The organism is Halobacillus litoralis, assembly GCF_009856355.1.
Classification (GTDB): domain Bacteria; phylum Bacillota; class Bacilli; order Bacillales; family Halobacillaceae; genus Halobacillus; species Halobacillus litoralis_B.
On record NZ_WMEW01000007.1, the window covers coordinates 57,672 to 114,160 of the forward strand.

At 46.7% G+C, this 56,489-nt stretch carries 59 protein-coding genes and 1 other RNA gene (2 of these 60 cut by a window edge); 39 read left to right on the forward strand and 21 right to left on the reverse strand.

Going from position 1 to position 56,489, the window contains the following annotated elements; all coding sequences use genetic code 11:
- The 5 genes from tpiA to GLV97_RS11375 all read left to right on the forward strand — a co-directional run.
- Positions 1-416: the 3' portion of a triose-phosphate isomerase gene (gene tpiA, locus GLV97_RS11355; RefSeq protein ID WP_160838356.1), read on the forward strand. The gene continues 346 nt to the left of window position 1, outside the view; only the last 416 of its 762 coding nucleotides appear in the window; its start codon lies off the left edge, out of view; the stop codon is at positions 414-416.
- Positions 409-1,947, forward strand: a complete 1,539-nt coding sequence (gene gpmI, locus GLV97_RS11360) for a 2,3-bisphosphoglycerate-independent phosphoglycerate mutase (RefSeq protein ID WP_160838358.1) — start codon at positions 409-411, stop codon at positions 1,945-1,947. Before tpiA ends, gpmI begins: the two co-directional genes overlap by 8 nt.
- 14 nt (positions 1,948-1,961) lie before the next feature.
- Entirely contained in the window at positions 1,962-3,248 is a 1,287-nt protein-coding gene (eno, locus tag GLV97_RS11365; protein ID WP_160838360.1) for a phosphopyruvate hydratase, read from the forward strand.
- A gap of 92 nt (positions 3,249-3,340) precedes the next feature.
- A complete protein-coding gene (locus GLV97_RS11370; RefSeq protein ID WP_160889703.1) occupies positions 3,341-3,925 on the forward strand; it encodes a YdcF family protein in 585 nt (194 codons plus the stop codon).
- A gap of 11 nt (positions 3,926-3,936) precedes the next feature.
- A complete protein-coding gene (locus tag GLV97_RS11375) occupies positions 3,937-4,515 on the forward strand; it encodes a nitroreductase family protein (protein WP_160889704.1) in 579 nt (192 codons plus the stop codon).
- Positions 4,516-4,935: 420 nt separating this feature from the next.
- Here GLV97_RS11375 and ytzI read toward each other — a convergent pair whose 3' ends face one another.
- The 6 genes from ytzI to GLV97_RS11405 all read right to left on the reverse strand — a co-directional run bounded on the left by ytzI (position 4,936) and on the right by GLV97_RS11405 (position 10,807).
- Positions 4,936-5,109, reverse strand: a complete 174-nt coding sequence (gene ytzI, locus GLV97_RS11380) for a YtzI protein (RefSeq protein ID WP_337192770.1) — start codon at positions 5,107-5,109, stop codon at positions 4,936-4,938.
- 74 nt (positions 5,110-5,183) lie between these two features.
- Positions 5,184-6,902 (reverse strand): phosphoenolpyruvate--protein phosphotransferase, encoded by a 1,719-nt coding sequence (gene ptsP / locus GLV97_RS11385; protein ID WP_160889705.1) that lies wholly within the window; start codon positions 6,900-6,902, stop codon positions 5,184-5,186.
- Between the two features lie 4 nt (positions 6,903-6,906).
- The gene (locus tag GLV97_RS11390) at positions 6,907-7,173 is read right to left on the reverse strand and encodes a phosphocarrier protein HPr (protein ID WP_160838370.1); all 267 of its coding nucleotides are present in this window, start codon (positions 7,171-7,173) and stop codon (positions 6,907-6,909) included.
- Between the two features lie 57 nt (positions 7,174-7,230).
- The gene (locus tag GLV97_RS11395; RefSeq protein WP_160889706.1) at positions 7,231-9,132 is read right to left on the reverse strand and encodes a PTS fructose transporter subunit IIABC; all 1,902 of its coding nucleotides are present in this window, start codon (positions 9,130-9,132) and stop codon (positions 7,231-7,233) included.
- Positions 9,133-9,146: 14 nt separating this feature from the next.
- The gene (gene pfkB / locus GLV97_RS11400) at positions 9,147-10,061 is read right to left on the reverse strand and encodes a 1-phosphofructokinase (protein WP_160889707.1); all 915 of its coding nucleotides are present in this window, start codon (positions 10,059-10,061) and stop codon (positions 9,147-9,149) included.
- Positions 10,058-10,807, reverse strand: a complete 750-nt coding sequence (locus GLV97_RS11405) for a DeoR/GlpR family DNA-binding transcription regulator (RefSeq protein WP_160838376.1) — start codon at positions 10,805-10,807, stop codon at positions 10,058-10,060. The genes pfkB and GLV97_RS11405 overlap by 4 nt, the downstream gene beginning before the upstream one ends.
- Positions 10,808-11,011: 204 nt before the next feature.
- On the opposite strand from GLV97_RS11405, the gene secG reads away from it, so the two are divergent.
- From secG to rnr, 3 genes are all read left to right on the forward strand, one after another.
- A complete protein-coding gene (gene secG, locus GLV97_RS11410) occupies positions 11,012-11,242 on the forward strand; it encodes a preprotein translocase subunit SecG (RefSeq protein WP_027956357.1) in 231 nt (76 codons plus the stop codon).
- Positions 11,243-11,618: 376 nt separating this feature from the next.
- Entirely contained in the window at positions 11,619-12,362 is a 744-nt protein-coding gene (locus tag GLV97_RS11415) for an alpha/beta hydrolase (protein WP_160838378.1), read from the forward strand.
- A gap of 36 nt (positions 12,363-12,398) precedes the next feature.
- Positions 12,399-14,693, forward strand: a complete 2,295-nt coding sequence (rnr, locus tag GLV97_RS11420) for a ribonuclease R (RefSeq protein WP_160838380.1) — start codon at positions 12,399-12,401, stop codon at positions 14,691-14,693.
- Between the two features lie 653 nt (positions 14,694-15,346).
- On the opposite strand, the gene GLV97_RS11425 is transcribed toward rnr, so the two are convergent.
- Together GLV97_RS11425 and GLV97_RS11430 are read right to left on the reverse strand one after the other, a co-directional pair.
- Entirely contained in the window at positions 15,347-15,766 is a 420-nt protein-coding gene (locus GLV97_RS11425) for a Thoeris anti-defense Tad2 family protein (protein WP_160842178.1), read from the reverse strand.
- 72 nt (positions 15,767-15,838) lie between these two features.
- The gene (locus GLV97_RS11430) at positions 15,839-16,711 is read right to left on the reverse strand and encodes a GNAT family N-acetyltransferase (RefSeq protein ID WP_160838658.1); all 873 of its coding nucleotides are present in this window, start codon (positions 16,709-16,711) and stop codon (positions 15,839-15,841) included.
- Positions 16,712-16,870: 159 nt separating this feature from the next.
- Between GLV97_RS11430 and smpB the strand changes: the two genes are divergently transcribed.
- From smpB to GLV97_RS11450, 4 genes are all read left to right on the forward strand, one after another.
- Entirely contained in the window at positions 16,871-17,335 is a 465-nt protein-coding gene (gene smpB, locus GLV97_RS11435; protein WP_027956362.1) for an SsrA-binding protein SmpB, read from the forward strand.
- A 97-nt stretch (positions 17,336-17,432) separates the two neighbouring features.
- Positions 17,433-17,794: a transfer-messenger RNA gene (ssrA, locus tag GLV97_RS11440) on the forward strand.
- Between the two features lie 492 nt (positions 17,795-18,286).
- The gene (locus GLV97_RS11445; RefSeq protein WP_160838386.1) at positions 18,287-18,718 is read left to right on the forward strand and encodes a DUF5392 family protein; all 432 of its coding nucleotides are present in this window, start codon (positions 18,287-18,289) and stop codon (positions 18,716-18,718) included.
- The gene (locus tag GLV97_RS11450) at positions 18,715-19,356 is read left to right on the forward strand and encodes a GTP pyrophosphokinase (protein ID WP_160838388.1); all 642 of its coding nucleotides are present in this window, start codon (positions 18,715-18,717) and stop codon (positions 19,354-19,356) included. The genes GLV97_RS11445 and GLV97_RS11450 overlap by 4 nt, the downstream gene beginning before the upstream one ends.
- A 219-nt stretch (positions 19,357-19,575) precedes the next feature.
- Here GLV97_RS11450 and GLV97_RS11455 read toward each other — a convergent pair whose 3' ends face one another.
- Positions 19,576-20,421 (reverse strand): TetR/AcrR family transcriptional regulator, encoded by an 846-nt coding sequence (locus GLV97_RS11455; RefSeq protein ID WP_160838390.1) that lies wholly within the window; start codon positions 20,419-20,421, stop codon positions 19,576-19,578.
- A 109-nt stretch (positions 20,422-20,530) separates the two neighbouring features.
- On the opposite strand from GLV97_RS11455, the gene GLV97_RS11460 reads away from it, so the two are divergent.
- Positions 20,531-23,680 (forward strand): efflux RND transporter permease subunit, encoded by a 3,150-nt coding sequence (locus GLV97_RS11460; protein WP_160889708.1) that lies wholly within the window; start codon positions 20,531-20,533, stop codon positions 23,678-23,680.
- Between the two features lie 613 nt (positions 23,681-24,293).
- Here GLV97_RS11460 and GLV97_RS11465 read toward each other — a convergent pair.
- Positions 24,294-25,232: an arginine deiminase family protein gene (locus GLV97_RS11465; RefSeq protein WP_160889749.1), complete on the reverse strand. Its 939-nt coding sequence runs from the start codon at positions 25,230-25,232 to the stop codon at positions 24,294-24,296.
- A gap of 126 nt (positions 25,233-25,358) precedes the next feature.
- On the opposite strand from GLV97_RS11465, the gene GLV97_RS11470 reads away from it, so the two are divergent.
- A complete protein-coding gene (locus tag GLV97_RS11470) occupies positions 25,359-26,678 on the forward strand; it encodes an amino acid permease (protein WP_337194099.1) in 1,320 nt (439 codons plus the stop codon).
- Here GLV97_RS11470 and GLV97_RS11475 read toward each other — a convergent pair.
- The 3 genes from GLV97_RS11475 to GLV97_RS11485 all read right to left on the reverse strand — a co-directional run bounded on the left by GLV97_RS11475 (position 26,667) and on the right by GLV97_RS11485 (position 28,871).
- Positions 26,667-27,413 carry a YqcI/YcgG family protein gene (locus tag GLV97_RS11475; protein ID WP_160889709.1) on the reverse strand — a complete coding sequence of 249 codons (747 nt, stop codon included), beginning with the start codon at positions 27,411-27,413 and terminating at the stop codon, positions 26,667-26,669. The two genes, GLV97_RS11470 and GLV97_RS11475, sit on opposite strands and share 12 nt — an antisense overlap.
- 62 nt (positions 27,414-27,475) lie before the next feature.
- Positions 27,476-28,099, reverse strand: a complete 624-nt coding sequence (locus tag GLV97_RS11480; protein WP_160889710.1) for a LysE family transporter — start codon at positions 28,097-28,099, stop codon at positions 27,476-27,478.
- Between the two features lie 148 nt (positions 28,100-28,247).
- Positions 28,248-28,871: a spore coat protein gene (locus tag GLV97_RS11485; RefSeq protein WP_160842173.1), complete on the reverse strand. Its 624-nt coding sequence runs from the start codon at positions 28,869-28,871 to the stop codon at positions 28,248-28,250.
- Between the two features lie 201 nt (positions 28,872-29,072).
- Here GLV97_RS11485 and GLV97_RS11490 point away from each other — a divergent pair, with 201 nt between their 5' ends.
- Both GLV97_RS11490 and GLV97_RS11495 read left to right on the forward strand, forming a co-directional pair.
- Positions 29,073-29,669 carry a YpjP family protein gene (locus GLV97_RS11490; RefSeq protein ID WP_160889711.1) on the forward strand — a complete coding sequence of 199 codons (597 nt, stop codon included), beginning with the start codon at positions 29,073-29,075 and terminating at the stop codon, positions 29,667-29,669.
- A 155-nt stretch (positions 29,670-29,824) separates the two neighbouring features.
- Positions 29,825-30,802 (forward strand): zinc-binding dehydrogenase, encoded by a 978-nt coding sequence (locus tag GLV97_RS11495; RefSeq protein WP_160889712.1) that lies wholly within the window; start codon positions 29,825-29,827, stop codon positions 30,800-30,802.
- Positions 30,803-30,875: 73 nt separating this feature from the next.
- Here the strand turns inward: GLV97_RS11495 and GLV97_RS20150 are convergent, their stop codons facing one another.
- Together GLV97_RS20150 and murB are read right to left on the reverse strand one after the other, a co-directional pair.
- Complete coding sequence (locus GLV97_RS20150) at positions 30,876-30,998, reverse strand: hypothetical protein (protein ID WP_272917344.1); 123 nt, start codon at positions 30,996-30,998, stop codon at positions 30,876-30,878.
- A 126-nt stretch (positions 30,999-31,124) separates the two neighbouring features.
- On the reverse strand, positions 31,125-32,045 hold the full coding sequence (gene murB / locus GLV97_RS11500; protein WP_160889713.1) for a UDP-N-acetylmuramate dehydrogenase: 921 nt from the start codon (positions 32,043-32,045) through the stop codon (positions 31,125-31,127).
- Between the two features lie 247 nt (positions 32,046-32,292).
- Here murB and GLV97_RS11505 point away from each other — a divergent pair, with 247 nt between their 5' ends.
- The 3 genes from GLV97_RS11505 to GLV97_RS11515 all read left to right on the forward strand — a co-directional run bounded on the left by GLV97_RS11505 (position 32,293) and on the right by GLV97_RS11515 (position 35,036).
- Positions 32,293-32,451: a DUF1540 domain-containing protein gene (locus tag GLV97_RS11505; RefSeq protein WP_160838406.1), complete on the forward strand. Its 159-nt coding sequence runs from the start codon at positions 32,293-32,295 to the stop codon at positions 32,449-32,451.
- A 191-nt stretch (positions 32,452-32,642) separates the two neighbouring features.
- Positions 32,643-34,343 (forward strand): dihydroxy-acid dehydratase, encoded by a 1,701-nt coding sequence (gene ilvD / locus GLV97_RS11510; protein ID WP_160838408.1) that lies wholly within the window; start codon positions 32,643-32,645, stop codon positions 34,341-34,343.
- A gap of 120 nt (positions 34,344-34,463) precedes the next feature.
- Positions 34,464-35,036 carry a histidine phosphatase family protein gene (locus GLV97_RS11515; protein ID WP_160889714.1) on the forward strand — a complete coding sequence of 191 codons (573 nt, stop codon included), beginning with the start codon at positions 34,464-34,466 and terminating at the stop codon, positions 35,034-35,036.
- Positions 35,037-35,183: 147 nt separating this feature from the next.
- On the opposite strand, the gene GLV97_RS11520 is transcribed toward GLV97_RS11515, so the two are convergent.
- Complete coding sequence (locus GLV97_RS11520; protein ID WP_160889715.1) at positions 35,184-35,594, reverse strand: VOC family protein; 411 nt, start codon at positions 35,592-35,594, stop codon at positions 35,184-35,186.
- A gap of 337 nt (positions 35,595-35,931) precedes the next feature.
- Here GLV97_RS11520 and GLV97_RS11525 point away from each other — a divergent pair, with 337 nt between their 5' ends.
- From GLV97_RS11525 to GLV97_RS11540, 4 genes are all read left to right on the forward strand, one after another.
- Positions 35,932-36,048: a YhfH family protein gene (locus GLV97_RS11525; protein ID WP_160889716.1), complete on the forward strand. Its 117-nt coding sequence runs from the start codon at positions 35,932-35,934 to the stop codon at positions 36,046-36,048.
- 84 nt (positions 36,049-36,132) lie between these two features.
- Positions 36,133-37,419: an isocitrate lyase gene (aceA, locus tag GLV97_RS11530; RefSeq protein ID WP_160889717.1), complete on the forward strand. Its 1,287-nt coding sequence runs from the start codon at positions 36,133-36,135 to the stop codon at positions 37,417-37,419.
- Positions 37,420-37,536: 117 nt separating this feature from the next.
- Complete coding sequence (gene hpaB / locus GLV97_RS11535; protein WP_160889718.1) at positions 37,537-38,976, forward strand: 4-hydroxyphenylacetate 3-monooxygenase, oxygenase component; 1,440 nt, start codon at positions 37,537-37,539, stop codon at positions 38,974-38,976.
- A gap of 737 nt (positions 38,977-39,713) precedes the next feature.
- Positions 39,714-39,911, forward strand: coding sequence for a YozQ family protein (locus GLV97_RS11540; RefSeq protein ID WP_160838422.1), 198 nt, complete (start codon positions 39,714-39,716; stop codon positions 39,909-39,911).
- A 375-nt stretch (positions 39,912-40,286) separates the two neighbouring features.
- Here GLV97_RS11540 and GLV97_RS11545 read toward each other — a convergent pair whose 3' ends face one another.
- Entirely contained in the window at positions 40,287-40,664 is a 378-nt protein-coding gene (locus GLV97_RS11545; RefSeq protein ID WP_160889719.1) for a hypothetical protein, read from the reverse strand.
- 143 nt (positions 40,665-40,807) lie between these two features.
- On the opposite strand from GLV97_RS11545, the gene GLV97_RS11550 reads away from it, so the two are divergent.
- The gene (locus tag GLV97_RS11550) at positions 40,808-41,401 is read left to right on the forward strand and encodes a serine/threonine protein kinase (RefSeq protein WP_160838426.1); all 594 of its coding nucleotides are present in this window, start codon (positions 40,808-40,810) and stop codon (positions 41,399-41,401) included.
- A gap of 72 nt (positions 41,402-41,473) precedes the next feature.
- Complete coding sequence (locus GLV97_RS11555; protein WP_160838428.1) at positions 41,474-41,713, forward strand: hypothetical protein; 240 nt, start codon at positions 41,474-41,476, stop codon at positions 41,711-41,713.
- A gap of 35 nt (positions 41,714-41,748) precedes the next feature.
- Here GLV97_RS11555 and GLV97_RS11560 read toward each other — a convergent pair whose 3' ends face one another.
- A complete protein-coding gene (locus GLV97_RS11560) occupies positions 41,749-42,507 on the reverse strand; it encodes a TrmB family transcriptional regulator (RefSeq protein ID WP_160889720.1) in 759 nt (252 codons plus the stop codon).
- Positions 42,508-42,639: 132 nt separating this feature from the next.
- Here GLV97_RS11560 and GLV97_RS11565 point away from each other — a divergent pair, with 132 nt between their 5' ends.
- Positions 42,640-43,803 carry an MFS transporter gene (locus GLV97_RS11565; protein WP_160842168.1) on the forward strand — a complete coding sequence of 388 codons (1,164 nt, stop codon included), beginning with the start codon at positions 42,640-42,642 and terminating at the stop codon, positions 43,801-43,803.
- A 53-nt stretch (positions 43,804-43,856) separates the two neighbouring features.
- Here GLV97_RS11565 and wrbA read toward each other — a convergent pair whose 3' ends face one another.
- Positions 43,857-44,468 (reverse strand): NAD(P)H:quinone oxidoreductase, encoded by a 612-nt coding sequence (wrbA, locus tag GLV97_RS11570; protein ID WP_160838433.1) that lies wholly within the window; start codon positions 44,466-44,468, stop codon positions 43,857-43,859.
- Between the two features lie 302 nt (positions 44,469-44,770).
- On the opposite strand from wrbA, the gene GLV97_RS11575 reads away from it, so the two are divergent.
- The 9 genes from GLV97_RS11575 (at position 44,771) to GLV97_RS11610 (ending at position 50,042) form a co-directional block, all read left to right on the forward strand.
- Entirely contained in the window at positions 44,771-44,953 is a 183-nt protein-coding gene (locus GLV97_RS11575; protein ID WP_027956393.1) for a YfhD family protein, read from the forward strand.
- Positions 44,954-45,112: 159 nt separating this feature from the next.
- On the forward strand, positions 45,113-46,003 hold the full coding sequence (locus tag GLV97_RS11580) for a glycine betaine ABC transporter substrate-binding protein (RefSeq protein ID WP_160838435.1): 891 nt from the start codon (positions 45,113-45,115) through the stop codon (positions 46,001-46,003).
- A gap of 435 nt (positions 46,004-46,438) precedes the next feature.
- Positions 46,439-46,570, forward strand: a complete 132-nt coding sequence (locus GLV97_RS20155) for a hypothetical protein (RefSeq protein WP_272917345.1) — start codon at positions 46,439-46,441, stop codon at positions 46,568-46,570.
- A gap of 102 nt (positions 46,571-46,672) precedes the next feature.
- Positions 46,673-47,479: a VLRF1 family aeRF1-type release factor gene (locus tag GLV97_RS11585; RefSeq protein ID WP_160838437.1), complete on the forward strand. Its 807-nt coding sequence runs from the start codon at positions 46,673-46,675 to the stop codon at positions 47,477-47,479.
- Between the two features lie 186 nt (positions 47,480-47,665).
- A complete protein-coding gene (locus GLV97_RS11590; RefSeq protein WP_160838439.1) occupies positions 47,666-47,971 on the forward strand; it encodes an antibiotic biosynthesis monooxygenase family protein in 306 nt (101 codons plus the stop codon).
- Positions 47,968-48,336 (forward strand): hypothetical protein, encoded by a 369-nt coding sequence (locus GLV97_RS11595; protein ID WP_160838441.1) that lies wholly within the window; start codon positions 47,968-47,970, stop codon positions 48,334-48,336. Before GLV97_RS11590 ends, GLV97_RS11595 begins: the two co-directional genes overlap by 4 nt.
- Complete coding sequence (locus tag GLV97_RS11600; protein ID WP_337194100.1) at positions 48,333-48,995, forward strand: cobalamin B12-binding domain-containing protein; 663 nt, start codon at positions 48,333-48,335, stop codon at positions 48,993-48,995. The genes GLV97_RS11595 and GLV97_RS11600 overlap by 4 nt, the downstream gene beginning before the upstream one ends.
- The gene (locus GLV97_RS11605; RefSeq protein ID WP_160838443.1) at positions 48,982-49,764 is read left to right on the forward strand and encodes an STAS domain-containing protein; all 783 of its coding nucleotides are present in this window, start codon (positions 48,982-48,984) and stop codon (positions 49,762-49,764) included. The genes GLV97_RS11600 and GLV97_RS11605 overlap by 14 nt, the downstream gene beginning before the upstream one ends.
- 71 nt (positions 49,765-49,835) lie before the next feature.
- The gene (locus GLV97_RS11610) at positions 49,836-50,042 is read left to right on the forward strand and encodes a copper ion binding protein (protein ID WP_160889721.1); all 207 of its coding nucleotides are present in this window, start codon (positions 49,836-49,838) and stop codon (positions 50,040-50,042) included.
- Positions 50,043-50,250: 208 nt separating this feature from the next.
- On the opposite strand, the gene GLV97_RS11615 is transcribed toward GLV97_RS11610, so the two are convergent.
- Entirely contained in the window at positions 50,251-50,586 is a 336-nt protein-coding gene (locus GLV97_RS11615; protein ID WP_160838447.1) for a spore coat protein, read from the reverse strand.
- 11 nt (positions 50,587-50,597) lie between these two features.
- Positions 50,598-50,861, reverse strand: a complete 264-nt coding sequence (locus GLV97_RS11620) for a hypothetical protein (RefSeq protein WP_160838449.1) — start codon at positions 50,859-50,861, stop codon at positions 50,598-50,600.
- A gap of 197 nt (positions 50,862-51,058) precedes the next feature.
- Here GLV97_RS11620 and GLV97_RS11625 point away from each other — a divergent pair, with 197 nt between their 5' ends.
- The 4 genes from GLV97_RS11625 to GLV97_RS11640 form a co-directional block, all read left to right on the forward strand.
- Complete coding sequence (locus GLV97_RS11625) at positions 51,059-51,976, forward strand: proline dehydrogenase family protein (protein WP_160889722.1); 918 nt, start codon at positions 51,059-51,061, stop codon at positions 51,974-51,976.
- Positions 51,977-52,198: 222 nt separating this feature from the next.
- On the forward strand, positions 52,199-54,601 hold the full coding sequence (locus GLV97_RS11630; protein ID WP_160838453.1) for a 3-hydroxyacyl-CoA dehydrogenase/enoyl-CoA hydratase family protein: 2,403 nt from the start codon (positions 52,199-52,201) through the stop codon (positions 54,599-54,601).
- 30 nt (positions 54,602-54,631) lie between these two features.
- Complete coding sequence (locus GLV97_RS11635; protein WP_160838455.1) at positions 54,632-55,807, forward strand: acetyl-CoA C-acetyltransferase; 1,176 nt, start codon at positions 54,632-54,634, stop codon at positions 55,805-55,807.
- A 16-nt stretch (positions 55,808-55,823) separates the two neighbouring features.
- Positions 55,824-56,489: the 5' end (the start) of an acyl-CoA dehydrogenase family protein gene (locus GLV97_RS11640; protein WP_160838457.1), read on the forward strand. Its footprint extends 1,116 nt past the window's final position; the window shows 666 of its 1,782 coding nt (coding positions 1-666); it begins with the start codon at positions 55,824-55,826; its stop codon lies beyond the right edge, outside the window.

The window sequence follows — 56,489 nt, forward strand, 5'->3', positions numbered from 1 at the left end:
CTTTCAAACACGGTCTGACTCCAATCATCTGTGTCGGTGAATCTCTTGAACAGCGTGAAGCCAGCGAAACAATGGATGTTGTGGAAGGTCAAGTGAAAAAAGCCCTTGAAGGACTTACAAACGAGCAGTGTGCAGAAACAATCATTGCCTATGAGCCGATCTGGGCGATTGGTACAGGCCGCACAGCGACTTCTGAGCAGGCCAATGAAGTATGCACCCACATCCGTAAAGTTGTCAGCGAATACGTCAATGCTGATGCTGCAGATGCTGTCCGCATCCAGTATGGCGGAAGCGTTAAACCTGCAAACGTGGATGAACTGCTTTCCCAGTCTGACATTGACGGAGCTCTTGTCGGAGGCGCAAGCCTTGAAGCAGATTCCTTCCTAAAACTTGTGGAGGCAGGTAAGCATGAGTAATCAGAACTTAGCTGCGTTGATCATTCTTGACGGCTATGCCATCCGTGATGAAGAATTCGGAAATGCCGTGAAGCAGGCCAACACACCGAACTTTGACCGTTACTGGAACCAGTTCCCTCATTCCCAGCTCACAGCGAGTGGAGAAGCGGTCGGTCTTCCTGAAGGCCAGATGGGGAACTCTGAAGTAGGTCACTTGAACATTGGTGCCGGCCGTGTGGTTTACCAAAGCTTAACCCGTATTAATCTTGCGATCCGTGAAGGGGACTTCTTTAACAATGAAGTTCTCAAGGAAGCTGTCAAGCAGGCGAAAGAAAAAGGAAAAGCCCTTCATATATTCGGCCTGTTGTCTGATGGTGGTATTCACAGCCATATCGAGCATATGAAAGGCACATTGAAACTGGCACAACAGGAAGGAATCGAAAAAGTATTCCTTCACGCTTTCCTTGATGGGCGTGACGTTGGTCAGCAATCAGCCAAAACCTATGTGAAACAGGCTCAGGAAGCTATGGAGGAAATCGGCATCGGTCAAATGGCTACGATTTCCGGCCGTTACTACGCCATGGACCGCGACAATCGCTGGGAACGCGTGCAGAAGGCTTATGATGCCATCGCTTACGGCGAAGGTCCGACTTATCAGGATCCCATTCAGGCGATTGATGATTCCTACAAGCAGGAAGTCTATGATGAATTCGTAGAGCCTGTCGTTCTTACGGATGATGAAGGTCAGCCTATTGGGAAAGTGGAGGATGAGGACAGTATCATCTTCTTCAACTTCCGCCCTGACCGTGCCATTCAGCTGTCCCGCACATTTGCCAACGATGATTTTGATGGCTATGACCGCGGGGAGAACGCCCCGAAAAACCTTCATTTTGTCAGCATGACGCAGTACAGCGACCAAGTGAAAAGCCGGATCGCCTTCCCACCGAACGATCTGAAAAACACGATCGGGGAAGTATTGGCCGATAACGATATGAAACAGCTTCGTATCGCAGAAACGGAAAAGTATCCGCACGTAACCTTCTTTATGAGCGGCGGCCGCGAAGCTGAATTCGATGGGGAAGAGCGCATCCTTATCGATTCACCTAAAGTGGCTACGTACGATTTAAAACCGGAAATGAGCGCTTATGAAGTAACGGATGCTCTGCTTGCAGAGCTTGATGCGGATAAGCACAACGCGATTCTTCTGAACTTCGCCAACCCGGATATGGTCGGTCACTCAGGTATGCTTGAGCCGACGATCAAAGCGATTGAAGCTGTCGACGAATGCCTCGGTAAAATCGTTGATAAAATTCATGAAAAAGGCGGACACGCCATTATTACAGCGGACCACGGAAACTCTGACGAAGTGACGACTTCAGATGGAGATGCCATGACCGCTCATACGACAAATCCGGTTCCTGTCATTGTGACTAAAGAAGGAATCGACCTCCGCGAAGGCGGAATCCTTGGTGACCTTTCACCGACACTGCTTGAGCTGTTGAATGTGGAACAGCCAGAGGAAATGACTGGACAGTCACTAATTAAAAAATAAGGGAGAGATATGAAATGCCATTTATTACTGACGTATACGCACGTGAAGTCCTTGACTCTCGTGGTAACCCAACAGTAGAAGTTGAAGTTTATACTGAATCCGGAGCTTTCGGTACAGCTCTAGTCCCAAGTGGAGCCTCTACAGGTGAATATGAAGCTGTAGAACTTCGTGATGGTGACAAAAACCGTTACCTAGGAAAAGGTGTTCAAAACGCCGTTGATAACGTGAACGAAAAAATTGCTCCGAAACTTATTGGTATGGATGCAACCCAGCAGGTCATCATCGACCAGATGATGAGAGAACTTGATGGTACAGAAAACAAAGGAAACCTTGGTGCCAACGCAATCCTTGGTGTTTCCATGGCTGTTGCCCATGCAGCATCCGAAGTTGTTGGACAGCCTCTTTACAAATACCTTGGAGGATTCACAGCGAATACTCTTCCAACTCCAATGATGAACATCCTTAACGGTGGAGAGCACGCAGACAACAACGTAGATATCCAGGAATTCATGGTTATGCCTGTTGGTGCTCCTACATTCAAAGAAGCTCTTCGCATGGGTGCGGAAATTTTCCACTCCCTTAAGAAAGTACTAAGCAGCAAAGGCTACAACACTGGTGTCGGTGATGAAGGTGGATTTGCTCCTGACTTAGGTTCCAACGAAGAAGCTCTTTCTACAATCATCGAAGCGATTGAAGCAGCTGGCTACAAGCCGGACGCTGAAGTGAAGCTTGCGATGGACGTTGCCTCTTCTGAAATCTACGAAGATGGTAAGTACAACCTGAAGGGTGAAGGTGTTGTCCGTACTTCTGAAGAAATGGTGGACTGGTACGAAGAGCTTGTGAACAAGTACCCAATCGTTTCTATCGAAGATGGTCTTGACGAGAACGACTGGGAAGGTACAAAACTTCTTACAGACCGTATCGGCGACCGCGTACAGCTTGTAGGGGACGACTTGTTCGTTACCAACACGGAAAAGCTTTCCCGTGCCATTGAAGAGGGTGTAGGTAACTCCATCCTTATCAAAGTGAACCAAATCGGTACGCTTACAGAAACCTTCGAAGCGATCGAAATGGCGAAACGTGCCGGCTATACAGCTGTCATCTCCCACCGTTCTGGTGAAACAGAAGATGCGACAATCGCTGATATCGCCGTTGCGACAAACGCTGGTCAAATTAAAACAGGTGCTCCGTCCCGTACGGACCGCGTAGCGAAGTACAACCAGCTTCTTCGTATTGAAGATCAGCTGCTTGGTACAGCCGTTTACGCTGGCGAAAAAGCTTTCTACAACCTGAATAAGTAATTCTGCTCAAAAGCCTCTCTGATGGATTCAGAGAGGCTTTTTTATGTGATAAACTAAGTACATACGCTAATGGAGTAGGAGAACGATCACGAATGAAGAAGTTCATTGGAATAGGAATGGTCATCACCCTGTTGTACAGCGTATACACGGCGTATTCAGTATGGACCTTTGGGGAAGGCAGCCAGCCGCCTGAGGCGGATGCTGCGATTGTTCTTGGAGCCGCTCAGTGGAACGGAAAGCCGAGTCCGGTATTTGAGGGACGCTTGAAACAGGGGATTGAGCTTTATGAGGAAGGACATGTCGACTACTTGATCTTTACGGGTGGTAAGAGTGAACAGGCCGCCTCCTCTGAAGCAGAAGTAGGACGGAATTACGCTTTGGAAAAAGGGGTTCCTGAAGAAGATATTCTGTATGAGGACAGCTCTTTGATGACGGAAGACAATATCATCAACGCAAAAGAAGTAACAGAGGAAAAAAATTTAGAAACGTTTTTAATCGTCAGTGATCAGTTTCATTTAAAACGGGCGGTCGCCATGGCGGAAAGTCATGGGATGTCTGCCAAAGGTGTACCTACCCAGTATTCGGCGTATCAGTCGCTTGATACAAAGCTTCCTTTCTTCCTGCGGGAGTGGGGATTCTGGATGGGGCACCAGCTGACCAATCTGCTGATTGTTTGAGGTGAGGAAAGATGGATTTAGTGGAAGCCGTAGAAAAACGCCGTTCTATTCACGAATATGAACAAAGACTCGTGGATGAAGAGGTGTTACGAAATATCTTCCTGACAGCTGCATGGGCGCCCACCCATCGGATGAAGGAGCCTTGGAACATCCATCTTTATCAGGAACATGGCAGGGAGCATTATGCGGAGGCTGTGCTCGACAGCTATGAGCGACAGGGTTTCTTTGAAGGTTATGATGAAGAAAAATCCAGACAGTTAAAAAAAGGGATTGGTGATTTTCTTCTCCAGATCCCGCATCATGCTCTGATATATATGCCAAGGGATGAGGATGAGCGGAAGTTTGAAGAGGATTATGCAGCGGTATGTGCGTATATCCAAAACGTACAGCTGCTCGCCTGGGAGGCTGGTGTAGGCATTCTATGGACGACCAGTCCTTACCTTCACGACCCAGCGTTTGCAGAAGCAGTGGGACTGGATCCGGCCGTCTATAAACTGGTCTCTGTCCTTCAGATGGGTTACCCAAAGCGGATCCCACGAGCAAAACAGCGCACCGATATCATGGATAAGATGAAGGTTATCCGAACATAAAAAAAGCTGACACCTTAGAGGGTGTCAGCTTTTAGTCTCTAGAAAAAGTTCGTCTTATCCAGTTAGAGATGCCCGCATGTCGTGTTGAGAGGGCACGTTCCGCTTATCGGCGGATGCTTGCCGCGGGCACGGCCTCAGCTAACTTGGTCAAGAAAACCATTTGACCAAGTGGATCTTCGGCTCGCGCTGTTCCCGCAGGCGTCACCACCGAACACTCCTCGTGCCGGTGCCTGTGGAAAACAACTCTACGCTATGATAAAAGGGAAAGGTTAGCATAGATCCTCCGCTGTTTCAAAAGAACAGTACAGGCTGCGTTACTGCCGCTTGCGTGGGAAGGATCCTATCCATGACCAAGTATGGATGCCCGCTCCTTTGGAGTCACTGGAAAAAGGGTTTCTCTCCAAGCTGAAAGCTGACACCTTAGAGGGTGTCAGCTTTTTTGGCTGGTTGTGCAGTCTCATCTTCCTCAGGCAGAGGGTCGACGGTATGGTTATATTCATAACCTTTATGAACAGCCATTCCGAATAATGCGGCAATGCCCAGGACGATACCAATACAGACAATCAAAATGATTGTGAAAGTCAAAAGCTTCACCACTTTCTTCTTTTGTAAAGGCCGGGGTTATTCATAACAGGTCGGTTTTAGTCTCCCTCGTCCATGAGAAAAAACTACTTCATCTGCGTTTTTTCTTTGATAAATGCAACGACTTCTTCAGATGTACCCATAGCAAGAATGACGTCCTTGTAGGAAGCGAGTTCCTTTTTGGACAGATCCTTGATCTGTGTACGGGCAGGAAGGATGGACGTGGCACTCATGCTGAACTCATCCAGACCGAGTCCAAGCAGGATTGGGATGGCAATCTCATCGCCGGCCATTTCTCCACACATGCCGGCCCACTTGCCTTCTGCGTGAGCAGCCTCAATCACATTGTTGATCAAGTTCAGAATCGCCGGATTGTACGGCTGATACAGGTAGGAGACGCGTTCGTTCATACGGTCAGCGGCCATTGTATATTGAATCAGGTCATTGGTTCCGATACTGAAGAAATCCACTTCTTTAGCGAATTGGCGGGCAATAACAGCTGTCGCTGGAATTTCCACCATCATACCGACTTCGATGCCCTCAGCAATTTCGTGACCTTCACTTGTCAGGTTGGCACGCTCTTCTTCAAGGAGCGCTTTAGCCTGACGGAACTCATCAAGAGTGGCGATCATTGGGAACATGATCTTCAGGTTTCCGTGGACACTTGCACGAAGCAGTGCACGAAGCTGGACACGGAAGATATCATCACGCTCGAGACACAGGCGGATCGCGCGGTACCCAAGGAACGGGTTCATTTCTTCAGGCAGGTCAAGGTAAGAAAGCTCCTTATCTCCACCGATATCAAGCGTACGAACAACGACAGGTTGGTCGCCCATCTGTTTCAGTACGGAAGAGTACGCTTCAAATTGCTCTTCCTCTGTTGGAAGCTGACTTTTACCCATGTATAGGAACTCTGTACGGTAAAGGCCGACACCTTCGCCGCCATTGTTAAGAACGCCTTCTACATCTTCCGGTGTACCGATGTTGGCTACAAGCTCCACATGCTCGCCTTCAGATGTCAGGGTAGGCTCGTCCTTCAGCTTTGCCCATTCCTGTTTCTGTTTTTCGAAATCTTCCTGCTTCTGCTGGTAAGTGGCAATCTGCTCATCAGATGGATCGACGATTACGTCACCGTTGATGCCGTCTACAATGATCATGATATCCTTTCCAGCTTTGGAAGTGATCTCTTTGGTACCGACGACCGCCGGGATTTCAAGAGAACGGGCCATAATGGCTGAGTGGGATGTACGTCCACCGATATCTGTCGTGAATCCTTTAACGAACTGCTTGTTCAACTGTGCCGTATCAGAAGGGGTAAGGTCATCGGCTACAATGACGACTTCCTCATTAATCAGCGCAGGATCCGGGAACGTAACGCCAAGCAGGTGAGCCATTACGCGTTTGGTTACATCATTGATGTCTGCTGCACGTTCGCGCATATATTCATTATCCATGCCCTTGAACATGTCGATGAACATATTCGCCGTTTCAGAAAGAGCGGCTTCTGCGTTAACGTTATCATTTTTGATTTTGTCTTCAATCGGCTGGATCAATTCCGGGTCACTAAGAACCAGAAGGTGGGCAGAGAAAATTTCTGCATGCTCATCACCGAGTGATTTTTTCGTATGTGCCTTGATTTTTTCAAGTTCTGACTTTGAGATTTCAAGTGCGTCTTGAAGACGGGAAATCTCCTGTTCCGGATTTTCCACTTTCTTTTTGTCGAAAGAAAGGTCCGGAGCTTCGAGACGGTATACTTTTGCAATGGCAATACCGCTGGAAGCTGCAATACCTTGAAGCTGTGTCATGCTGTTATTCCCCCAAGCTTTCATTCTTCATTGTTGTTTCCAAGTGATCAATCGCTTCCTGTTCGTCACTGCCTTCCGCTGTGATTTTCACTTCAGCATTAGCTGGAATCCCAAGGCTCATGATCCCCATGATGGACTTGAGGTTAACGGCTTTCTCTTTGTAGTGAAGATTAATATCAGACTCGTACTTTCCTGCGTTCTGTACAAGAACGGTTGCAGGGCGAGCGTGTACACCATCAGCAGATGTAATAGTAAAAGTTTTTTCTACCATAGTAGATGTCCTCCTTATAAAAATTGGTTGTTATTGAAGTACCCTAACTTTCTTATTTTAAGCCTTTCGGAGGTCTTTTTTCAAGAATCCTACGACAATTGCAGAAAGAATTGAACCGGCAATAATAGCCAGCAGGTAAAGAAGGATCTGCCCAGCCCCACCTTCGACGAGAGGAGCTACGATAATTCCGCCGTGCGGGGCGCGCAGGCCAATACCGAACAACATCGTCAGCATACCGGCGAGAGCACTTCCGGCAACCATGGATGGAATGACACGGGCAGGGTCGGCGGCTGCGAAAGGAATCGCACCTTCAGTAATGAAGAATGCGCCGAGAGGGTAAGCAGCTTTACCTGTTTCGCGTTCTTCCTTCGTGAATTTATTTTTGAAGAATGTTGTTGCCAGTCCCATAGCAAGCGGTGGAACCATGCCGCCGGCCATGGCAGCAGCGATGAACGTATAGTTACCGGCGTCAAGCGCTGCAATACCGAATGTATAGGCAGCTTTGTTGACAGGACCACCCATATCGACCGCCATCATACCGCCGACAATCAAGCCGAGCAGAGCAAGGTTGGAACCGCTCATGGAATCAAGCAGGTCAAACAGCCATGTGTAGACACTAGTTAAAGCCGGGTTGATGAGGAGCATAATCATACCTGTACCGAAGATGGCAAACACAGGGTACAGCAGGACCGTTTTCAAGCCATCCATAACAGCAGGAAGACCTTCGAGCATTTTCTTCACGCCAAGTGTTAAATAACCAGCAAGGAAACCGGCAATAAGTCCACCTAAGAAACCAGAACCATTTCCTGCACCTTCCACCGTCTGTGTGATGGCAATCAAACCACCAACCATACCGGGAGCAAAGCCGGGTCTGTCCGCAATACTGGAAGCGATAAAGCCGGCCAGTACAGGAACGAGCAGGAAGAAGGCATTCGCGCCGCCGATAATGCTCAGCATTTCAGCGAAACGGTTGTATTCGGCACTGTTCGGATCGGCTGAGTTGATTCCCCAGAAGAAGGAAATGGCAATCAGGATTCCGCCTCCGACAACGAATGGAAGCATGTTGGATACACCATTCATTAAGTGCTTGTAAAAGCCTGTCCGTTGACCTTTTTCACTGGAAGCTTCCTTGGAGCCGCCTCCACTTCCTTGAAACACAGGAGCATCCTGATTCAAGGCTTTATTGATCAATTCCTTCGGCTCGTGAATCGCTTTGGCTACAGGAACTTCAATCACATGTTTTCCTTGGAAATCTTCCATATCCACTTTTGTATCAGCAGCTACGATAATAGCTGCCGCATCAGCGATGTCTTCTTTCGTCAAACGATTCTTCACACCGCTGGATCCGTTCGTCTGTACTTTAATCGGTACGCCCATTTCTTTCGCTGTAGCTTTCAGCTTATCAGCAGCCATGTACGTGTGGGCAATCCCTGTCGGGCAGGCGGTAACCGCGAGAACCTTTCCTGAAGGCTGATCGCTGGTTTCCTCCTCGGGTTCTTCATCCTCGGCTTCCTTTGCATTGATCGCTTCAATGATCTCTTCTTTCGTTTGAGCGGCTTCCAGCTGCTCGCGGAACTTCGTATCCATCAAGAAGGAGGAGAGGCGCGACAGGGTTTCCAGGTGAGTGTTGTTGGCCCCCTCGGAAGCAGCAATCATAAAGAATAAATGCGTCGGCTGACCGTCCAGGGATTCATAGTCAAGACCGTCCTGGGAGCGGCCGAATGCAATTGCGGGATTCTGCACAGCACTTGTTTTCGCATGGGGGATGGCGATCCCATCTCCGATCCCTGTTGTGCTCTGTCCTTCTCTATCTTCAATGGCTTTCTTAAAACCGTCGCGGTCGTTCAAACGGCCGGCTTCATCCAGCTTGCCGACCAGTTCGTCAATGGCTTCCGGCTTTGATGAAGCGGACATGTTCAGAACAATCGTCTCTTCTGTTAACAAGTCTGTAATTCTCATTTTGAATCACTCCTTTATTGAATTGGTGATACGTTGATTTGCTTAAGCAGCTGAAGGACATCTTCCTGCTGACAAAGATCATCCTGAAACGCTGTAGCGCTCCCTGATGCGACACCGAATCGAAAAGCTTCTGTCATGGACTTTCCTTCCGTATAAGCAGCCAGGAACCCTGCAACGACGGAATCCCCGGCACCCACCGAGTTTTTGACCGTGCCTTTCGGGACATTGGCATACCATTGTTCGTCGCGGCCTACATAGACAGCTCCCCGGCCTCCCATGGAAACAATGACGTTTTCGACACCACGTTCTACGAGTTTCTTTCCATATAATGCCGCATCCTCAGGCGTACGGATTTCTACATTGAATAAGTCTCCCAGTTCGTGGTGATTGGGCTTCATCAGGAACAACGGCTGTCCGAGAATCTGCTCCAGCGCTTCTCCTGATGTATCAAGAACGACCTTTGTATGATTTCTTCTGCATATATTAGTGATCTGTTCATAATAATCCTCTGGCAGAGAAGAGGGAACGCTGCCTGCAAGGACTAAGATATCATTGCTGTTCAGTTCTTGAATCTGATTCAGTAATGACTGCTGCATCTCTTCAGACAATGCTGGGCCGGGGCCGTTAATTTCCGTTTCGTCTCCAGATTTCAGCTTTACATTGACTCTTGTTTTTTGACCGGTGTTAATAAACGCGTGCTGGACACCTTCCTGGTCAAGAAAATCATTGATGAAGTCACCACTGAAACCACCGATGAATCCGAGCGCCCTGGACTTTACACCGAGCCGACCGACGACCCTGGATACATTGATCCCTTTTCCTCCAGGGTAGAAAAATGTCTGCTCAGCCCGGTTTAATCCACCAGATTCAAATGAATCCACATGCATGATGTAGTCAATGGATGGATTCAACGTGCAGGTATAAATCATGTTGTCACAACCTTTATATTCGTTTTTTCGGCATAGTCCTTATACGTTGTGCCGTTATTGTTTGTAATAATATCCGCCTCATGTATATCAGCAAATTGAATGAACGACGTTTCGCCGAACTTGGTATGGTCTGCTAATATAAACCGTTCGCGTGAGATCTGCAGGGTCCGCTGCTTGATCGCTGCCTCCTCTGGATCCGGGGTGGTAAACCCATCTTCAAGAGTAATGCCGTTGACACCCATGAAACAGTTGTCAAAGCGGTACTGTTTAAGGTTCTGTAAAGCTCCGGCTCCTACGACAGCCCCTGTACGGGATTTCACCAGTCCGCCAAGGACATAAGTGCGGATGCCGTGTTCTGTAAGAGCCAGCAGGTGGTCCAGCCCATTGGTCACGACGATAATATCCTTCTGTTTAAGAAAAGGAATCATTTCGTAGGTCGTCGATCCGGCGTCAACAAATATGGAATCCCCATCTTTAACAAAAGACGCGGCATAGGAAGCGATGGCCCGCTTTTCACGCTGGTATTTCGTCTGTTTCTCCTTCATGGCCGGTTCATCTGCAGCAGACTGTTTGATCGATGCTCCGCCGTGGACACGCCGCAGGTGACCCTGTTTTTCCAGCTCATCAAGGTCGCGGCGGATGGTAGACTCTGAGGCCTGAGTAACTTCCACGAGCTGTTTGATTGATGCGGTTTGATTGTTTTTGACTGTTTCTATTATCCGCTCATGTCTTTCAGGTGTAAGCAATGGAGTCATCTCCTTGATCTTTATACTTCTATTATAAAGAAAGCCCTTTCAAAAAACAAGCATTTTCTTTCAAAATCAATCAATAATTATCAATTACAGTCAGGAAGCTTCCATTAAATGAAATGGGATGTTCTTGCCGGCTTCCGGCATTTATGCTACATTTAAAATAGTTATTTGTACGTCTTTAGGAGGTGTTCGAACATCATGGAAACACTTGTTATCACTTTGCTGACCATAGATACAATCGCACTTATCGTTTTAGTACTTCTACAATCCGGGAAGAGTGCTGGTTTGTCCGGAGCTATATCCGGAGGAGCTGAGCAGTTGTTCGGAAAGCAGAAAGCGCGCGGGATTGATGCCGTTCTTCATAGATCAACGGTTGTGACCGGCGTCTTGTTCTTCGTTCTGGCTTTCCTTACAGGCTATATCGTTTAATGGATGACAGCTGAACGTTAAAAACCACGCGTTTATACAATGCGTGGTTTTTCTTTGTTTATGAGAAGTTTTACATAAAAGTGAAATCCCATTTTGGTCGAAGACGTTTTCTTGGGACAGATCAAATGCCGGGACGTCTGAAGATCCAGTCATTCCTGCCGGCGTACATTTTACTCCGTATCCCCGCGGCGCTTCCTTATTATCAAAGGGTTTGCGATGCGTAGGAGATGGGAAGGTTGAAAATAAGTTTCATCCTGTTCTTGAGCAGATACGCAGAATGTGCCAGGGCGGTGTAATTTTGGTAAAATAGATTACATTGCTGAAAAGAATGAAATTTATCAATATAGGACATAGATGAAGTAAGGAGAGAATCGACATGAAGATTAAACAACCTCAGCCATTTACGTTTGAGGGAGGAGACCGTGCGGTATTATTATTACATGGATTTACCGGCCATTCTGCCGATGTGCGCATGCTCGGCCGGTTTTTGCAGAAGCACGGTTATACCACCCACGCCCCTATTTATGCCGGTCATGGCAGAGAATTTGAAGCACTGTTGGATGCAAGACCTGAAGACTGGTGGAGTGATGTCCAGGAAGCGTTGAACCACCTGCGCGAACTGGGACATACAGAAATCGCCGTGGCAGGATTGTCCCTGGGCGGTGTCCTTGGATTGAAGACGGCGTATTCCACTCCTGTCAAAGGCCTGGTAACGATGTGTTCCCCTATTTTCTTCGATAACGAAAAACAGCTGACGAAAACATTTGAATTCAAAGCCCGTCAGTATAAGCAGCTGGAAGGGAAAGATGAAGAGACGATTGAAAAGGAAATCCAGGAACTGCTTGATGAATCGAAGGACATGTTTACGGAACTCGGCGGGTTAATCAACGACGTTCATGACAACGTGGATCAAATTTATACGCCGACCTTCGTTGTACAGGGAACGCAGGATGATATGATTAATACAAGCAGTGCCGATTATATATACGAGCAGGTGGAAACAGACGATAAACAAATCAAATGGTACGAAAATTCCGGACATGTCATTACGATGGACAAGGAAAAGGAAGAGCTGCACGAAGATATTCTGCAGTTCCTGAACTCCCTTGACTGGTCGTAATCCGTCTGGTCCTTCACTTAAAAGGAGGTAAGGCAAATGACGACTGAATTAAAACAGCAGATTTTGAACTTATTTAAAGAAACCGCTTCGAAGCCTCTATCTGTCCAGGAACTGCAGGACACGATGGAACTTGGGAGTTCTGATGAATTTAAAGTATTAATGAAATCCCTGAATGAGCTGGAAGAAGAAGGGGAGCTTGTCCGAACGAGGAAAAACCGCTTCGGGCTGCCGGAAAAGATGAACCTGATCCGCGGTCGCATTCAAATGCATGCGAAAGGGTTTGCTTTTCTCATTCCCGACGAAGAAGGCAGTGATGATGTATATATCCATCATTCCGACCTTCATTCAGCGATGAACAATGACAAAGTCCTTGTCCGCATTGAAAAGCGGAAGGAGGATGGTTCCCGTCCTGAGGGCGCTGTCATCCGTATATTGGAAAGAGCGACAACAAAAGTCGTAGGTACGTATGAATCCAGCCGTAACTTTGGCTTTGTTATTGCCGATGATAAGCGGATCCCCAACGATATCTTCATTCCTAAATCCCAAAACAACGGAGCTGTAGATGGGCACAAGGTCATTGTGAATATTACGAAGTTCCCTGAAGATCGGATGAGTGCAGAAGGAGAGATTGTTGAAATCCTCGGTCACAAAAATGACCCGGGCATCGATATCCTTTCCATCATTCATAAGCATGGGATAAAGATTGATTTTCCTAATGAGGTCCTGGAACAGGCGGCTGAAACCCCTGATCAGATCAGTGAGGACGAAATCAAGAACCGCAGAGATCTGCGTGATGAGACGATCGTAACGATTGATGGTGCAGACGCCAAAGACCTTGATGATGCTGTAGCAGTCAAACAGCTGGACAACGGCAATTATCATCTGGGCGTCCACATTGCTGATGTCACGTATTACGTCGGGGAAGGCTCTCCGATCGACCAGGAAGCCAGACAGCGTGCTACAAGTGTGTACCTCGTTGACCGCGTGATTCCAATGATCCCTCACAGGCTTTCCAATGGTATCTGCTCGCTGAACCCGCAGGTGGACCGCCTTACACTTTCCTGTGAAATGGAAATCAGTCCAAAAGGAGATGTGGTTTCCCACGAGATTTTTCAAAGCGTGATCAAAACAAACGAGCGTATGACCTATAAAGATGTCAACGAAATCTTAACCAACGAAGATCCTGCCTTAATGGAAAAGTATAAAGATCTTGTTCCGATGTTCCAGAACATGGAAAAACTTGCCTCGATTCTTCGTGGTAAACGGATGGACCGCGGTGCGATTGATTTTGACTTCAAAGAAGCGGGTGTCGTGGTAGATGAGGAAGGCAAAGCCGTTGATGTGCGCCTGCGTGAGCGTTCTGTAGCAGAACGTCTCATTGAGGAATTCATGCTTGCAGCGAACGAAACGGTGGCTGAACACTTCCACTGGATGGAAGTCCCATTCATCCACCGTATCCACCAGGAGCCGGCTGAGGATAAACTGCAGACGTTCTTCGACTTTGTTGCCAACATGGGCTATGTCGTAAAAGGAACGGCAGACAGTGTCCACCCTCAAGCGCTGCAGAAGGTGCTGGAAGAAGTGAAAGGGACGCAGGAGGATATGATCATATCCAAACTGATGCTCCGCTCCATGCAGCAGGCGAAATATGATCCGCAGGGACTTGGGCACTTCGGACTTGCTACAGATTATTATACGCACTTCACTTCCCCGATCCGTCGTTACCCTGACTTGATTGTTCACCGGTTAATCCGGACGTATCTGGTAGAGAAAAAGGTGGATTACAAAACGCGGAAGCATTGGAAAGACCAGATGCCTGAAATCGCCCGCCACTCTTCTGAAATGGAGCGTGCGGCCGTTGATGCCGAGCGTGAAACCGATGACCTGAAAAAAGCCGAATACATGCAGGATAAAGTCGGTGAGGAGTATGAAGGTGTCATCAGTTCTGTCACCAGCTTCGGAATGTTCGTCGAGCTGCCGAACACGGTGGAAGGCCTCGTCCATGTCAGTACATTGACGGATGACTATTACCATTTCCATGAGAAGCAGTATGCGATGATCGGGGAACGGACTGGTAATGTGTTCCGGATCGGTGATGAAGTCACCATCCGTGTTACCAACGTCAATATTGAGGAAAGAGTCGTCGACTTTGAAATTGATGGGATGAAGCCGCGTAAAGAGCGGAAGCGTCCGGAACGTCCGAAGAAGATTGAATCCAAAGGCCCCGACCGGAAGAAAGAGAAAGAAAAAAAGAAAAACAAACAGAAAGGGAACAAACCTTTCTATAGAAACAAAGGCGTTCCTAAAAAAGGACGTAAGAAAAAGAAATAGATAACAAAAGACGCGCCGGAGGGCGCGTCTTTTCAGATTGTAAAAAAGTCCGTGTTATCCAGTTGGAATCGTCCGGATATTGTGGTGAGGGGGCGCGTTCCGTTTAGCCGTGGATGCTTGACGAGGGCACAGCCTCAGCTGACTTGGTCAAGAAAACCATTTGACCAAGTGGGTGTTCGGCCCGCGCTGATCCCGCAGGCGTCACCACCGAACGCTCTGCGCGCTGACGCTGGCATTTGTAAAAGTGAAAGAGACGTGTCCTATGCAAAAGTAAATGTTGAAGGCAGATTCAAAAGAACGGGATGAGCTGAGCTATTGTCGCTTGTGTGGAAATGAGTAAAGGAAGGAACAGGCGCTGATGACTGAGGGCTGCCTGAATATGAAAAAGACTGCCCTCCATCCAGCAAGGGTGAGCTGGGTGAAGGAGGGTATTTTTGATTTTAAAGAAAGCCCAAAGAGCGGTGCTCCTTCCACTCCTGCGGAAGAACGAGTGGGCCGAGATCACCGAGCGTGGTTTGTGCGAGGAAGCTCGGGCGCTCGTCCGCGGAAAGGGAAGGGGCTTACGCTCCTGGCGGTAAGAAAGAAAAAAGCTTGTAAAGAAACAGGGGTTTCTCTACAAGCTGAAAAAAGACCTCCGGCTGGAGGTCTTTTGTTTAGGCGCTTAATGTGTGTTGAACGGTGGCCACATCTTGTTCATTTAAGTGGCGCGCAGACTCTTCCAGGTCCAGGTCAACGTATGTGGACCATAGAGAAAGCTCTTCCTGCGGAACGATATGGTTGTTCAAAATGTGTCCTTCATTTTCAGAGCGGATGTGATAGGAAATGAACAACCTGCCTTCCATCAATTCGCGGTCGTGGGAGACAGAGACGATCTTCCAGTTATCTTTCGCAGAGGCTTCCCAATCAGAGGCAAGCGCATCTTCAGCAGTCAGCTGATAAACAGATGGTTCGTTATGATCAAAAAAGACGATGACGCCTTCTTTATCCTTCGTTATATATCCAGGGTTCTTCCAGGAATGACGTTTCAAAGCATGACCTTCATCTAACAGTTGTGCGGCTTTCATAAAGTCCATTGCAATAAGTCCTTTCTCGTGGAAATTTTCACCTTATGGATTTTATAGACTGTAAACGCTTCCTGTCAACCGTTAGTTTGAAGTTTTTACCCACTGCCCATACAGGATCCATGGCTCCTGCACATCATAGGGGGTCAGGTCAGGAATGTTCTTGAAGCCCCGGGGAGAAAAATCAATCCAACACCCTGTATTTCCAGGGTTTTGGTCCCAGTGATGGAGCAGCGTTTCAAAAAAACCAGGCTGATGATAGTGGTCATCCCAGAAGTACTTAACATGAGAATAGTCGTGCTTTTTTGTATCATTTTTAATGATGACGAACCGCTGATGATCGGGACTGATATAAAAAGAGGAGTCTTCCAAGTAATCATTGGTGAAAAAGGCGTCATCATAAGGAAATGGATAATAACACTCATAAGGGAAGGTACCGAGCGCGTTTGTTTTCAGTGACTGCAGGAGGTGCCTCTTCTCTCTGAGGGTGTTGACTGCTGTCCACGCGTGGCCTTTCGTGTGTCCGGTCAGAAAGTCTGGTCTTTTCAGGGTGAGGTAATGGCTTACCGGTCCTTGTTCAAGCCCGATTTTTGCGAGGACACGTCTTGCTGGAAGATTGCCAATGTGCGTATTCGCTCCCAGCCAGCGGATGTGGGAGGACGCCTTTAAATCATTTATAACAGCGGTGAGAAGGTAGGTGGCATGCCCTTTCCCGATGAACCGCTGGTCACTCCGGAGTCTTCCCAGCATAGCAAACTGTTTCTTTCCAAATAGACTGTAACCGGCGACAGAGAGCATCCGGTCGTCTTGAAATAAGCCGAACAGACGGTGGCTTTTTGATGTCACAAGGCGCTTGAATATCCGGACGACATAATCGTCCTCGATCCCTGTTTCCATCGCCTCCAGGCTGCTTAAATCATCGATGGTTAATGTTTTGACGTGGAGCACCTGATTCATTGATTCCGCCCCTTTCTTCTTCTTTTTCCAATTGTATATTCTCACAATTCGAATGAAGAAGTCTATGGAGAGGCATCCGCTTCCACCTATAGGTTATCCGTTGGAATCGGAGAAGGCTGCGTGGTACAATAAAGGGACGTAATAGAGGAGGAAGTCACTATGCCTAGAGGAAATGGAAAGACGCTGGCTCAGAATAAAAAAGCCCGCCACGACTACACGATAGAAGAAACATTTGAAGCAGGTGTGGTTCTGCAGGGGACAGAAATCAAGTCGATCCGTAACGGTCGGTTGAACTTAAAGGACAGCTTTGCCCGTATTCATAAAGGTGAAGTCTATCTTCATAACATGCACATTTCTCCATATGAACAGGGCAATATTTTCAACCATGATCCTACACGGGCGCGTAAGCTCCTGCTGCATCGCAAGGAAATCAACCAGTTGATTGGTCAGACACAGCAGAAAGGCTATTCTCTTGTACCTTTAAAGGTCTATATTAAAAACGGTGTCGCTAAAGTTTTAATCGGCCTTGGTAAAGGGAAGAAGAAATATGATAAGCGTGAAGACCTCAAGCAGAAACAGCAGAAGCGTGAAATTGACCGCGCGATCAAGGAAAGCTTAAAATAAGCTCACCCCTTGAAAAAATATTTTAATATGCTATAATAATGATTGTCGTTAATTCGACAAGCAAGACGACAGCTCGGCTGTTCTCTTTAATCCTAACGGGGACGTTACGGATTCGACGGGGATAGGTCGAGCCCGGGTCGCGAGTCGAGCGACGTCTCGTAAACCGTCATTTGCCTAAATATAACTGGCGAATCTAACGAAAACCTAGCTGTAGCTGCGTAAGTAGTCTATAGCTGATCCTTCCCGGCATCGCCCATGTGCTGGATGAAGGGTCTCAAACTGAAGTGGGCTACGCGTTTTTCCACCGCCTGAGGAAAAACGAAGAGACTAAACAGGCTAGCTGCTTGGAAGCCTGTTGGTAGGCTGAAGAGACAGTGAATAACAATATATCAACTACGCTCGTAGAAGCCCGGGTGCCGATATCTCCGGACGTGGGTTCGACTCCCACCGTCTCCACCAATACATATATTGGTGGTTTTTTTATGCCGAATTATCAGTTGTTTCAGCTCCTGCTTTTCCTGCAGCCACTACGGGATGAAGAGGGAGGTCCGGGCGCTTCATTCAATGGTAATGATGATCACTGATCCTAAAACAGCGATTTCGTAAGAGGATGATCGTTTGATTGTTATGCAATCTCTGTTTTTGTATGATTATGCAGCCTTTATAAATAGCGGAATGACCGAATAGTCACGACCTGCATCAGCAGGTCTTTTATATGTACCTGTTGACTACCTGGTCATTTATGTGTATGATAGAGTCAGAATCAAATAACGTCCTTCTAAGGGGAGTAGCTTTTACGGTACTGTCGTCATTACAGAGACTTGTCTCTCGGCCTTACCGGCAGCAGAAGCTGTTAGCAAGACCTTACCACTACGGTACAGGTCCCCCTTTGTCTTAAACGACCTGTATCCTGTACAGGTCGTTTTTTTATTTCTTTAAGGAGAGGATCTTATGAACTTGCAAACTATGAAAGTGTCCATGCCGTCTTATATGGCTGAGGAATTTGAGCAGATGGAAAAAATAACAGGACCAAAAACGAAGAAAATGCGGAGATATTCGCTCCTATCTTTATTTATGCTGCCGATGGCTGTTTTCAATATTGTCAGTCTTGTCTTTTTTTCAGAAACGATGCCCGTGGTACCCGTCCTTTTGTTTAGTGCCGCAGGGGCTGTAGCTCTGGCCCTTCAGAAGGAAGTCAAGGTTCTTCTGAAAGAAGTGCAGGAGCTTATGGTCACGTATATGAAAGAGCGGATGGACAAGGCGGCAGAGATGAATCCGATCCGGCTCAACCGGTTCAAAACAGAACTGGAAGAAAATCCGAACCAATCCGTTAAAGTGTTTGCAGAGTTTCTGGAAGCGGAAAGGAAATGGGGAGAAGAATGAATAAAGAAGCCGTTACAGAAATGACAAAGCTGGAACTGGAAGAATGGAAAGATCTTTTGATTTTGTACAAATTCGGGCTGGATGAAATCAATACGAAGCTGAAAATTCTTAACGAAGAGTTTAAATACATGTATAACCACAACCCAATTGAACATTTAAAATCGAGAGTGAAAGATCCTGCAGGAATCACAGAAAAGTTAAAGAGAAAAGGCTGTGCGGCTACAAAGGAAAATGCCCGGCAATATGTTCAGGATATTGCGGGGATCCGGATCATCAGCTCCTTCGTTTCTGATATCTATAAAATTTATGACATGCTTAACCAACAGGATGACATCCGGGTGATTGAAGTGAAGGACTACATCAAAAAACCGAAACCGAATGGCTACAAGAGTCTCCATCTAATCCTTGAAATCCCTGTGTTTTTGTCCAATCGAACAGAGATGGTCAAAGTAGAGGTCCAAATCCGGACGGTGGCTATGGACTTCTGGGCAGGTATCGAGCATAAGTTGTACTACAAATATGAAAAAAGGGTTCCCGATCACATGGCCGGGGAGCTGTTAAAGGCAGCAGAAACCGTTCACGCCCTTGACGCTAAGATGGGCGTATTAAAAAAAGAAGTGGATCTGCTGGAAGCGTGACACGTTCAGCCAATAAATGAGGTGAGGTGAAAAGATGGACGCGTACACAGGAAGGAAAGAACGAGAAACATTTATCCAACGGCTTAGAAGTCAGGGGGTGAATATCCAGTTTACGTCAAAAAAGAAAAAAGAGCTGAAACCATTCCTTGATCTGGACTTCACAAAATGGAGGAAGGTCTTTCACTAAAAAAACAAGCCGCTTTTACCGGCGGCTTGTTTTTACATATAATGGGCACGGATCTGGGAGGAAAGATCAATATACTCATCGTACCTTTCCAAGTTAAACACCATTCCTTTAATAACCGCTGGTCTCGGAGCTTTGGATGTTAATTCCTGAAGTAAAAGGTCGGCGGTATCCTTTAAATCCACGTCATTTTCCTGGTCATAGATCTCTTGAAGCTGGGTCATGATGTCTTTCATCTGGTTCAGCTGGAAATTTTCCGGAATCACCCGGCTGATCACTTCGTTTGTAATGACAGGGCAGTCATGACCGCTTTTATACCCCTCCATGACAGCATCCATTTTGTTTGCGATCGACTCGGCGACTTTCAACAGACTGAATTCCATATTATCCATAATCATTAAATCTATATAGGTTTTAAACAAGCTCTGAACGGTCAGGCTCGCTTCCCAGGCGAACGGTTCCGCCTCTGATCCATATATCGCAAGGATATGATTACGGTAGAACATGACGGAATGATACCGCATCCGCCTGATTAAATTTTCGATCATGTCATTGAACGGAATGACCTGCTCCCGGATCTGCATAATGATAAATTCCCGATGGTCTGCCACTTCCTCCATGGACACTTTCAATTGATGGATGAATTTTTCCTTTGGCGTCATCGGTGTGGAAGACACTTCATTGATTCTCTTCTGCATCCGTCTCCAGTAATGTTCGAACAACTCGTAAAGAAGATCGTCTTTCGTATCAAAATGAAGGTAAAACGCTCCTTTGGAAATATTGGCAGCTTTCGCAATTTCCTGGACGGATGTGGAGCTGAACCCTTTTTTGGCAAATAATTTTATAGATGTCTCGATAATGTTGAGTTTTTTCTGATCCATATAGATAACACCTTTCAACTAGTATAACGCTTGACTGGTGACTAACCGGTCATGTATATTGTAGAGCGTGATGACCGATTAGTCAATCAGAGGGGAGAGAATATAAAGAATGAAAAAGATCATTGATTTTTCAATGAATAACAAGTTTGCTGTCTGGTTAATGACTATTATTATAACAGCAGCAGGGCTCTATTCAGGATTGAATATGAAATTGGAAACCATTCCTGATATTGACCCGCCGATTATAACCGTTACAACGGTTTACCCCGGAGCAACTCCAGCAGAAGTAGCAGGGGAAGTTTCAGAACCTATAGAACAGCAGGTTCAAAACTTAAGTGGAGTAAAAACGGTAAGTTCGAGTTCTTTCCAGAACGCTTCAAATATCCAGATGGAATACGGATACAGCAAGGATTTAGATGAAGCTGAGGACGAACTGCAGGAAGCGGTGGATTCCGTTACACTTCCTGATGATGTTCAGGAACCCGATGTATCCCGGATCAACTTTAACGCTTTTCCTGTCTTAAGCATGAGCGTTATCAGCGAAGGACAGGGCCTTGAAGAACTGACTGCTGAGGTTGAAGATTCGATCAAACCAGAGCTGGAAGGTCTGGAAGGTGTGGCGGATGTTCAGATATCCGGTCAGCAGGTCCAGGAAGTGCAGATGTCCTTTGATGAGGAAGCACTGGCTGAAAGAGGCATGGATCAACAAACGGTAAAGAATATCATACAGGGGTCGAATGTGACTTTCCCTCTTGGACTTTACACTTTTGACGATACACAGAAGTCGGTCATGATTGACGGCGATGTATCTTCACTTGAAGATTTAAAACAACTTGAAATTCCTGCCGTTCCATCGCAGGGTGATCAGTCCGCTGCTCAAAGTCAGCAGCAGGCGCCAGGCGCAGGCCAGCAGAGCGATGCAGCGGCAGCCCAGCAGGGAGCAGCTGATGCCCAGGCACAGCAGGCTCAGGAGATTCCAACTGTTCAGCTTCAGGACATTGCAGATCTTGAAATTGTCGGACAGACGGAATCGATTTCAAGAACCAATGGAGAAGAATCCATCTCCATTCAAATTATAAAATCACAAGAAGCCAACACTGTGGACGTGGTGAACCTTGTGAAGGAAACAACTTCAGATCTTGAAAGTGATATAGATGGTCTTGAATTCATCTACTCCTTTGACCAGGGAGAGCCGATCGAAGAATCTGTAAGTACGATGCTGAATAAAGCGTTGTTCGGTGGATTATTTGCGATTCTTGTTATTCTGTTGTTCCTTCGTAACTTTAGGACAACATTGATTTCCGTGGTTTCCATACCATTATCGCTTCTGATTGCAATCCTTATTTTGAATCAGATGGGCATTACCTTGAACATTATGACCCTCGGGGCCATGACAGTAGCCATCGGACGGGTAGTCGATGATTCAATCGTTGTCGTTGAGAATATATACAGGCGGATGGCTCTTAAAGATGAGGAACTGGAAGGGAAAGCCCTTGTCCGGGCCGCGACCAAAGAAATGTTTATGCCGATCCTTTCTTCAACCATCGTAACTATTGCGGTTTTCCTTCCATTAGGGTTGGTTGAAGGTGTCGTCGGCCAGGTATTCCTGCCATTCGCACTAACGGTCGTCTTTGCACTTCTGGCTTCCCTTGTCGTGGCCGTTACAATTGTGCCGATGATGTCTCATTCCCTTCTTACGAAGGAAAGAGCTCAAAAGGGACACCAGGAAGGCCCTGGTAAAATTGCGAAATGGTACCGCTCTGTATTAAACAGTGTGTTAAACCATAAGATCATTACTTCCATCGTAGCAGTAGCTGTTCTTGCAGGAAGTATTGCATTAGTTCCTCTTGTAGGGGTGAGTTTCCTTCCTTCAGAAGAGCAGAAGATGGTCATGCCGACATACAGTCCGGCACCGGGCCAGACGATTGAGGATGTTGAAGAAATCGCCTCTGAAGCCTATGAATACTTTGACGGCCGGGACAATGTGCAGACCATTCAATATTCTGTAGGTGGAGAAAACCCGATGAATCCGGGGGCGTCCAATCAGGCGGCTTTCTTCGTTGAATATGACAGCGAAACAGAAAACTTCGAATCAGAAAAAGAACAGGTTCTCGAAGATTTGAAAGCCATGTCGGATGATGGGGAATGGGCCAGCCAGAACTTCTCCTCTACAGGTTCAAGCAATGAAATAGAAGTTCAAGTATTCGGTGACAATACCGATGAAATTAAGCCTTATGTAGAAGAAGTCCAGACACTTCTGGAAGAAGAGGATGAGTTGAAGGACGCTTCTTCCTCCCTTTCTGAGTCTTATGAGGAATACACACTCGTGGCCGACCAGGAAAAAATGAGCCAGCTCGGATTAACCGCTGGTCAACTGGGGATGGAGCTCAGTTCCAATGGGGAACGGACAGAAATCACCACCATCCAGGAAGATGGAGAAGACCTTCAGGTTTACCTGGAAGTCGAAAAAGATAATTACAACAATATTGATGATTTAACTGGTAAAGAAATTGAATCACCACTAGGTACAGCTGTACCGATCAGTGAAGTTGTAGAAGTCGAAGAAGGTACAACTGAAGATACGATCAGCCGCCGGAACGGTCAGGTGTATGCAAGTGTCAGTGCCAAGACGACTACAGATGACATTGGATCTGTATCACAAAGCGTTCAGGAAGAGCTGGATAAGATTGACCATCCGGCCTCCATTGACCTTTCCATCGGTGGCGTAACCGAGGATATTAATGAATCCTTCAGTCAGCTTGGATTAGCGATGCTGGCAGCTATTGCCATCGTGTATGTGGTACTGGTCATCTTCTTTGAAGGTGCGCTCGCACCATTTGCGATTCTGTTCTCTCTTCCATTTACCATTATCGGTGCTGTCGTCGGCTTATTGATTGGCGGAGAAACGTTAAGTATCTCGGCTATGATCGGAGCCTTGATGCTCATTGGTATTGTAGTAACGAACGGGATTGTACTGATCGACCGCGTGATTCAAAGAGAAAAAGAAGGATTCTCTACGCGTGAAGCACTGCTTGATGCGGGAATGACGCGTATTCGTCCGATATTGATGACAGCTCTGGCAACAATTGGAGCACTGCTTCCATTAGCCCTCGGCTTTGAAGGCGGATCCATCATCAGTAAAGGACTCGGAATTACCGTGATCGGCGGTCTTGCAAGCTCCACATTGCTGACGCTGCTGATTGTACCGGTGGTTTACGAAATGCTCAGTAAGGTTGGTAAAAAGAAAAAAGCATCATAATCAAGTAAGACTCCACGGTTTCCGTGGAGTCTTTTGGGCTGTAGAAAAAGCCTGAGATAACCAATTAGAGTTGTCCATTTGTCGGGTGAAGGGTCACTCTCCGCTTATTGGTGGATGAATGCCGCGGGCACGCCCTCAGCTAACTTGGTCAGGAAGACCGCCTGCCCAAGTGGATCTTCGGCCCGTGCTGTTCCCGCAGGCATCACCACCAAACGCTCCTCGTGCCGACGTTGGAATATATAGAAGAGAGAGTGTGCCCTGGTCAGGTTCGCAGATTCAAAAGAACGGCCTTGGCTGCGCTGATGAAGGCTGCCTGCGGGAATATGAAAAAGATTACCCTCCATCTAGCAAGGGTGAGCTGGGTGAAGGAGGGGCTTTTTCGATTTTAAAGAATTCCCAAAGAGCGGTGCCCCTCCCACTCCTGCGGAAGAACGAGTGGGCCGAGATCGCCGAGCGTGGGTTTTGTGAGGAAGCTCGGGCGCTCGTCCGCGGAAAGGGAAGGGGCTTACGCTCCTGGTGGTAAGAAAGAGAAAAGCTTGTAGAGAAACAGGGGCTTCTCTACAAGCTGTAAGACTCCACGGTTTCCGTGGAGTCTTTTTTTTAGGTGGAGCCGTCACCTTCGTTCTACCGGGAGGGTCATGCAGCGGATGCCGCCTCCGCCATTTTCCAGCTCATCCACATCGACGCGGATGATGTTTTTCTTCTTTAATTTCTCATGGTGAAGGACTTTTTTATGGGCTTTCGTGCTCACCAGGAGGGTTTCAGGGTTTACATTCAGGAAGTTAATATCGGCAACGGTGTGATGGATCTCATCTGTCCAGAAAATATCGTATCCATGACGGGTAATGAAATCGTCCATCATCATATATGTGCTCTCTTTGGCTGTGAAAACTTGAACTGGAAAATACTTCATATAACTTTTCGCAATAAGCAGATCAGGTGCTGCCACATTGCAGTTCATATCCATGTGCATCGTATCCCCGCGTCTGGGAAGATCGATCACCCCGACTTCTGTAACTCCTTCTTCCCAAAGCTGTGGAAGCAGCTTCTGGACACTTTCAAAGCTGGTTCGAAGGCCGGTGTTGATGAACACGGCATCTTTACGGAGAACGAGGACATCACCGAATTCCAGCGCATTGACCGGGTTGTTGGCCTGAATGGAAAAACGGTCTTTCGGAAACCAGTCTCTAAAAAGGGTGTGGGCATGGAGGTATTCGGGCCTTCTCATGGATATGCCGGCTTCACCAGGAACCACGAGCGTGCCGATAACACAGGCGAGGTCCCGGACGAAGACGCGGTTGATCAATCGGGAGTGAAAAGACTGGGTATGATCGGGCAGGTGGCTGGCATAATCAATGACCTCTACGCCTTCTTCAGCCATGGCATCTGTCATTTCCTGAAAAGCTGCAGCTGTTTTCTCAGGGTTCACAGGCTTTTCCCATTGAACATCATCGGCAGCTGCCTGATTGGGAATTGCAGAGGTGGAGGGAGAACACATAATCACTTTTTTCAATTCATCATATTCATTACAACAATAAGGGTGTATAAGCATCCAAGTCACGTTCCTTCCTCGTTCATTCCCCTTTACGTTTTCCGAAACGATGAAATACATTCCAGGAACGATTTACATAAAACTGCCGCTTCACATCAAACTAGACAAGAAGGAGGGAAAGCGGCTGTGAAAAAGGAAAATTCCCAGGGAACACTAACGTGGTGGCAGATGTCGTTTATAGGAATTGGATGCATCATTGGAACCGGCTTTTTTCTAGGATCGAGCATAGCCATTACCAAAGCAGGACCAGCGGTTATCTTCGTTTACCTTGCCGCCGGTACAGGGACATATATTGTCTTTCGCTGCCTTGCTGCATTAACAGCCGCACATCCGGAAAAAGGATCATTTCGTACGTATGCCAAGCAGGCTTTCGGAGCGTGGGCGGGGTTCAGCAACGGGTGGGTGTACTGGACGTGTGAAATGTTAATTATGGGCAGTCAGCTTACGGCGCTGGCCATTTTTGCTCAATTCTGGTTTCCGAAGCTTCCATTATGGGTGTTTGCTCTTATTTTCGCTCTTTTAGGTCTCCTTGTTCTCTGGCTTGGTGTCCGCAAAGTAGAGCAGATGGAAAACGTATTCGGTATCATCAAAATATCGGCTATTCTTATGTTTGTTATCATTGCAGCTTTAGCTTTGACAGGGGTGATCGACCGCTCGAGTGGTTCCTCCGATCCCACAGGTATTTTCCGGGGGTTCTTTGAAAATGGATGGTCAGGCTTGTGGGTAGCGCTGCTTTATGCGTTTTACGCCTTTGGGGGGATTGAAGTGATGGGATTGATGGCAGGAGAGTTGAAAGATCCAAAAGATGCCCCTAAATCAGGGACGTTGATGCTTATCGTATTGACGCTGTTGTATATGGCTGCTTTTTATTTTGTCGTCTCGTTGACATCTATTGAAAAAATAACTACCGACGAAAGCCCGTTCTTAACTGCGCTTACTGACTATCCGCTTCCCTGGGTGCCGCATATCTTCAATGCTGTCCTGATCATCGCCGGCTTTTCAACGATGGCTGCTTCGCTGTACGCGGTCACAACAATGGTGATGACGTTGAGTGAGGGAGGAGACGCGCCCGGCCTCTTCAGTCAGAAAGAAGAAGGAAAGGTATCCAAACCGGCTTTCCTTCTCACGATTTTTGTCGTTGTATTGTCCATTGTCCTGGCTGTTCTCCTGCCGGACCGCCTGTTCGAATATGTCACGACAGCAGCGGGGTTGATGCTTTTATATAACTGGGCGTTTATCCTGCTTTCCTATCGTAAACTCATGGGGAAAGGGTTCAGGGATGGATTATTAGTGACCGCTGGACTGCTCTTTTTAGGTCTTGCCATCAGTGGAACGCTTCTTGATTCGATGACAAGGATCGGCTTTTTCGTGAGTCTCGCTTTTTTAGTAGTCATTGCTCTTGCAACATGGGTGAAAATGAAAAAAGCCCCTGGGTCAGGGGCGTAGACTCCTGGATTTAGCCAGAAATGGACATTCAGGTAAAGAGGAGTCATCATCACGTAGAAAATACTGTTCCCATTCATGGTTATCCTGCTGGCCGTACCATTTTAAGGATGGATGGACGGGAAGGTCATCGTAGTCAGCGAGTCGTTTTCGGATGACGTTTTTGAGCCTTCGTCCGTAGGTCGTCGAATCATTGATATCTTCAAACACCCACCTGGGTTGAAAAGCAAGCAGCATGGAAGGAAAACTCCGGCTGTTTCTTTTTATATGAGCGGGTGTGGCACAAAAGGCGAAATAAGGTTCTCCATCAAAGCAGAATTCCCAGGAAGGGTCTTCGGGGTCCTGGGAAATATCCCCGGGCCAGTCCGTTTCATCCAGAGCGTGGGTCTGATTAAGCAGGGACCAGAATAGCTGCTCGTAGTCCTTGATGGTGAGCGGGTCTTTCAATAATGAAGCTGTGTCACAGAAAACAACCAGTGACGTATACCTGCCGGCTTCTCTGGAAACTTTACCGTACTCTTTTAAAAGTGCAGCCAGCTGTTTGGGAGCGGAAGAACACCGGGGGTCTTCCAGAAAACCGAAACGAAGCATCCCGTTCGTGTACCCCTGGATACCAGGCACGCAGGGATAGGCATGCTCTCTGCTCGTCATCATGTCTCCAAAAGCTGTATAGGCAAGCTCCTGCCACTTTTCCAGTGAGGTCTTCGGGTTTTCTATCTCTTCTTTTGTGTGTAGCATCAAGATCTCCCTCCTGTAATTACATCCATATCCTATGGAGGGAAGGGAGGTTGGGTGACTGTCTAACCCATAATCATTCGAACCGCCTGAACACCGAAGTAGAGACCGAAACCGATTAAAATGATTCCTGACAAAATAGAAATGGAAGAGAGGAGGCGTCCCGTCAGCCACTTTCTGGCTCCTGAGGCAGCGCCCGCCATTGTAATGTCCCAGATCATAATGCCGATAAAGATGCCCCCGCTGTAAAGAAGAAGCTGGGCCTGCTCATACTGTGAAGAGATTTCTCCAAGAATGGATCCGTAAATGCCGATCCAGAATAAAATATTCAGCGGATTGGATAAAGCCATAAAAAAGCCGGTCCGAAACGATTTCCCTTTGGAGCCTTTGGAAGAATCCGATCTTTGAGTTTCCACATTGCCCGCCCGGGCGATGCTTTCGACACCTGTGTATATCAGAACGAAAGCACCGAATGACCATAAAAAGGTTTTGATGAGCGGGATTTGTATGTAGTCAGCCAGACCAAAATAAATGAGCAGCATGAACAGTCCGTCCGCAGCCATAGCCCCCACCCCGACAAGCCAGGCATGAAAGAAGCCGTAGCGGATCCCTTTATCTAACTGCGCTGCATTGATTGGACCGACGGGGGCGGATAACGACAGGCCGAGTAAAATATAACTGAAAAGCATAAGCGCCTCCTTGTATGTAATGCTTGTCTCTATACTACATAAATATGAAGAATAAGGAAGGATATTGCATGCAGATTAATGGATTCAGGGAAACTCATCATTGATAAAAAAAGGACAGATGACCGCAACGGCCGCCTGCCCTTTTTTGTTAATGAGGAGTATTGCCATTTGGTACCGTTGTGTAGCTTTGCAGCATCAGATTCATATCCTGCTGCTGAAGCTGAGGCACCTGGTAATACCCGTGTTTATTTTGGTAAAGGAAGATCTCGTAGCTCATCTCAATAAAGTTCGGGACACTGTCTGCAATAACGCGGCGCAGGACAGGGTTGGTCATTTCAAGAGCGGTCATCGACAGAAGCGTAGCAAGCCCCTTTGTCTGTCCCAGCATATAGGCAGACAAACCTTTGTCGGCCAGTTCGCTGACGGATTGGTTCGGTTTTTTAGGCTGTCCGGGCTTCACACCGTAAACGACTTCATTGCTCTGCTGCATTTTATACTGCTGCGTCGCCTGTGCAGGGTCCTGTCCACTGCTGAAACTCTGGACAATTGTATTATACATCTGCGTGACAAAAGCGTGTTGGCGCTGTTGAATGGATTGAAGCTCAGGATCCTGGATGTGCTGACTGTACATTTGATACTGATCCAGCATATTGATGAGGCTTGCAATGACCTCATGCGCATCGAAAAGTTCATGCCCCCCGTGATTCGGATTCATTTGAGTCGGGGGCATCTGTGCACCTTGTGGTTGATTCATGGGTTGATTCTGTTTCATCCTTATTCCTCCTCTAAGCGTCCTACACCTTAAGGATGCCCGGATCTTTCCTCCTCATGTATTTCAAAAGATGGAATGAAACACGGGGGTGGCTTCTATCTTTCCTCATTACTTTTTTATTACGTGAGGCAGGCGGACGTGGATTCTTAACGAAATCGTGATACAATTAAAGGAAGAATAAAAAAAAGGGAGACCGTCGGAATGAAGCCACTCATGAGAAGGATATTTGTCGTACTTATTTCTGTATTAACGCTCGGTCTGTACATCCCGCCGGCCCATGTTGATACAGAAGCCGCTGAAAAGAAGGAAATCACTGACGCCGGCCACCTGAATGAACCATCAGTAGTGGAGGATGACCAGCAGATGCTTCCGGACGTTCTCACAGAAGACAGGGATGAAGATCCCTTCCGTTCCATAACGGAGGAAGCTTTTGCCCGTACAGAAGCCAAAATGGGTCCGAGAATTATGGAAAAAGTGGACGATGAGTTGTCGGAAGTGATTTTTCCTGAAATGGAAAAAGTCATGGTCGATCTCTTATCCAACACGGATGAAGAGCACGTTCCCTACATGAAAATCACAGAAGATCCTGCCCCTGGCTATGGGGAGAGAATGTTCAACTTATATAATGGACATACCGATGAAGAAATCGCCCGCTTCCATGTGCGGAGAGATAAACGTCCCGGGGAAGGGTACTGGTTTAATTTCCATTACCATTTAAAAGAAGATGCCTATGCGAAACACCATGAGATTGGGGAGATATACTGGGAGAAGAACACACCTCCGAAGTGGATGTCCTGAACAGAAGACAGTCGATAAGACTGTCTTTTTTTGTTGTCCGGTTTTACATAGTTACTAAGTGGTAAGTATGTTACTAAAAAGTACCTTCTTGTCACAGGAGTTTTCTCTTATTAATATGGACAATAAAGATTTGGATAAAAAAGGAGAAGGATATCATGAAAGCACTGCTTTTACATGAAAAGCGTGATTGGCGGGAAATGCAGGTAGAAGAGATTGAAAAACCAACCGCAGGAAACGGGGAAATTGTCGTTGAAGTCCATGCGGCAGGATTGAATCCTGTGGATTACAAAACTGCAGGTAATGGGAATCCCAGCTGGGAGTACCCTCATATCCTTGGTCTTGATGTAGCCGGGGTTGTTACAGAAACCGCTTCGGATGTCTCTTCGTTTAAGTTAGGAGATCGTGTCGTTTACCACGGGGACTTAACTAAGAAAGGTGGATTTGCAGAATATGCAGTCATTCCGGCTCATACAGCATCAAAAATCCCTGACGAAGTAAGCTTTACCGAAGCGGCGGCTCTTCCTACGGCGGGATATACAGCCTATCAAGCGATTCACCGTAAGCTTCCGCTGGATCAGGTTCAGACCATCCTTATTCACGCCGGTGCCGGCGGGGTAGGCGGATTTGGAATCCAGCTGGCTAAAGCAGCCGGGAAAACGGTCTTAACGACAGCTTCTTCTTCCAACCACGATTATGTTTTGTCCCTTGGAGCGGACTATGCGATCGATTACCGCAATGAAGACGTGTATGAAAAAGTGATGGAGATTACAGATGGTCGAGGGGTTGATGCTGTCGTCGATGCGGTGAGCAGCGAAAATGCAACCGCCTCTCTCGATTATACCGCGTTTATGGGGCACTTGGTATACATCGCGGGAGCTCCTGATTTTAAAAAGGTCCAACCCTTCACAACGGTCGTCTCTTATCATGAAATTGCTCTGGCGGCCGCTCATAGAGCAGATTTCCAGTCCCAGAAAGATCTTGCCGTTATCGGAGATGATCTGCTGAAATTGGTGAAGGAAGGGAACGTCTCTCCGCTTGTGGAGGAAACGATTGCGCTTAAAGACGTACCTGATGCTCTCATTCGTCTATCTGAACGGCATGTGAAAGGCAAGATTGTAGCTGAATTGAAGTAACAGAAAGCCTGCACGGGTTCTGAAGGCCATCGAAAAACGCCTTCCTATCAAGAGAAATGGCTAAAGGGGGTTTTTAATTCTCCCGATTCGCTTGTCGATGGATGCCTGCCGCGGGCGCGGCCTCAGCTGACGTGGTCAATAAGATCATTTGACCAAGTGGATCTTCGGCTCGCGCTCTTCCCGCAGGCGTCATCATCGAACGCTCATCGTGGAATCAACGGTGTCCCATGCCTCTTCACGTGTAAAAAAATCCAGTTTCCAGTGAAGAACACCGTAAAAGAAAAACGAAAAAGGCTGCGCCGTTGAATGCGCAGCCTTTTTGTTATTCTTTATCTTCACCGATGATACGGACCTCACGCTCAAGGTCTACACCAAACTTCTCCTTAACAGTTTTCTGCACATGCTCGATCAGCGAGATGTAGTCAGTAGTCGAGGCATTATCCTTGTTCACGATAAATCCGGCGTGTTTCGTGGAAACTTCCGCTCCACCGATGTTCGTTCCCTGAAGGTTGCTGTCTTGAATCAGTTTCCCTGCGAAATAACCAGGCGGTCGTTTGAATACACTGCCGCAGGATGGATATTCAAGCGGCTGTTTGGATTCTCTTTTAAACGTCAGGTCATCCATCATTTCTTTAATCTCTTCACGGGTGCCAGGGGTCAGGCGGAAACACGCCTCCACAACAATGTCGCCCCGATCAGGGATATTACTGGTACGGTAATCAAGGTCGAGCTCGGAAGCCATGCGTTTTACGAGTCTGCCTTCCTTGTCGACGACATACGCATGATCAAGAACATCTTTGATTTCTCCGCCATAGGCTCCAGCATTCATGTACAATGCGCCTCCTACGGTGCCGGGAATACCGCAGGCAAACTCAAGACCGGCTAAATGTTTTTCAAGAGCAAAGCGGGAGGCGTCAATGATTCGGGCTCCACTTTGGGCTGTCACCATTTCTTCATCGGCATGGATAGCATTCAAATGCTTTAAATTAATGACTATTCCACGGATTCCGCCATCTTTAATAATGAGGTTGGAGCCGTTCCCCAGCAGCGTAAACGGGATTTCATCCTCATTGGACAGCTTGACGACATTTTGAATTTCTTCGTAAGACGTCGGCGTGATAAAGAAGTCCGCGTTTCCGCCCAGTTTTGTATAAAGGTGATCTTTTAAAGGTTCATCCACCTTTACGTTTTCCTCTTTGACAAGGTTCAACAGTTTATTATAAATCATTTGTTTTTTTTCCATAAACATCCGTCCTATTTTTTGGTTTCCTCTAAGCAGTTTCGTACATTCCATGTAGGTTAGACCGGCTTGTTTGTAACAGTTTATGACACGGACACCGGTATAGTGCGTTTCTCACTCTTCACAGTCACGTTTATTATTTTATCACAAAACCAACGGAACATTGAGTAGGAAATTCCGCATAGAGTCGATGGTTACAGGATAAAGGGCAGGCTTTTGTGAAAACTAAAGTCTATAGGAGGTGTAGGTAATGGCACTTGATGTCCGTTGTGAGGTTAAAAACTGTGTCTACAACAAAAATGGCTCTGCCTGTGGCGCTGATGAAATTTTCGTCGTGAGTCATAAGGGAACAAAAGCTTCGAACAGTGAAGAAACCGACTGTAAAACGTTTAAACCGGCAAATGTGTAACTTCCTATAGAACCAGGCCTGTGATCCTGCAGGCCTTTTTTTCTTATTTTTCCCGATAAGAAAGCGCTTAAATTAAACGGAAGGTTCATTATATTCAGAAAAGTCATTGCCAAGAGCCCCTCTTGTTAGTATCATCATGATAAGTTGTTCCCAACGACAGAATAGATAAAAAGCAATGAGAGGTGTAAGGGATGGACAAGACTAAAAAAGATTTGAGAATCAGAAGTAAAGTCATCAGTGAGGGTGTCAACCGTGTCCCGAACCGTTCCATGTTGAGAGCTGTTGGATTTAAGGATGAAGATTTCAAAAAACCTATGATCGGAATTGCCAGCACGTGGAGTGAAGTAACCCCGTGTAACGTACATATTGATAAACTGGCTGAGCAGGCAAAAGGTGGAGCATCGGATAATGGCGGGGCTCCGATGATTTTTAATACCATTACAGTGGCCGACGGGATTGCAATGGGCCACGAAGGAATGTTTTATTCCCTTCCCAGCCGGGAAGTCATTGCGGATTCCATTGAAACAGTCACGAATGCCGAACGTCTTGATGGGATTGTAGCTATTGGAGGCTGTGATAAGACAACTCCAGGCTGTCTCATATCGCTTGGCCGTTTAAACGTTCCATCGGTCTATGTCTACGGAGGTACCATCCAGCCGGGTAAACTCGATGGGGAAGATATTGATATTGTTTCCTCTTTCGAAGCCGTTGGTCAGTATCACGAAGGCAGTATAGATGAAGAACAGCTGCACAGAGTCGAATGCCATGCATGTCCTGGTGCCGGAGCCTGCGGAGGAATGTACACGGCTAACACGATGGCTTCTGCCGTAGAGGCTCTTGGAATGAGTATCCCTGGGTCTTCCTCTACCCCTGCCGTTAATGACTATAAGGAAAACGAATGTCGACAGGCTGGAGAGCTCGTCGTTGATCTGCTTGAAAAGGAAATCTATCCACGGGATATCATGACAAAAGAAGCGTTCGAAAATGCCATCACGGTTGTCATGGCCCTTGGCGGATCGACCAACGCGTTTCTGCACCTGCTGGCTATGGCTCATTCCGCAGGAGTCGATCTGGAACTGGATGACTTTGAGCGCATCCGTCAGGAAGTCCCTCACATTGCCGACATGAAGCCGAGCGGGAAATATGTGATGCAGGACCTGTATGAAAGCGGCGGCGTGCCTGCGGTCATGAAGCTGCTTTTGGAAGAAGGGCTGCTTCACGGAGACTGTTTGACGGTTACCGGAAAAACAGTCGCTGAAAATCTGGCAGAGGTCCCATCGTTGAAAGACGGCCAGAAAGTTATTGTTCCGTTTGATCAGCCGATCAAGCCGAAAGGTCCTCTAGTTGTGCTGAAAGGGAATCTGGCACCAGAAGGCGCTGTAGCCAAAATGTCCGGTCAGAAAATCAGCCGCTTCGAAGGACCTGCTAAAGTGTATAACAGTGAAGAAGAAGCAACGAATGCTATTGTCGGTGATGACGTACAGGAAGGCGATGTCGTTGTCATCCGGAATGTAGGTCCAAAAGGCGGACCTGGAATGCCGGAGATGCTTTCCATTACCGCTATGATCGTAGGAAAAGGTCTTGGAGGGAAAGTGGCTCTGATTACCGACGGCCGTTTCTCCGGGGGATCCCACGGATTCGTCATCGGTCACGTCGCCCCTGAAGCCTATGTAGGCGGACCGATCGGCCTTCTGGAAACCGGTGATACCATTACCATTGACAGTGAAACGCAGCAGATCAATTTTGATGTTAGTGATGAAGAGTACGAACGACGCAGACAGGCATGGAAAAAACCTGAGCCGAAACACAAAACAGGGGTCCTGGCCAAGTATGCCCGTCTTGTATCTTCTTCTGCCAAAGGAGCCGTTACTGACCTCGATTTAAATGAATAGAAAGTCCTGTCCCACTCTCCCGATGAGAGTGGGATTCTTTTATGCCTTGTCAGGCAAAGAAAAGGTTGGGCAGGTATTTCCAGCAAAGTATCGAAATACAGAGAGGAAGGAGAGTGAAAGATGAAAATTGGATTGGTAAGACACGGCAGTACATCATGGAATAAAGAGAAACGGGCTCAGGGAGGCTCGGATATCCCTTTGGATGATGAAGGCACTGAACAGGCAGTCAGACTTTCCACGCGGCTGAAAAAAGAATCGTGGGATGCTTTGTACAGCAGTCCGTTAAAAAGAGCCGTCCAGACAGCAGAGGTGGCTGCCAGGGAGTTAAGCATAGGCATTCAACTGGATGACCGTCTTCAGGAAGTCGGGGGAGGTCAAATAGAAGGAACGACAGAAGCGCAGCGGATTGAAAAATGGGGGGAGAACTGGCGGGACCTCGACCTGGGGAGAGAGCCGCTGGAAGATGTTCTCAAGCGCTGCCGATCTTTTATAGAGGACTTGGTGGAGAAACACCCGGGGCAGCATGTTTTAGTAATAAGTCACGGCGGCATCATCAGTCAAATTCTCCAGATGCTGGACTCAGCGCATGTAAAGGAAGAAACGATGAAAAACACATCGGTTTCAGAAGTCGTGTTCCGTGATAACGAATGGTCTTGTGAACCCTTCAACTGCACACGGCATCTGGATATATAAAAAGACGTAGTTGTCATGAAAGCTCTTCGCCATTCGTAACATCTGGGGGGACGGGAGAAGTGGATTTGTTTTGTTCAGAACAAGAATATCCTTTTTCCAGAACATCCAAAAGGGACGGACGGGTAATTTCCCGTCCGTCCCTTTTGTTTATTCTTTCGTATAGTTCAAGTCCCAGGTGATGCCGTAGGGGTCTTTCACTTTAGCGAATGTGGCTCCCCAGAAGGTATCCTGCAGTTCCATGATAACCGTCCCTTTTTCCTGCAGGCGTTTGTAAATCGTTTCGATTTCTTCCGGACTGTCCATTTCCAAAGCCATGGAAATGTTGCTTCCAATTTGAACAGGCTGATCTAAGAAAGAGTCAGAGACCATGAAAAAGAGCGGGCCTTTTTTGAACCGGGCATGCATGAGCCGGTCATCCATTTCAGATGGCGTTTCGAAGTCTGCCTCACCGAACGTCTGCCTGTTTGTAATCTCACCTTCAAATATTTCCTTGTAATAGTTTAGTGCTTCTTCTGCCTGACCATTAAAAGTGAAATACGGGACAGCCTGATCTTTCATAGTGAACACTCCTTTTTTATTGGGGTTGTATGAACAGTATAGCTGTTTCTGTACAGCTGAACAAGAACGTTTGTTCCTGTTCGGGCTGTAATCGTACAAATTTTTCATTCAAGATTATGAACCGCTTACAATAAAGTATAGCACGACCGCAGTCTCATACGTAAAGCGTATAAGTATTCTCATAGATACATGTTGGTGTTTCAGCGCTGATCTACATAGGCTGATACACAATTATAAAAAATTTTCAAAAAACGGTTGCAATTTCCTGCTCTCCGAAGTAAACTGTACCATAACAGATAAACAAAATAACTTCTGTTATAACAAAGGAGGAAAATGAATGAATTATCCGAAAGCTGTTTCCATGCCGTGTCCGCAATGTGGTTCTGAGGTTGAAAATCATCATTATACCTATATGTTGGAATGTGACCACTGCCTGTCTAAAAAAGAGGAATAATTCTGCCGTAACTGTTATATATCAGTTTATTATTAAATTATTTATTATGTAACAGAAAGAAAGTCAATGAAAGGGGATGCAGAGATGAACGAACGTGTTGAAGCATTGAAGGAGACCTGGAAAGAAGATGAGCGGTGGAAAGGGATTGAAAGGCCTTATGAACCTGAAGAAGTCATTCGGTTGAGAGGTTCCATTGATATTACACATACGCTGGCAGAGAATGGAGCCCGCAAGCTATGGAATCTTCTTCATAAGGAAGAGTATGTGCATGCGCTGGGAGCTTTAACGGGCAATCAGGCGATGCAGCAGGTGAAAGCCGGATTGAAGGCGATATACTTAAGTGGATGGCAGGTCGCAGCCGATGCGAACCTCTCGGGCCAGATGTATCCTGATCAGAGCCTGTACCCTGCCAACAGCGTCCCCCAGGTGGTTAAGCGGATCAATCAGGCCCTTCAGAGAGCGGATCAGATTCATTATATGGAAGGCAGGGAGGAAATCGATTGGTTTGCGCCGATTGTCGCGGACGCAGAAGCCGGTTTTGGAGGACAGTTAAATGTATTTGAGTTAATGAAGGGAATGATCGAGGCAGGGGCTGCCGGTGTACACTTTGAGGATCAGCTCTCTTCAGAGAAAAAATGCGGGCATCTTGGAGGCAAGGTGCTGCTGCCGACGCAGACCGCTGTCCGCAACTTGATTTCCGCCCGGTTTGCCGCTGATGTCATGGGGGTACCTACCTTGATCATTGCGCGGACGGACGCCAACGCTGCTGACCTCATCACCAGTGATATTGATGATCAGGATGCTCCATTTCTAACAGGGGAGCGGACGGCAGAAGGCTTTTATAAAACGAGTGCTGGGATTGATCAGGCGATTGCCAGAGGGATTGCCTATGCCCCATATGCAGATCTGGTATGGTGTGAAACTTCTGAGCCGGACTTGGACGAAGCCCGCCGTTTTGCTGAAGCGGTTCATGAAAAATTCCCTGGGAAATGGCTGGCCTACAATTGTTCTCCTTCATTTAACTGGAAGAAGAAGCTGAGTGATGAAACCATTGCCTCTTTCCAGAGAGAACTGGCGGTTATGGGATACAAATTCCAGTTTGTCACACTTGCTGGATTCCATGCCTTGAACCACAGCATGTTCGAATTGGCCCGCCAATATAAAGACCACGGCATGGCTGCCTATTCACAATTACAGCAGGCAGAGTTTGCAAGTGAAGCACATGGGTACTCAGCCACACGTCACCAGAGGGAAGTCGGGACAGGATATTTTGATGAAGTGGCTCAAGTGATTACGGGAGGCACGTCATCCACAACCGCGTTAAAAGGGTCCACCGAGACGGAACAGTTTTCCGGGACCATCCATTCTTAATGAATCGCCCGCCAATTATTTGGCGGGTTTTTGTGTGGGACGACGTACAAAATACGCTTCGTGTAATAGGGTATGTTATCAAGCCTTTTCAGTGCTCTAAGAAACGGGAGTGATGACATGCCGGTGATTACTGGAAAAGAATACATCCAACGCATCAATGCCAGGCAGTCCGACGTATGGCTGCGCGGAAAACGGGTGGAGGGAAACATCTCGGATCATGAAGCCTTTGAAGGGGTAATGAAAAGTCAGGCCGCTCTTTATGATTTACAAAACTCTCCATCCTTGGAAGGGCAGATGGTGTATAAATCTGAAACGACGGGAAACAAAATCGGTCTTTCCTACCTCATTCCGAAAACACGGGCGGAGCTGGAGAAACGAAGAACAATGATTCAGCATTGGGCGCGTTATTCCGGAGGTGTGATGGGGAGGAGTCCGGATTATATGAATACCGTCCTCGCTTCTTTTGCCGCATCCGTAGATGTGCTTGATAATGAGCCCGGCTGTTTTCCGGACCGGCTGTTGTCTTTTTATGAGTACGCCCGGGAGAATGACCTTTCCTTTACCCATACCTTCGTCAATCCCCAGTCCAACCGCTCCAGTCTTGCCTTTTTGGAAAAAGACGTCACGAATGCAGCTATAATCGATCATACGGAGGAAGGAATCGTCATTGACGGGGCTAAGCTTCTTGCGACACAGGGAGGGATTACCGATGAGCTCCTGGTCTTTTCAGCGCCAGGCGCCCAGGACAGTTCACAGGCGTATGGTTTTTCCATTCCAAGTAATACACAAGGCGTGTCTTTTGTCTGCCGGGAGTCCTTCGCTAAAAGCGGCTCACATTTCGATTACCCCCTTTCCTCCCGCTTTGAAGAAATGGACACGGTTGTTTTATTTAATCAAGTTCTCGTGCCGTGGGACCGTGTCTTTCTTTATGAAAACCTCCGTGCTGCGACCAACCTTTATGTCCATGGCAAGTTTGTTCCCTTTACCCTTCATCAAATTGCTTCCAGGCAGATTGTGAAGACGGAGTTCATTCTCGGTCTTGCTCAATCCATCGTAGAGATGATTAATATCAGCGATTATCAGCATGTGCAGAGTAAAGTGGTGGAAATCATGAAAGGGCTGGAGACGATGAAGGCCCTGATGGTAAAGGCTGAATTTGAAGGTGAAGTGGATGGAACGGGGGTGTTCGTTCCGAATCAAGTGCCTCTTTATGTAGCGGTCAATCAATTTCAAGAGCTGTATCCTCGCTTTACAGAAATCATTCAGCTCCTGGGTGCGAGTGGGATGATGACCATCCCTTCTGACGCCGATTTTCAGGGTGAGCGGGGCGGAGATCTGGATCATTATCTCAGGGGCGCCGAAAAAGAAGGAAAGGAGCGGGTCGCATTGTTCCGCCTGGCCTGGGATATGACGATGAGCAGCTTCGGAGCTCGACAGACGTTATATGAACGGTTCTTTTTCGGGGATCCTGTCCGTCTTTCCCAGACCATTTACCGGCTGTACGATGATACGGAAATGGTAAGCTGGATCGATCAGTATATAAAAAAAGCTGACTAGTAAAGTCAGCTTTTCAGCTTGTAGAGAAATTCCTGTTTCTTTCTTACCACCAGGAGCGTAAGCCCCTTCCCTTTCCGCGGACGAGCGCCCGGGCTTTCTCGCAAAACCCACGCTCGGCGATCCCGGCCCACTCGTTCTTCCGCAGGAGTGGAAGGGGCACCGCTCCTTGGACGTTCTTTAAAATCGACAAAGACTCTTCTTCATCCCGCTCACCCTTGCTGGGTGGAGGGCAGTCTTTTTCATATTCCGGCAGGCAGCCGTCATCAGCGCAGCCTATGTTGTGCTTTTGAATGTGCGAACCTGCTTAGTGCACAAGCTTTCTCCTATATATTCCAATGTCGGCACGAGGAACGTTCGGCGGTGATGCCCGCGGCTTCATCCACCAACAAGCGGAATGTGACCTTTCACACGATAAATGGACAGCTCCAACTGATTAACACAGGCTTTTTCTATAGCCAAAAAAGCTGACTAGTAAAGTCAGCTTTTATCGTTTTGCATTGCTTTTTTTGGCTTTCTGTTCGAGTTGGGAATCCGGCTGCTGATCAGCCGCATCTTCGGTTAATCCCTGTGGATTGACCGAGGCTTTTCCTCTTCCTTTAAATGCATTTTTTTTTTGCTCATACCCTCCACCTCCTTATAGTAGGTTGTGACAGGTGGGGAGATTTCATCCTGAAAGGTTCTGGATGGAATGTTCCGTTATGGATACGAGCATTCTAAAAGAGAAGGAGGGATGATAAATGAAGGAGAAGCGTAAACAAGCACCATCTTATGCGGAGGAGTTTTCTGCTGATGGACTTGCCGTAACGAGAGAGCAGGTGTCGGATACCCTGACGGAGGGTACCTATGATGCAAAGATCGATCAACAGAAGGATGAGGGCAGGATGATCACGAGTGATGGGATTGAGATCAAAAAGCCCGGGAAAAAGCAGCGGTAGTGTAACGAAATGAACAAAGAAAAAGGAAGCGTTCGTACGCTTCCTTTTTCAGCTTGTAGAGAAAATCCTGTTTCTTTACAAGCTTTTTTCTTTCTTTCCGCCAGGAGCGTAAGCCCCTTCCCTTTCCGCGGACGAGCGCCCGAGCTTCCTCGCAAAACCCACGCTCGGCGATCTCGGCCCACTCGTTCTTCCGCAGGAGTGGAAGGGGCGGCGCTCCTTGGGGATTTTTTAAAATCAAAAAAGATTGCCCTTCACCCAGCTGACCCTTGGTGGATGGAGAGCAATCTTTTTCATATTCCGGCATTCATCCACCAACAAGCGGAATGTGACCGTATACAAGACAAATGGAACGCTAACTGGTTAAAACAAGCTTTTTTATGCTTTCATAAATTCTGGGTGCAGTTGTTTGAATCGGTCGAGAGCATGCTTGCTCTCATGGAAAGAGACTTCGTCTTTACTGACCAGACTTTGATCTATTTTAAATTCATAATAATTGATGGCAAGATCCAGGTCCATCTCTGTGAAAAGCAGACCTTGATCGTAACAATCATCCATAGAAGGGATGGACATGGAAAAAGGAGCGTCATCATTGATCTGCACTTCAACAAACCAGCCCATCTGATCTACATAAAGCGGAAGACCGGTCACGTGTAACACATCGCCTTCGGTTAAGGTCTTTACGTCAGCTTGAGAACCTTCAGTGGTTTCTGTACGATATTCAAAAGGTTTTACGACATATAAATATTGTTCCATGATCATGCTCCTTTCATATGAGTAAACCAAGTATAGTTGATAATGATTATCACAGTCAAATTATAAGAGTTATTTTTACTTTAATTTTTAAAAAATTTGATATAATTATAAAAACAAAGGTTTTCGCAAAGGAGAATCTTCCTATGGATGTCCAAACCCTAGTGAAGGAAGTTGTGTTCCATGACTCACAAATTATTCACATCCCTTCGTCCTTCGAGCTGATCGGGAAAGGGAGAAGCGCTTCTGTTTTTCGTCTGCGGGAAACGGATCTTGCTGTTAAGGTGTTTTACCCAGGCTGTGAAAAATTGGCTGAAATAGAAGCGGGAGTGTATGAAAAGCTGGATAACCATGATTTCTTCCCGGCCTTTTACGGGAAGGGGGATCACTTCATCGTTATGGAGTATGTGGAAGGGATAACGTTTTATGAATGTCTGGTGACCGGTGTCCCGATAACGGAGGACATGATCGAGCGGGTGGATGCGGCTCTGGATTTTGCCTGTCATCTCGGACTAAACCCTTCCGATACGCATTTGAAAAATATGATGCTGACACACGATGGCCAGGTCAAAGTCATAGATGTGGTGCGGTTTACCCAGGACTTTGAATGTCCGCAGTGGAACGATTTGAAAAAGGTCTACCGCGTCCTGTACCGGCGGAAATTTGTGCCGAAAAAATATCCGGTTTTCTTCATTGAGTTCATTATCCGGCTGTATCGAAGGAAGCTGCTGCCGATTTAGGCCGATGAAAGGGTTTTGTCTATCCATGAACTGGGAAACGCTCTATAAATCCCAGGAAAGGTGGAATAAAAAGTGGCAGAATATCGATTAAGTGATGTAGAAGTAGGAAAAAACTATAAAGCGAAAGAACTGGACAGCTTTGTTTCGACAACGGACGTCGTCGTCTTATCCAACAACGAGTCCCAGCTCTTTACGGAACCTGAAAGGGAATATAAGGTAGTGGATACATTCGAAGGTTTCTTTGAGCATTCTTCCGATGATGGTGAGAAATATTTCCGTAATAAAAAAACATACATTGTAGAAAAAGTATAAGCAGAAGGACTGTCGATCATCCGACAGTCCTTTTTTTAATAGCGGAGTTTCATTAATATGGAGGTGATAGCATCATCCTGCTGTAATGTTTCATGATGCTTCTTCGTAATCTCCAAAAGCGCTACATCGTGATAGAAAAATTCCGTGAAAAACTTTACGAGAGGCTTGGAAAACGTGTGCACGCCTTGGAATTGATCCGCCTCCATCCCCGCAAACAGGACCTCCTTTCCGTCAATGATCAATAGTTTATGACGCTCCAGCCCTCCGTGTTTCTCGTCCGGGACAAGGATATGAGGAGTCAGTTCTCCGGTATGAATACTGCCGACAGATAACAATTCCACATGGATGCCTTCCGCCTGTTTTCTTTCAAGAAGGTCCACGAATGGGGCCAGTTCATCGTTCCACCCCGTCAACAAAATCTCCCTGGCAGACTTCTCGATCAAGTTTTCCATAAGGACGTGAATGCTGTGGTTGTTTTTCAATGTCCATACCCGTTCATCGGCATCAGGAATTTCTGATTTGTGGTTACGCAGCTGCTCAATATGATCTTCAAATTCAGCTGTAAGCTTTTTTATCGTCATTTCTATGGGAAGCGCTGTATATAACTTCTTCTTCTCATGAAAGGACGTTAAGATCAATCCTTTTTCCACAAGACGCTGGAGGACTTCATAAACCTTGGACTTCGGTACATGTGAAAACTTAACGACTGTAGCAGCATCCAAGGCGTGATCGCTCGCGGACATGACTTCATAAACTTGACTTTCATACTGGGTAAAACCGAAATTTTGTAACATGGGCTTCCTCTTTTCTTTTTGTTGTCCTCAGGATACACGATGTTTACTTCCCACGTAAATATTGCCTCTTGTTTTTCTTTCTTTATGTAGTTACCATTATGGTGGTAACCAAAAGAAAAGAGGGTTCGTATAATGAATAAAAAAGTATACCTGTTGGCGCTCGTCGCTTTTGTCGTCGGTACGGTTGAATTAATTATTGGCGGAATTCTGGACCTGGTGGCTGAAGATCTGAATGTCTCCCTTGGCAGGGCGGGTCTCCTTATTTCAGTATTTTCCTTAGTATTCGCTATAGCGTCTCCCGTTCTTCTGACGGCAACCGCACGTGTGGAACGAAAAAAATTGATGATTACGACTTTAGTCATTTTCTTCGTGGGCAACCTGCTTGCGTTCTGGAGTCCTACGTACGCTGTTATCATGACTGCGAGGGTTCTGACTGCTGCTGCAGGATCACTGCTTGTGGTACTCGCTGTAACGATGGCCTCCTCTGTAGTGGAAAAGGAGTATAGAGGGAGAGCGATCGGTACTATTTTCATGGGTGTCTCGGGCTCGCTGGTGCTTGGTGTTCCCATCGGACTTACGATAGGGAATGCGTTTGGGTGGCGTGCTCCGTTCCTGCTCATCAGCATCCTGACACTTCTATCCATGGGCGCTGTCATGCTTTTACTGGAGAGGGTGGCCCCTAAGCCGGTCTTATCAGTGAAAAAGCAGCTTCAAACGTTGAAAAATAAAAAAATATGGAGTGCCCAGCTGACTTCTTTTCTGTTTTTGACTGGTCACTTGACCCTTTACGCTTATTTAACCCCCTATTTGAAAACGGTGATGGGAATGAACGGCACGTGGGTCAGTGTGATTTACTTCGTATTTGGAACGGCGGCGGTCATCGGTGGAGGAATTGGAGGTGTCCTGTCTGATAAATTCGGTTCAGAGAGGAGCATTCTCGGAATTATCCTTGTCTTTGCAGCTGCTATTTTTACAATCCCTTTTACGACGTCAGTACTTCCGGTATTCCTTGTCGTCCTCGTCGTGTGGAGTGCACTCAGCTGGGCGGTTACTCCTGCACAGCAGAATTATCTGATTTCCTCCGCCCCGGAGTCTGCAGACATTCAGCAGAGTTTAAATAATTCCGCGCTGCATTTTGGAATCGCATTTGGATCATTGATTGGCGGATTTGTGATCGAACAGGCGTCGGTTTCCCTAAACCCGACCATCGGAGGCTTCTTTATCCTGGCCGCCCTTGTAACAGCTGCATTTTCGATTACGCGTAAAACCGAACAGAAGAAGGAAAAAGCAGCCTGACATAAAAACAGGACGTCTGAATCCAGACGTCCTGTTTTTATATACGTGCCTTTTTACTGCTGTCCTTTTTTCATCGTTTGAGCGATTTGAACCGTCCGGGCGGCCTGGTGCTTGGCGGCAGCTTCTACATCTTCGACCATATTCCCTTCCTGATCGACGGAAACACTTGTGCCATAAGGGTTTCCACCGGCGCCGAAGATCACAGGGTCCGTGTATCCCGGAGCTGCGATGATTGCTCCCCAGTGCATCATGGATGTATAGAGGGAAAGAAGGGTCGCTTCCTGGCCGCCATGAGGATTCTGGGCGGAAGTCATACCGCTGACGACTTTATTAATGGTCTTTCCGTTCGCCCAGAGGCCTCCCTGCATATCGAGGAACTGCTTCATCTGGGAAGGAAGGTTCCCGAACCGTGTCGGCATACTAAAGATGACGGCATCCGCCCATTCAATGTCCTCAGACGAAGCAGTTGGTACATCCTTGATTTTTTCCACCGTTGCTTTCCATCCTTCATTCGCTTCAATCACGGATTGAGGAGCGAGTTCATCCACCTTCAGCAGTCTTACTTCAGCGCCCGCCTCTTCTGCTCCTTTGGCTGCCCATTGAGCCATTGTATAGTTTGTTCCACCCATCGTATAAAAAATAACAGCTGCTTTTACGTTAGCCATATGCTCCATCTCCTTTGGTTGTTTATTGAATAACTTTTCCATAAATCCCATGTCCTGTTCACCTTCCTGTGTTTATCTTTAAAACACTTTTACCTACATTCTCGAATTCGAGATATTAGGATAAAAAATAAAGAGTTAATTATCTTGAATTCGAGATTAATTATATAACGACCTTCTTCCCTTGTCAATATCAAGAGGAAACCAAACTGGAAAATGGGAAAGAAATTGGCTGTATGCCTGAAGTATAGCTGCCCGTAAGCGGCACATAATAAGATTGTTCCACATGTGAGGAGGCGGTTGAGATGGGCAGAGATGAACATCACAAAGGAAAAGGGAAGCAGAAACGAAAGCTTCCACAGACTCCTAAAAGTCAAAAACATGCGAACATCGATGTTGAGTTTTCTGAAGAACTGGCAGACAGAGAAGATAAGATCGCTCAAGAACGAGCGAAAGCGGCCGATCGCAGAGCTCACAAACGAATGTAATCAATCAGCAGTCTTCGGGGGAATCCCTGAAGGCTGCTTTTTGTTTATATTTTTTATACAGAATAAATTGTTTGAACTTAATTATGTTTATGGTATAATTCGAAATTGTGATTGAAATTTATAGAGAACGGATGAAAGTATTAGAGGAGGCGTTCGTGTATGAGACAGTGGAAAAAATGGCTGCCTGCATTTATGATGGCCGGTTTGATTATATTAACGGCCTGTGGGGAGTCCTCAGAGGAAGGCAGTGGAGACCAGCAAAGTGCTGAAGAATCAGATACGATACATATCGGGATGAATAACTGGGCAGAGAATGTGGCTGTATCCAACATGTGGAAACTCATTCTGGAGGATCAAGGGTATACAGTGGAACTGGAACAGGTTGAAAAAGGCTTTCTATATGAGGCACTTGCCAGTGGTGACCTTGATATCGGAACCGAAATCTGGCTCCCGAATACAGATCAGCCGTTTTATGAGAAATATAAGGATGAAATCGATTGGCGGGAAACATGGTATGAAGGAACGGAACTTGGGCTGGCTGTTCCGACTTATATGGAAGACATCAATACGATAGAGGATTTGAAGGATGCTGAACAGTTTTCCGATAACCAGATTGTAGGGATTTCTGCCGGAGCAAGCATTATGAATTTGACGGAAGAAGCCATTGGAGAATATGACCTGGATTATTCTCTGCTTTCTTCCGGAGAACCGACAATGATTACAGAATTGAAAAATGCCATCGCTGATGAAGAGCCGATTGCAGTGACATTATGGAAACCGCACTGGGTCTTCGCTGAGATGGATGTAAAGCTTCTCGAGGACACGAAAAACGTCTACGGAGATTCGGAAAACATTTCTTATGCAGCAAGACTTGGTCTTAAAGAGGACCATCCAGAAGTGGTGAAGTGGTGGGACAGTTTTGAACTGGACGACAATCAGCTTGGAAGTCTGATGGCTTCCATAAATGAAGCAGATTCTGAGGAAGAAGGAGCCCGTCAATGGCTGGATGAGCACCAGGATCTGGTCGATGAATGGACAACGGAATCATAGAAGAAAGGGTCTGCCCCTAAAGGCTGTCGATCGTGATATCGGCAGCCTTTTGTTATGAAAATGGCTCTGTTAAAGTCTGTTGTTGATATTTTAAACGATTACTAAATCGTCTCCGTCTGGAATTAAGGGGCCGGTCCGTTGTTTACTCAGAGCATGGGATGGCAGGGAAAACCGTCCGCTTTCCGCGGGAAGGAGCTGCCTGAGGAGGCTCACGGTACCCCACGGAAAGGGAGTCATTCCCAAGGCCGCCTCATACAAATCCCATGACAGAAAGGGGTGATAGGAGCTCACATGTTAAATAACAACACCCAGTAATAACAGAGCCATGAAAATAAAGAATATACAGGATCACAGTATGAAGGGTGGGTCAATGATTGTTAAAAAATTCAATATATTCTGATGTAATATGACAAGATATGGTTGGGGGGATTAGTAATGAAAGAAATTGAAGCCGTCCAAAAGGCCCGTTCCTTTTTAGATCGCCGAATATCAGGAAATGATCAAACGATTGAGTTATTATTTACTACTGTCATGGCTGGCGGGAAAAAGCGCAGATACTCTCGCTGAATTGAAGAAGCAGCTTGCAGAAAGAAAAGAAGTTTAAGCGCTCACCTTTCAGGAAACATAGACAATATAGAAAGTTGAACTATTGAAAGGAGTCGCTGAATTATGGATTTAAACAAAGAACTAGAGAAATTAGAACATATTCACTTAGAAAAGCCTCAGAAAGTATTTACAATGTACCTGAATACAGATCCATCCGATCCGGACCAGCAAGGCGGCGAATGGAAAATTCATTTGAAGAACGGATTGAACAACTTTGAATCCTATCTGCAGGAAGACGGGGATTCAGACGAAAAAAGAAACTACTGGGCTGTAAAAGAAAAAGTTGAAAACTTTATAGAAGAGAACGAGCAGCATTTTGCTAAAAGTGTTGTCCTGTTCGCTACAGGCGATGAAACCGTCTGGTTTGCTGAAAGATTCCAGATGCCTGTCAAAACAGAATTTTACTGGGAAGAGACTCCGGTATTGGATCAGCTGAAGGAAATGCAGCAGCAGTTCCCTAAAACCGGTGTCATTTTGACTCAGAAGAACCAGATCAAGCTGCTTGATGCAGAACTGGGCAGATTGAAGGATACACAATTATTCGAACTGGATCTGAATACAGAAGACTGGCGCATGCACCAGGGGCCTCACAGAGCCCAGCCATCTATGGGTTCAGGTGGAGCGAAGAATTCGAAGCAGGATCAGTTTGAAGAACGCTTTGAAGCCAACCGCTACCGCTGGTATAAGAGTGTAGCTCCTAAAATTGACCGCGCGGCTAAGCAGTATGGCTGGGAGCGCTTCTATCTTGTTGGTGATAAAGAAGAATTGAAAGATCTTCAAGATCATATGAACAAGGAAGCCGACGACATGATTAATAAAAACCTTCTGGACCATGAAGAAATGCATGTGTTGGATGAGGTAGTGCAATAATTATTTGATAAAAGCACCGGGTGAACCGGTGCTTTTTCGTGTGTGCTCATTTCTTATTCACTCTTCGTATGGGGATCGGCTTCCGTACCAGCAGGTCCCGCCCGTTTAATCTTTCCATTATACAGATTTTCAAGGACTATGGTAAAATAGTATACAGCGAAAATAAATGAGATTGGGGAAATGAACATGTTTGTTGTAGACTCCACCGTAGTGGTGCCGGAGCATAAAGCTGATGATCTCATTCAAATTTATCAAAATCGCTCTCGCCTCGTAGATGAAGCAGAGGGATTTTTATCTTTTCAGCTTCTCCAGAATGATCGGAAACCAGGAGAGTTGACGGTGCACCTGGAGTGGGAATCTAAACAAGCTTATTTGAATTGGGCACGAAGTGAGCAGTTTAAAAAAATTCATGAGCTTGAAAAACATTACCCTGACGAAGATTTGCAGGGAATTGTGCCAAAAGTGAAGAAGTATGAGGTGGTGGCGACATGAATAAAAGCGAACAGTCCCACCTTGTACAAGCTGTAACCGAAGAAATTTATGAAGCTTATCCCTATCTTTGGGAAAAATTCGGCCAAAACGGAAGAGACCGGACAGAAGAGGATAATCATCACCACCTGGACCATCTGGCCGCAGCTTATGAGATGAGAAGCGTGGATTTTTTTATGGACTATACCGAATGGCTGAACAATGTATTGACGTCCAGAAACGTCCCGACCTTATTGATTATCGACAATTTTCAACGGCTTGCCCGACTGCTGAATGAACAGTCTCTTGTCGATGAGGACGAGAAACGAATGTTCATCATTTATTTAGAGCAGGGTCTCAACCGTCTTCATACTCTGAACGAGAGGTGACTATTTTGGATCTGCATCATGAACAACTCGCTCAAGTTTTTTTGAGCGGAGATGAGGAGAAAGCGCTGGATTACACCTACCGTCTCCTGGAGAACTATCCGAGGGCTCACGTATTTGAAAAGGTGATTACACCAGCCATGTACCATGTGGGGAAGCTGTGGGAGAATAATGCCATATCTGTTGCGGATGAACATCTGGCTACAGCTGTATGTGATTTTGTTCTTTCAAAAATAGAATCTGACCATCAGACACCTCGGAAGAAGCAGCATTATAAAGTGCTTCTTTTCGGTGTGGAAGAGGAGCAGCACTATATCGGGCTGAAAATGGTTGCGGATACGTTCAAAGAACATGGATGGAGAGTACGTTATTTAGGGCCGGATCTTCCAATTGAACACTCCCTGTTACAAATTAAAAAATTCCGGCCGGATGTGATTGGGATTTCCGCAGCTTTATCCTACCGTATTCCTATTATAAAAAAATCCATTGAAGCGTTTGCGCAGCTGGAATGGAAACCAACCATTATGATCGGCGGCCGCCTCGCCTATAAATTTGATTTGTCTGAATTTGAATCCAGTCAGGTTATGGTGATCAAAAATATCGGTCATCTGACTCATTGGTTCAAAGAAGGAAGGGAAGAATCCATCAATGAAACGAGTTGACCATTCTTTTCCTCTGCCTGTCTTCACAATCAACAAAAATTTCATCATACAATCTTATTCCAAAGAAGCGGAAGACCACTTTGTCATAACAGAGAACTTCATGGACCTATTTGATGAGGGCAGCCTTTCCAAGCTGAAAAAGTGGATCAATCCTGAAGTGAAGAAGGTTACATTGGAAGTCCAGCTGAAACCTTACGGGAACGCCAGTAACCCTGTCACCTGTGATCTGCACGTCAAATGGAATAATGATCTGCATGCAGAAGTTCTGCTTATTTTGAAGGATGACCAGATGGAGCGCGTAACGACAATGATGAACCAGCTGCGCGCCCGTCTTAATGATACCAACTTTCAACTTTTGGAAGAGAAAGAGAAACTGGAGGAAGCACTTGAACTGAACAACCGCCTCTCGGCTCCTTTTATCACTCTTACACCGGACACAGCGCTGATCCCCTTGTTTGGTGATCTATCCCTGGACAAGATGGATGTTATCGAAGAACCGCTTCTTCACCGCGTGAATCAAGGCGGTATGGAGCGGGTACTGCTCGATTTCACCGGTGTTGGAGATATTCCGAAAGACGGGGCTCAGGCATTAAAAAGCCTGACTGCTTCTTTATTTTATATGGGAGCCGCCGTGGTCATTACAGGTGTAAGGCCTGAGCAGGTGCCAAAACTTCAGCAGATCCGTTTTCCTGTTGACGTATCGTATCTGCATTCCCTTCAGCAGGCGGTTAGCAGGTACTGCCTGCATTATGATCCGTCATCCAGTTAATTTCCGGTTTATGACCCTTTTCCAATGTGGAATAGATAAAGTAACCCAGAAAATAGAAAGGATGATTTGTGATGGAAATGACACTTGAAGTGAACGGCATGACGTGCGAGCACTGCCAGAAAACCGTTAAAAATACAGTAGAGAACCTTGAAGGTGTGCACGGAGCAGAGGTTCATCTCGACAGTGGTAAAGTCAATGTAGTCTACGATGAAGCCTATGTCGGCAAAAACTTAATCAAAGAATCCATTCATGCCCAGGGGTATGAGGTAGTTGGATAATCATTGAAGGCCCGGAATGTCCGGGCCTTTTTTGCTGATGGGCAGCTGTTTTCCGGCCTTTTCTTCATAGAAAACGACCAAGTCAGCTGAGAGCCCGTCTGCGGGAAGTATTCACCGGCAGGCTGTATCCACACTACACACAGGAAGCATCGCTTATACACAAATTCTTTTTCATCCATAAGAAAAGCCCGGTCATCCCGGGCTTTTCTTATTGTACGGTGTAGGGAAGCTGGGATTGATAGCCGGAAAATTTCTGGTAGGCTTGGTCCAGCTTTTGGTTCTCTTCCTGCTCAAGCGCATACCACCCATGTTTGAACATGAGGTTGTAAAGGTTTCTCTGGCAGTCCTGCGTCTCTTTGAAGATGGTTGCTAAATCCTGATAGATCGCCTGGTTACTCGCCTCATTCAATGCAGTACTGTACGACGATGTCATATACTTTTCCGTAGCGAGCAGATCGTTTACGAAATCCCGTTCGTTCATCTGCGGCGTCTGAGGTACAGTTGTTTCAGGATTTTGGATTTTCTGCGGTTGATTTGAGTTCATAGCGCCCCTCCTTAATTCGGTTTGTTGGATTGTGTATTCAGATGCTCCAAAATTTTATTATAGTGCCGCTGATGCATTTGTCCGGCTTCGTCCAGTGCTGCCTGAAGTTCAGGGGTTTGACAATTTTGAGCATAAAAATGAGCTTTTTTACATGCTGTCAAATTCCAGGAAAGCATATCTGCAAGGTACAATTGATCTTTAATGGTCACAATATCAGGGGCTTGAGCCATAGGCTGTGCCCCCTGCATGGACCCTGGTGCCTGGTTCTGCTGCATGGAATTCCCTCCTTTATCGTGTCCCTGTTAGTATGGCTGTTTCAGGATGATCTATAAATGGAAGACAGGTTTTATTTGTCGAATATAGGATGAAAACATTCACCCTTTTTTAAGAAAAATGATAAAATAGAATCACGAACATTTACATTTCTGAAAATTATAAAGATTGGAACCACCACCAGTCAGGGGGCTTGAAGATGGAAAAGGTTATGCGCAATTTCTTTCTTTTTTTATCGAAAAACCGCTTTTTTACCAAGCTTGCAAAAAAATATGGACTCCGCTTTGGTGCGGGTAAATTTGTAGCGGGTGTTTCTGTGCCTGATGCCGTCCAAACGATCCGGACGTTGAATGAACAGGGACTGGCCGTCACGATTGATCACCTTGGAGAGTTCATTGACAGTGAAGCAGAAGCAAGGGACGCAGCAGATGGATGTATCGCCGCAATTGAAGCCATAGCCGAATATCATCTGGACTCTCAATTATCCTTGAAGCTGACTTCCATGGGCCTGGATATTTCTGAATCGCTTGTGATGGAGAACATGCGCAGGATTCTTGATGCAGCGGAAAAAAATGATGTGTTCGTAACCATTGATATGGAAGATTACGAACGCTGCGGGATGACCCTGGACATTTTCAAGCAGTTGAAGGAGGAATATGATCATATCGGGACTGTTCTCCAATCCTATTTATATCGTACAGCCGAAGATATAGAAGAGCTGGATCATTACTCCCCGAACCTGAGACTGGTCAAAGGGGCTTATAAGGAATCCGCCAAAGTGGCTTTTCCGGATAAAAAGGATGTCGATGACAATCTAAAGAAGATCATCCGGATCCACTTGATGAATGGGAATTATACAGCTGTAGCTACGCATGATGATGAAATGATTGAGTATACAAAGAAATTAGTGGAGAAAGAGGGCATATCAAAGGATCAATTCGAATTTCAAATGCTTTACGGCATTCGAGTGGAACGTCAGAAGGAACTGGTGGATGAAGGATATAAAATGCGCGTGTATGTGCCTTATGGGAATGACTGGTACGGGTATTTTATGCGCCGCCTTGCTGAACGCCCGGCAAACGTCGCTTTTGTCTTGAGAGGAGTATTCGGCAGATAAGGAGGTCCGTTCTGCACGGATTCTCCTTTTGAAGTCAAAACACGGAGGAAGATCATACACTAATGTACAGAAACGTCCTGGAAGATTTTTCGATATTTATGGAGAAAAGGATTGCGAAATGTCTGAAAATATTTTATATTAGACGTAGATACCGGCTCAGCACTATATTTTTTTGACTGTAAAATGAATGAGTGTTCATTCAAAGAGATAGGGGGAGAAATGATGAATCAAAAAATTAAACGGGCTGCAGTTTTAGGCTCAGGGGTGATGGGCGCCGGCATTGCTGCCCATCTGGCCAACACGGGAATCCCTGTACTGATGATGGACATTGCACCCCGGGAATTATCCGAACAGGAAAAAAGTAAAGGGTTAACGATCGAACATCCAGCGGTACGAAACCGGATAGCGGTTGAAAATAAAAAAGCTCTTTTAAAGCAGAAGCCGTCCCCGCTGACAAGTAAAAAGAACCTTGATTTAATCGAGACGGGCAACTTTACCGATGATATGAGCCGGCTGGGAGAAATTGACTGGATTATCGAAGTCGTCGTTGAAAACCTGGATATCAAAAAGAAAGTGCTGGCTCAGGTGGATCAATACCGTAAACCCGGTTCGATTGTAAGTTCCAATACGTCCGGCATTTCCATAGAAGCGATGTCTGCAGACTGCAGCGATGATTTCAAAAAGCATTTTCTTGGAACGCATTTCTTCAACCCGCCGCGTTACTTGAAGCTTCTGGAAGTTATCCCGACGGCTTCGACAGATCCAGAAGTACTCTCGTTTATGAAAACATTCGGAGAGGATGTCCTTGGTAAAGGTGTCGTGGAAGCCAAGGATACACCGAACTTCATTGCCAACCGTATCGGCACATACGGACTTCTCATCACGGTGCAGAAAATGCTTGAAAAAGGATACTCCGTCGGTGAGGTGGATTCTGTAACCGGCCCTTTGATCGGCCGTCCGAAAAGCGCCACCTTCCGTACGCTTGATGTTGTAGGCCTGGATACCTTTATCCATGTCGCCAACAATGTCTATGAACAGGTGGAAGGAGACGAAAAGAAAGCTTTTGAAGTTCCAGGCTTTATGACAGCGATGCTTGAAAAAGGCTGGCTTGGATCCAAAAGCGGCCAGGGATTCTTCTTGAAAAATAAAACCGCGGAAGGAAGCGAAATCCTTCAATTGAATCCGGAAACCCTTGATTATGAACCGCGTGGAAAATTAAAAACAAAAGCTACAGAAGCGGCAAAACAGGAAAAAGGGCTGCACCGCAAGCTGAAAACCCTCGTCAATGCTGAAGGTGACCGTGCCGGCGACTTGATCTGGTCCATCATTAAACCGGTGCTGTTGTACTCAGGAGAGCTGGCGGGGGAAATAGCTGATGATATTTCTGCTGTTGACGATGCGATGAAATGGGGCTTCGGATGGGATGCAGGTCCATTTGAAATCTGGGACGCCGTCGGGGTTTCGGCTTCCGTCGAACGAATGAAAGCCGAAGGGGAAACCATTCCCGCATGGGTGGAACAAATGGTCGCGGAAGACATCCCGTCCTTTTATAAACAAGAAAATGGAAACGTTTACTATTACCACAATGGGGAGTACACGGAAAAGTCTTTTAATAAAAAACAGATCAACCTGAAGCGTCTAAAAGAGAAAAAAGACGTGATTAAGAAAAACGCAGGTGCGAGTCTTATTGATTTGGGAGATGGAGTCGCTGGTCTTGAATTCCACTCCCGAAGCAATGCCATCGGTCTGGATATTGTCCAGATGATGAACTTTGCTGTCGATTATGTTGATGAAAACAACTGGAAGGGCCTCGTGGTCGGAAACCAGGCGAAAAACTTCTGTGTGGGTGCCAATCTAGGCATGATGCTGATGGAAGCGCAGGATTACAACTTTTTTGAAATAGAAATGGTCGTAAAGAACTTCCAGGACAGCATGATGAAACTGAAGTATTCTGATAAGCCGGTCGTTGCAGCTCCGTTTGGAATGACACTGGGCGGCGGCGCAGAGGTCTGCCTTCCATCTGCAGCGGTTCAAGCCTCTCCAGAGACATACATGGGCCTTGTGGAAGCCGGAGTCGGTCTGATCCCCGGCGGTGGTGGAAACAAGGAGCTTTACATCAAGCACCTCAGAAATATTCCTGAAGGTGTAGAGGTTGACCTCCAAAAGGTGGCCGTCAGTGTGTTTGAAAAGATCGCAATGGCAAAAGTATCTACATCCGGTGAAGAAGCCTTGGAGAATGGTTTTCTGGATCAACAGGATGCTGTAAGCACAAACGGCGATCATCTGCTCTATGATGCCAAACAGAAAGTCCTCGGTCTGGCCGGTTCGGGATATCAAGCACCTAAACGAACGAAGGTTCCTGTCACAGGAGAGCAGGGATTAGCCACTATGCTCCTAGGTGCCAAGTCGCTTGTTTTGAGCGGGTACGCAAGTGAGCATGATATGAAAATTGCCGAAAAGCTGGCTTTTGTACTGGCCGGCGGACGTCTGAAGCAGGGAACACTCGTCGATGAGCAGTACCTGCTGGACTTGGAGAGGGAGGCATTCCTCAGCCTGATCGGTGAGCCTAAGTCACAGGCGCGTATGCAGCACATGCTTATGAAAGGAAAACCGCTCCGTAACTAAAAGGAGAGGACATAGAGGAGGGGACATACATTGAAAGAAGCAGTGATTGTAGCGGGGGCAAGAACACCGGTGGGCCGTGCCAGGAAAGGCGCGCTCGCCCATACGAGACCGGATGACCTGGCCGCTTTAACGATAAAGGAAACGTTGATAAGAGCCGGAGGTTATGAAGGGAATATTGACGACGTCATTATCGGATGTGCCATGCCGGAAGCTGAACAGGGAATGAACATGGCCCGCAATATTTCAGGTCTGGCAGGACTTCATCACAAAGTCCCTGCCATTACCATTAACCGGTACTGTTCTTCCGGTCTGCAGAGTATCGCCTATGCAGCTGAAAAAATTATGCTTGGTCACAGTGACACCGCTCTTGCCGGAGGGGCTGAATCGATGAGCCTGATTCCAATGGGCGGACACGTTATAAAACCAAATATCGAACTGGTGGAACAGGCCCCTGAATATTACATGTCCATGGGGCATACGGCCGAAGCGGTAGCCACCCGCTTTGGAATTTCAAGAGAGGACCAGGATGCTTTTGCTGTTCAGAGTCACGAGCGTGCGGCACGGGCGATTCAGGAAGGGAAATTCGAGGATGAAATTGTCCCGGTGGAAGTGATAAACCGGGATCTTGGCTCCGATCATAAAGTGAAGGAATCCAAAAAGATGTTCGCTGTCGATGAAGGGGTGCGGCCTGGTACAAGGCAGGAAATACTGGCGAAGCTGAAGCCTGCATTTTCTGCCAGAGGTTCAGTAACAGCGGGAAACTCTTCACAGATGAGCGACGGCGCCGCATCTGTTCTTGTAATGGATCATGACAAGGCAAAGTCTGAAGGGCTGCAGCCCCTGGTGAAATTCCGTTCCTTTGCCGTAGCTGGAGTTGAACCTGAAATTATGGGAGTAGGCCCTATTGAAGCAGTGCCGAAAGCACTCAAAATGGCCGGATTGTCCACCCAGGATATTGGCTTATTTGAACTGAATGAAGCATTCGCCTCTCAATCGCTTCGCGTCATCCGTGAGCTTGGTCTTGATCCGGAAAAAGTCAACGTGAACGGAGGAGCCATCGCTCTTGGTCATCCGCTGGGATGCACAGGGACGAAGCTGACATTGAGTCTTATTCATGAAATGAAAAGAAGAAACGAACAATTCGGTGTTGTAACAATGTGTATCGGCGGCGGTATGGGTGCTGCTGGAGTCTTTGAACTAATCTAATGGGGAGGCACAACCAATGAGTGAATTAAAAGAGATGATTAAAGGTGGCGGATTTATTGTCGAGGACGTGACGGCGGACCAGGTCATCACGCCGGAGGATTTTACAGATGAACACTTGATGATTGCCAAGACAGCCGAAGATTTTGTGCTTGGAGAAGTTGTTCCAAAGATTGAGAATCTGGAAAACCACGAATTTGAACATTCTGTTGCTCTTCTGAAAAAGGCGGGCGATCTGGGACTGCTCGGCGCCGATGTCCCTGAAGAGTATGGCGGCCTGCAGCTTGATAAAATCAGTTCATCCTTAATTACAGAGAAGTTCTCCCGTGCCGGCGGTTTTTCTGTCACTCATGGGGCGCACGTTGGAATTGGTTCACTTCCAATTGTATTTTTCGGAAACCATGATCAGAAAAATAAATATCTTCCTGTTCTTGCTGCTGGGGAGAAGATTGCCGCTTATGCCCTGACTGAGCCGGGCTCAGGATCTGATGCCCTCGGAGCTAAAACGACAGCGAAGCTTAATGAAGCCGGCACCCACTACATTTTGAACGGGGAAAAACAATGGATCACCAACTCTGCTTTTGCCGATGTATTTGTCGTTTATGCCAAGATTGATGGAGACAAATTCACAGCCTTTATCGTAGAAAGGGAGTATCCAGGTGTATCCACGGGTCCGGAAGAGAAA

Excerpts from the sequence above, each read along its gene's own strand:
- GLV97_RS11450 (WP_160838388.1), top strand. The coding sequence starts at position 18,715 with ATGAATAAAGAAGCCGTTACAGAAATGACAAAGCTGGAACTGGAAGAA.
- GLV97_RS11585 (WP_160838437.1), top strand. The coding sequence starts at position 46,673 with ATGGATTTAAACAAAGAACTAGAGAAATTAGAACATATTCACTTAGAA.
- GLV97_RS11475 (WP_160889709.1), bottom strand. The coding sequence starts at position 27,413 with ATGCTACACACAAAAGAAGAGATAGAAAACCCGAAGACCTCACTGGAA.
- GLV97_RS11430 (WP_160838658.1), bottom strand. The coding sequence starts at position 16,711 with ATGAATCAGGTGCTCCACGTCAAAACATTAACCATCGATGATTTAAGC.
- GLV97_RS11565 (WP_160842168.1), top strand. The coding sequence starts at position 42,640 with ATGAATAAAAAAGTATACCTGTTGGCGCTCGTCGCTTTTGTCGTCGGT.
- GLV97_RS11620 (WP_160838449.1), bottom strand. The coding sequence starts at position 50,861 with ATGCAGCAGAACCAGGCACCAGGGTCCATGCAGGGGGCACAGCCTATG.
- GLV97_RS11455 (WP_160838390.1), bottom strand. The coding sequence starts at position 20,421 with ATGGATCAGAAAAAACTCAACATTATCGAGACATCTATAAAATTATTT.
- eno (WP_160838360.1), top strand. The coding sequence starts at position 1,962 with ATGCCATTTATTACTGACGTATACGCACGTGAAGTCCTTGACTCTCGT.
- GLV97_RS11525 (WP_160889716.1), top strand. The coding sequence starts at position 35,932 with ATGAATTATCCGAAAGCTGTTTCCATGCCGTGTCCGCAATGTGGTTCT.
- smpB (WP_027956362.1), top strand. The coding sequence starts at position 16,871 with ATGCCTAGAGGAAATGGAAAGACGCTGGCTCAGAATAAAAAAGCCCGC.
- GLV97_RS11610 (WP_160889721.1), top strand. The coding sequence starts at position 49,836 with ATGGAAATGACACTTGAAGTGAACGGCATGACGTGCGAGCACTGCCAG.
- GLV97_RS11590 (WP_160838439.1), top strand. The coding sequence starts at position 47,666 with ATGTTTGTTGTAGACTCCACCGTAGTGGTGCCGGAGCATAAAGCTGAT.
- GLV97_RS11520 (WP_160889715.1), bottom strand. The coding sequence starts at position 35,594 with ATGAAAGATCAGGCTGTCCCGTATTTCACTTTTAATGGTCAGGCAGAA.
- GLV97_RS11445 (WP_160838386.1), top strand. The coding sequence starts at position 18,287 with ATGAACTTGCAAACTATGAAAGTGTCCATGCCGTCTTATATGGCTGAG.
- GLV97_RS11605 (WP_160838443.1), top strand. The coding sequence starts at position 48,982 with ATGAAACGAGTTGACCATTCTTTTCCTCTGCCTGTCTTCACAATCAAC.
- GLV97_RS11490 (WP_160889711.1), top strand. The coding sequence starts at position 29,073 with ATGAAGCCACTCATGAGAAGGATATTTGTCGTACTTATTTCTGTATTA.
- GLV97_RS11615 (WP_160838447.1), bottom strand. The coding sequence starts at position 50,586 with ATGAACTCAAATCAACCGCAGAAAATCCAAAATCCTGAAACAACTGTA.
- GLV97_RS11465 (WP_160889749.1), bottom strand. The coding sequence starts at position 25,232 with ATGCTTATACACCCTTATTGTTGTAATGAATATGATGAATTGAAAAAA.
- murB (WP_160889713.1), bottom strand. The coding sequence starts at position 32,045 with ATGGAAAAAAAACAAATGATTTATAATAAACTGTTGAACCTTGTCAAA.
- rnr (WP_160838380.1), top strand. The coding sequence starts at position 12,399 with ATGACGACTGAATTAAAACAGCAGATTTTGAACTTATTTAAAGAAACC.
- hpaB (WP_160889718.1), top strand. The coding sequence starts at position 37,537 with ATGCCGGTGATTACTGGAAAAGAATACATCCAACGCATCAATGCCAGG.
- GLV97_RS11370 (WP_160889703.1), top strand. The coding sequence starts at position 3,341 with ATGAAGAAGTTCATTGGAATAGGAATGGTCATCACCCTGTTGTACAGC.
- GLV97_RS20155 (WP_272917345.1), top strand. The coding sequence starts at position 46,439 with ATGAAAGAAATTGAAGCCGTCCAAAAGGCCCGTTCCTTTTTAGATCGC.
- GLV97_RS11480 (WP_160889710.1), bottom strand. The coding sequence starts at position 28,099 with ATGCTTTTCAGTTATATTTTACTCGGCCTGTCGTTATCCGCCCCCGTC.
- GLV97_RS11545 (WP_160889719.1), bottom strand. The coding sequence starts at position 40,664 with ATGGAACAATATTTATATGTCGTAAAACCTTTTGAATATCGTACAGAA.
- GLV97_RS11505 (WP_160838406.1), top strand. The coding sequence starts at position 32,293 with ATGGCACTTGATGTCCGTTGTGAGGTTAAAAACTGTGTCTACAACAAA.
- GLV97_RS11485 (WP_160842173.1), bottom strand. The coding sequence starts at position 28,871 with ATGAAACAGAATCAACCCATGAATCAACCACAAGGTGCACAGATGCCC.
- GLV97_RS11460 (WP_160889708.1), top strand. The coding sequence starts at position 20,531 with ATGAAAAAGATCATTGATTTTTCAATGAATAACAAGTTTGCTGTCTGG.
- GLV97_RS11560 (WP_160889720.1), bottom strand. The coding sequence starts at position 42,507 with ATGTTACAAAATTTCGGTTTTACCCAGTATGAAAGTCAAGTTTATGAA.
- GLV97_RS11395 (WP_160889706.1), bottom strand. The coding sequence starts at position 9,132 with ATGAGAATTACAGACTTGTTAACAGAAGAGACGATTGTTCTGAACATG.
- aceA (WP_160889717.1), top strand. The coding sequence starts at position 36,133 with ATGAACGAACGTGTTGAAGCATTGAAGGAGACCTGGAAAGAAGATGAG.
- GLV97_RS11390 (WP_160838370.1), bottom strand. The coding sequence starts at position 7,173 with ATGGTAGAAAAAACTTTTACTATTACATCTGCTGATGGTGTACACGCT.
- GLV97_RS20150 (WP_272917344.1), bottom strand. The coding sequence starts at position 30,998 with ATGATGACGCCTGCGGGAAGAGCGCGAGCCGAAGATCCACTTGGTCAA.
- GLV97_RS11550 (WP_160838426.1), top strand. The coding sequence starts at position 40,808 with ATGGATGTCCAAACCCTAGTGAAGGAAGTTGTGTTCCATGACTCACAA.
- pfkB (WP_160889707.1), bottom strand. The coding sequence starts at position 10,061 with ATGATTTATACCTGCACGTTGAATCCATCCATTGACTACATCATGCAT.
- GLV97_RS11415 (WP_160838378.1), top strand. The coding sequence starts at position 11,619 with ATGAAGATTAAACAACCTCAGCCATTTACGTTTGAGGGAGGAGACCGT.
- GLV97_RS11580 (WP_160838435.1), top strand. The coding sequence starts at position 45,113 with ATGAGACAGTGGAAAAAATGGCTGCCTGCATTTATGATGGCCGGTTTG.
- GLV97_RS11425 (WP_160842178.1), bottom strand. The coding sequence starts at position 15,766 with ATGGACTTTATGAAAGCCGCACAACTGTTAGATGAAGGTCATGCTTTG.
- GLV97_RS11575 (WP_027956393.1), top strand. The coding sequence starts at position 44,771 with ATGGGCAGAGATGAACATCACAAAGGAAAAGGGAAGCAGAAACGAAAG.
- wrbA (WP_160838433.1), bottom strand. The coding sequence starts at position 44,468 with ATGGCTAACGTAAAAGCAGCTGTTATTTTTTATACGATGGGTGGAACA.
- ptsP (WP_160889705.1), bottom strand. The coding sequence starts at position 6,902 with ATGACACAGCTTCAAGGTATTGCAGCTTCCAGCGGTATTGCCATTGCA.
- GLV97_RS11515 (WP_160889714.1), top strand. The coding sequence starts at position 34,464 with ATGAAAATTGGATTGGTAAGACACGGCAGTACATCATGGAATAAAGAG.
- GLV97_RS11540 (WP_160838422.1), top strand. The coding sequence starts at position 39,714 with ATGAAGGAGAAGCGTAAACAAGCACCATCTTATGCGGAGGAGTTTTCT.
- GLV97_RS11375 (WP_160889704.1), top strand. The coding sequence starts at position 3,937 with ATGGATTTAGTGGAAGCCGTAGAAAAACGCCGTTCTATTCACGAATAT.
- ilvD (WP_160838408.1), top strand. The coding sequence starts at position 32,643 with ATGGACAAGACTAAAAAAGATTTGAGAATCAGAAGTAAAGTCATCAGT.
- GLV97_RS11495 (WP_160889712.1), top strand. The coding sequence starts at position 29,825 with ATGAAAGCACTGCTTTTACATGAAAAGCGTGATTGGCGGGAAATGCAG.
- secG (WP_027956357.1), top strand. The coding sequence starts at position 11,012 with ATGGAAACACTTGTTATCACTTTGCTGACCATAGATACAATCGCACTT.
- GLV97_RS11595 (WP_160838441.1), top strand. The coding sequence starts at position 47,968 with ATGAATAAAAGCGAACAGTCCCACCTTGTACAAGCTGTAACCGAAGAA.
- GLV97_RS11625 (WP_160889722.1), top strand. The coding sequence starts at position 51,059 with ATGGAAAAGGTTATGCGCAATTTCTTTCTTTTTTTATCGAAAAACCGC.
- gpmI (WP_160838358.1), top strand. The coding sequence starts at position 409 with ATGAGTAATCAGAACTTAGCTGCGTTGATCATTCTTGACGGCTATGCC.
- GLV97_RS11630 (WP_160838453.1), top strand. The coding sequence starts at position 52,199 with ATGAATCAAAAAATTAAACGGGCTGCAGTTTTAGGCTCAGGGGTGATG.